38 protein-coding genes, 2 tRNA genes and 1 riboswitch are annotated in these 42,182 nt (G+C 64.4%); of the genes, 22 read left to right on the forward strand and 18 right to left on the reverse strand.

Annotated features, from left to right (window positions below):
* Positions 1–668: sulfite exporter TauE/SafE family protein (locus AC0L23_RS35040; RefSeq protein ID WP_473358066.1), on the forward strand; the 668-nt coding region annotated here is incomplete at its 5' end.
* A gap of 417 nt (positions 669–1,085) precedes the next feature.
* Positions 1,086–1,526, forward strand: a complete 441-nt coding sequence (locus tag AC0L23_RS35045) for a YybH family protein (RefSeq protein WP_473358067.1) — start codon at positions 1,086–1,088, stop codon at positions 1,524–1,526.
* Positions 1,527–2,855: 1,329 nt separating this feature from the next.
* On the opposite strand, the gene AC0L23_RS35050 is transcribed toward AC0L23_RS35045, so the two are convergent.
* From AC0L23_RS35050 to AC0L23_RS35065, 4 genes are all read right to left on the reverse strand, one after another.
* Positions 2,856–2,931: transfer RNA gene (locus AC0L23_RS35050), tRNA-Thr, on the reverse strand.
* Positions 2,932–3,031: 100 nt separating this feature from the next.
* Entirely contained in the window at positions 3,032–4,831 is a 1,800-nt protein-coding gene (locus AC0L23_RS35055) for a heme biosynthesis HemY N-terminal domain-containing protein (RefSeq protein ID WP_085359621.1), read from the reverse strand.
* Between the two features lie 36 nt (positions 4,832–4,867).
* Positions 4,868–6,130: a COG4223 family protein gene (locus tag AC0L23_RS35060; RefSeq protein ID WP_085359619.1), complete on the reverse strand. Its 1,263-nt coding sequence runs from the start codon at positions 6,128–6,130 to the stop codon at positions 4,868–4,870.
* Positions 6,131–6,199: 69 nt separating this feature from the next.
* Positions 6,200–6,946: a uroporphyrinogen-III synthase gene (locus AC0L23_RS35065; protein WP_085359617.1), complete on the reverse strand. Its 747-nt coding sequence runs from the start codon at positions 6,944–6,946 to the stop codon at positions 6,200–6,202.
* A gap of 162 nt (positions 6,947–7,108) precedes the next feature.
* On the opposite strand from AC0L23_RS35065, the gene tsaD reads away from it, so the two are divergent.
* The 3 genes from tsaD to AC0L23_RS35080 are packed head-to-tail and all read left to right on the forward strand — an operon-like array spanning position 7,109 to position 9,581.
* Positions 7,109–8,182, forward strand: a complete 1,074-nt coding sequence (gene tsaD / locus AC0L23_RS35070) for a tRNA (adenosine(37)-N6)-threonylcarbamoyltransferase complex transferase subunit TsaD (protein ID WP_085359615.1) — start codon at positions 7,109–7,111, stop codon at positions 8,180–8,182.
* A 2-nt stretch (positions 8,183–8,184) separates the two neighbouring features.
* Positions 8,185–9,165, forward strand: coding sequence for an NAD(P)H-dependent glycerol-3-phosphate dehydrogenase (locus AC0L23_RS35075; RefSeq protein WP_018459699.1), 981 nt, complete (start codon positions 8,185–8,187; stop codon positions 9,163–9,165).
* Between the two features lie 2 nt (positions 9,166–9,167).
* A complete protein-coding gene (locus tag AC0L23_RS35080) occupies positions 9,168–9,581 on the forward strand; it encodes an EVE domain-containing protein (protein ID WP_026233864.1) in 414 nt (137 codons plus the stop codon).
* 81 nt (positions 9,582–9,662) lie between these two features.
* Here the strand turns inward: AC0L23_RS35080 and AC0L23_RS35085 are convergent, their stop codons facing one another.
* Positions 9,663–10,757, reverse strand: a complete 1,095-nt coding sequence (locus AC0L23_RS35085) for an adenylate/guanylate cyclase domain-containing protein (protein ID WP_085384731.1) — start codon at positions 10,755–10,757, stop codon at positions 9,663–9,665.
* Positions 10,758–10,858: 101 nt separating this feature from the next.
* Between AC0L23_RS35085 and AC0L23_RS35090 the strand changes: the two genes are divergently transcribed.
* Positions 10,859–11,314, forward strand: coding sequence for an SRPBCC family protein (locus tag AC0L23_RS35090; RefSeq protein WP_018459696.1), 456 nt, complete (start codon positions 10,859–10,861; stop codon positions 11,312–11,314).
* Positions 11,315–11,325: 11 nt separating this feature from the next.
* Here the strand turns inward: AC0L23_RS35090 and AC0L23_RS35095 are convergent, their stop codons facing one another.
* Positions 11,326–12,495, reverse strand: coding sequence for a DNA topoisomerase IB (locus AC0L23_RS35095; protein WP_085359611.1), 1,170 nt, complete (start codon positions 12,493–12,495; stop codon positions 11,326–11,328).
* Between the two features lie 400 nt (positions 12,496–12,895).
* Between AC0L23_RS35095 and acs the strand changes: the two genes are divergently transcribed.
* Both acs and AC0L23_RS35105 read left to right on the forward strand, forming a co-directional pair.
* Positions 12,896–14,842: an acetate--CoA ligase gene (acs, locus tag AC0L23_RS35100; protein WP_085384754.1), complete on the forward strand. Its 1,947-nt coding sequence runs from the start codon at positions 12,896–12,898 to the stop codon at positions 14,840–14,842.
* Positions 14,843–15,285: 443 nt separating this feature from the next.
* Complete coding sequence (locus AC0L23_RS35105; RefSeq protein ID WP_018459693.1) at positions 15,286–15,801, forward strand: L,D-transpeptidase; 516 nt, start codon at positions 15,286–15,288, stop codon at positions 15,799–15,801.
* Positions 15,802–15,856: 55 nt separating this feature from the next.
* On the opposite strand, the gene AC0L23_RS35110 is transcribed toward AC0L23_RS35105, so the two are convergent.
* A complete protein-coding gene (locus AC0L23_RS35110) occupies positions 15,857–16,447 on the reverse strand; it encodes a thermonuclease family protein (protein WP_026233862.1) in 591 nt (196 codons plus the stop codon).
* Between the two features lie 57 nt (positions 16,448–16,504).
* Positions 16,505–16,714: a DUF1674 domain-containing protein gene (locus tag AC0L23_RS35115; RefSeq protein ID WP_085359609.1), complete on the reverse strand. Its 210-nt coding sequence runs from the start codon at positions 16,712–16,714 to the stop codon at positions 16,505–16,507.
* 186 nt (positions 16,715–16,900) lie between these two features.
* On the opposite strand from AC0L23_RS35115, the gene AC0L23_RS35120 reads away from it, so the two are divergent.
* The 3 genes from AC0L23_RS35120 (at position 16,901) to purH (ending at position 21,878) form a co-directional block, all read left to right on the forward strand.
* Entirely contained in the window at positions 16,901–18,247 is a 1,347-nt protein-coding gene (locus AC0L23_RS35120; protein WP_473358068.1) for an RsmB/NOP family class I SAM-dependent RNA methyltransferase, read from the forward strand.
* Positions 18,248–18,403: 156 nt separating this feature from the next.
* On the forward strand, positions 18,404–20,122 hold the full coding sequence (locus AC0L23_RS35125) for a heparinase II/III family protein (RefSeq protein ID WP_026233860.1): 1,719 nt from the start codon (positions 18,404–18,406) through the stop codon (positions 20,120–20,122).
* Between the two features lie 59 nt (positions 20,123–20,181).
* Positions 20,182–20,263: riboswitch (ZMP/ZTP riboswitch) on the forward strand.
* A 22-nt stretch (positions 20,264–20,285) separates the two neighbouring features.
* Positions 20,286–21,878: a bifunctional phosphoribosylaminoimidazolecarboxamide formyltransferase/IMP cyclohydrolase gene (gene purH, locus AC0L23_RS35130; protein ID WP_085359605.1), complete on the forward strand. Its 1,593-nt coding sequence runs from the start codon at positions 20,286–20,288 to the stop codon at positions 21,876–21,878.
* A 163-nt stretch (positions 21,879–22,041) separates the two neighbouring features.
* Here purH and AC0L23_RS35135 read toward each other — a convergent pair whose 3' ends face one another.
* Positions 22,042–23,430: an MFS transporter gene (locus AC0L23_RS35135; RefSeq protein ID WP_085359603.1), complete on the reverse strand. Its 1,389-nt coding sequence runs from the start codon at positions 23,428–23,430 to the stop codon at positions 22,042–22,044.
* A gap of 99 nt (positions 23,431–23,529) precedes the next feature.
* Here AC0L23_RS35135 and ggt point away from each other — a divergent pair, with 99 nt between their 5' ends.
* Together ggt and AC0L23_RS35145 are read left to right on the forward strand one after the other, a co-directional pair.
* Positions 23,530–25,281 (forward strand): gamma-glutamyltransferase, encoded by a 1,752-nt coding sequence (gene ggt / locus AC0L23_RS35140; RefSeq protein WP_085349214.1) that lies wholly within the window; start codon positions 23,530–23,532, stop codon positions 25,279–25,281.
* Between the two features lie 111 nt (positions 25,282–25,392).
* Positions 25,393–26,688 (forward strand): MFS transporter, encoded by a 1,296-nt coding sequence (locus tag AC0L23_RS35145; protein ID WP_085359601.1) that lies wholly within the window; start codon positions 25,393–25,395, stop codon positions 26,686–26,688.
* 10 nt (positions 26,689–26,698) lie between these two features.
* Here the strand turns inward: AC0L23_RS35145 and AC0L23_RS35150 are convergent, their stop codons facing one another.
* Entirely contained in the window at positions 26,699–27,364 is a 666-nt protein-coding gene (locus tag AC0L23_RS35150; protein ID WP_085349216.1) for a glutathione S-transferase family protein, read from the reverse strand.
* Between the two features lie 151 nt (positions 27,365–27,515).
* Between AC0L23_RS35150 and AC0L23_RS35155 the strand changes: the two genes are divergently transcribed.
* The 4 genes from AC0L23_RS35155 (at position 27,516) to panE (ending at position 31,365) form a co-directional block, all read left to right on the forward strand.
* Entirely contained in the window at positions 27,516–28,112 is a 597-nt protein-coding gene (locus AC0L23_RS35155; protein ID WP_085349217.1) for a DUF2239 family protein, read from the forward strand.
* An 86-nt stretch (positions 28,113–28,198) separates the two neighbouring features.
* Entirely contained in the window at positions 28,199–29,548 is a 1,350-nt protein-coding gene (locus AC0L23_RS35160) for an MATE family efflux transporter (protein WP_026233859.1), read from the forward strand.
* Between the two features lie 92 nt (positions 29,549–29,640).
* The gene (locus AC0L23_RS35165) at positions 29,641–30,255 is read left to right on the forward strand and encodes a 2-hydroxychromene-2-carboxylate isomerase (RefSeq protein ID WP_085349218.1); all 615 of its coding nucleotides are present in this window, start codon (positions 29,641–29,643) and stop codon (positions 30,253–30,255) included.
* Positions 30,256–30,441: 186 nt separating this feature from the next.
* Positions 30,442–31,365 carry a 2-dehydropantoate 2-reductase gene (panE, locus tag AC0L23_RS35170; RefSeq protein ID WP_085359599.1) on the forward strand — a complete coding sequence of 308 codons (924 nt, stop codon included), beginning with the start codon at positions 30,442–30,444 and terminating at the stop codon, positions 31,363–31,365.
* Positions 31,366–31,377: 12 nt separating this feature from the next.
* Here panE and AC0L23_RS35175 read toward each other — a convergent pair whose 3' ends face one another.
* The 4 genes from AC0L23_RS35175 to AC0L23_RS35190 all read right to left on the reverse strand — a co-directional run bounded on the left by AC0L23_RS35175 (position 31,378) and on the right by AC0L23_RS35190 (position 34,978).
* Positions 31,378–31,971 (reverse strand): c-type cytochrome, encoded by a 594-nt coding sequence (locus AC0L23_RS35175; protein ID WP_018459679.1) that lies wholly within the window; start codon positions 31,969–31,971, stop codon positions 31,378–31,380.
* 216 nt (positions 31,972–32,187) lie between these two features.
* Positions 32,188–33,468: a PQQ-dependent sugar dehydrogenase gene (locus AC0L23_RS35180; protein WP_085349220.1), complete on the reverse strand. Its 1,281-nt coding sequence runs from the start codon at positions 33,466–33,468 to the stop codon at positions 32,188–32,190.
* A 358-nt stretch (positions 33,469–33,826) separates the two neighbouring features.
* Entirely contained in the window at positions 33,827–34,828 is a 1,002-nt protein-coding gene (locus AC0L23_RS35185; RefSeq protein WP_085359597.1) for an NAD-dependent epimerase/dehydratase family protein, read from the reverse strand.
* Positions 34,829–34,903: 75 nt separating this feature from the next.
* Positions 34,904–34,978 (reverse strand) — tRNA-Gly (locus AC0L23_RS35190).
* 275 nt (positions 34,979–35,253) lie between these two features.
* On the opposite strand from AC0L23_RS35190, the gene trxA reads away from it, so the two are divergent.
* On the forward strand, positions 35,254–36,177 hold the full coding sequence (trxA, locus tag AC0L23_RS35195) for a thioredoxin (RefSeq protein ID WP_007598659.1): 924 nt from the start codon (positions 35,254–35,256) through the stop codon (positions 36,175–36,177).
* Between the two features lie 31 nt (positions 36,178–36,208).
* Positions 36,209–36,886 carry an LON peptidase substrate-binding domain-containing protein gene (locus AC0L23_RS35200; protein ID WP_018459676.1) on the forward strand — a complete coding sequence of 226 codons (678 nt, stop codon included), beginning with the start codon at positions 36,209–36,211 and terminating at the stop codon, positions 36,884–36,886.
* 12 nt (positions 36,887–36,898) lie between these two features.
* Here AC0L23_RS35200 and AC0L23_RS35205 read toward each other — a convergent pair whose 3' ends face one another.
* Positions 36,899–39,328 (reverse strand): EAL domain-containing protein, encoded by a 2,430-nt coding sequence (locus AC0L23_RS35205; protein ID WP_473358069.1) that lies wholly within the window; start codon positions 39,326–39,328, stop codon positions 36,899–36,901.
* Between AC0L23_RS35205 and AC0L23_RS35210 the strand changes: the two genes are divergently transcribed.
* The gene (locus AC0L23_RS35210) at positions 39,293–39,460 is read left to right on the forward strand and encodes a hypothetical protein (protein ID WP_240543269.1); all 168 of its coding nucleotides are present in this window, start codon (positions 39,293–39,295) and stop codon (positions 39,458–39,460) included. The two genes, AC0L23_RS35205 and AC0L23_RS35210, sit on opposite strands and share 36 nt — an antisense overlap.
* A gap of 231 nt (positions 39,461–39,691) precedes the next feature.
* Here the strand turns inward: AC0L23_RS35210 and AC0L23_RS35215 are convergent, their stop codons facing one another.
* The 3 genes from AC0L23_RS35215 to AC0L23_RS35225 all read right to left on the reverse strand — a co-directional run bounded on the left by AC0L23_RS35215 (position 39,692) and on the right by AC0L23_RS35225 (position 41,183).
* Positions 39,692–40,285: a cytochrome b/b6 domain-containing protein gene (locus AC0L23_RS35215; protein WP_085384733.1), complete on the reverse strand. Its 594-nt coding sequence runs from the start codon at positions 40,283–40,285 to the stop codon at positions 39,692–39,694.
* Positions 40,286–40,332: 47 nt separating this feature from the next.
* The gene (locus tag AC0L23_RS35220; protein WP_007598654.1) at positions 40,333–40,611 is read right to left on the reverse strand and encodes a PepSY domain-containing protein; all 279 of its coding nucleotides are present in this window, start codon (positions 40,609–40,611) and stop codon (positions 40,333–40,335) included.
* A 221-nt stretch (positions 40,612–40,832) separates the two neighbouring features.
* Positions 40,833–41,183, reverse strand: coding sequence for a hypothetical protein (locus AC0L23_RS35225; RefSeq protein WP_018459672.1), 351 nt, complete (start codon positions 41,181–41,183; stop codon positions 40,833–40,835).
* 106 nt (positions 41,184–41,289) lie between these two features.
* Here AC0L23_RS35225 and AC0L23_RS35230 point away from each other — a divergent pair, with 106 nt between their 5' ends.
* Positions 41,290–41,820, forward strand: a complete 531-nt coding sequence (locus AC0L23_RS35230; protein ID WP_085359593.1) for a TetR/AcrR family transcriptional regulator — start codon at positions 41,290–41,292, stop codon at positions 41,818–41,820.
* Positions 41,821–41,880: 60 nt separating this feature from the next.
* The gene (locus tag AC0L23_RS35235) at positions 41,881–42,078 is read left to right on the forward strand and encodes a Trm112 family protein (protein WP_007598651.1); all 198 of its coding nucleotides are present in this window, start codon (positions 41,881–41,883) and stop codon (positions 42,076–42,078) included.
* Positions 42,079–42,182: the final 104 nt, after the last annotated feature.

Here is a 42,182-nt window from a genome sequence, read left to right on the forward strand (position 1 = left end):
GTGCCTGTTCCTGGTCCGACTATGCCGCGTGCTGGCCGGTCCAGCCCCGCTCAATTCGCCTTCTTAACGGACGACTAGCTCTCAACATTCTAGTATCGGCGTTCACTTCATTCCGTTTTGTGGGCGCTGGTCTGTTCCGTTGGCGCACGCTCTGGCCATTCTTGGTTGGCGCGATACCATTTGCAGCACTAGGCGGCTCGGTACATCTGCCGGGCGCATACTACCGTCCGTTGGTCGGCCTTGTACTGCTACTAGGCGGCGCGCGGTTGCTGTGGCCGCGTGAGCTTAAGTCGAGCTTCGATCCGCGCGATCCGCCGATTTGGGCGGGGGTGCTTTGCGGGATTGGGATTGGCTTTCTCTCCGGCCTAACCGGAACCGGTGGTGGCATCTTCCTTTCTCCGCTTCTGCTTTTTCTCGGATGGTCCGATACACGTACGGCTTCGGGCGTCGCCGCGGTCTTCATTTTTTGCAATTCGATTGCCGGTCTGCTCGGAAACGTGGCCATAGTGCGTTCGTTGCCGTCTGATTTGTGGATTTACGCAATCGCCGCTGGTCTAGGTGCGATTGTCGGAACGACGTTCGGCATCAAGTGGCATCCTGGGACGATACTGAAGGCACTTGGCTGCGTGCTGATCGTCGCAGGGCTGAAGCTGATTGACGTATATTGATCCGGAGAGGGCGGCGGCCTTTCGAAACCAAGTGCTATGTCGCCTCTTGGCCCAGAGCTGACCTGCCGCGCGCACCCGGGCGAGGGCCGCTTCTGGCCCAGAGCTGACCTGCCGCGCGCACCCGGGCGAGGGCCGCTTCTGACCCTTTGCGGACCTATCGGAATCAAAAAAGACCAAAAGGGAGGCCGAGACGAGAGGCACCGCGGCTCAACTACGGAAGTCCTTTTGTCACCGTAAAGGGATTGAACCCACGTTCCGCGAGGGCAGCGCGGCGGGCCTGTTCGGGGACGGAAAGCATTGAGCTAGATCAAGCTTTCGGCCGGTCAGAGTATGAGTCTTGCGGGCGGGATTGCAACGCAGCGCCCATCTCGGTGGGCGTCGCGATGCAATTACGCATCATCGATGGAGGGAATGGAAATGAAACGTCCCGTTTTATTGACGTTGTGCATCCCCTTTGTGTTCACGGCTTCGGCGTTTGCCGATGATTTCAAGCAGGAAGCCAGCAAGATCGCCCAGACCTACGAGGGTTGCTACATCAAGCAGGACGCAGCGTGCGTTGCGGCGCTCTACACCAAGGACGGCGTCTTTATTAACCCCATGGGAAAGCACGACGTCGCGACCGCGTATGCCGGTGCTTTCAAGGCAGGTTTCAACAAGCTTGAAGCCACGGTCGATGAGGTGTGGCAGGTTGACAATGATACCCCGGCTGCAATGGGCAAATTCCACATCAGCGGCAAGAACGACAAAGGTGAGGCGCTGGATGCATCGGGTATTTGGACCGGCGTCTACGTCAACGTCGACGATAAATGGAAGCTCCGAATGCTTGCAGCATCGCCCGCTCCAGCCAAGAAAGACTGATCGTTAAGCGGAGCGCCCATCTCGTAAAAAAGGTGGGCGTTACGCCGCGTCATCTATATAGCATGCAATGCATTGCTAGTCCTGCCTCGTATGACGTGAAGCTGGCGCGCCTTTCGGCGGCGACGCTCAGCGGACGACCATCAAGAGCCGCCGGGAGTGCATTCTGATTTCCGCTAGTGGCCCCTTAGCCGACATACCTAAGCTGCGTTATTACGTCCGCTTGCTGCGCAAGACCAGACATCGGCCGGCTGGCGGATCTAAGCAGCAAGCCAGAAACAAGGACTTCAAGGATCTCTCAGCGAAGGATCCTTGCTTGCTGTGCTACCCTTTCCGGCGACCCATTTTCGGCTACCCCCAGCCCCCTTCCCAATGGGAGGGAAGAGCTTCATCGCATCGAGACCATACATGGCAACTCGCCGGCTTTCGCCACCCGTTATGAAACGTGAGAATGATGCTGAATCATAATCGGTCGGTGAAGAGGTCACCTACTACCTAACATAAAAACCCCCAAGGGTCAGGGGCTTGAGGGGACTGATGATAGAAGGGTTATTCTCTCACCAGTTTGTCGGGAGACACTCGACTGAATTATAAAGACCACATCGCGCAGGCCGCCTCGGCTCTCAACTCAGTCGACCAGCGTTGTCACCGTATTTCCTGAGGAGTCGTACGACAAGAGGAGGCGGATGAGTCAAAAGGTGCTCAGGGGCGCGTGGTGATAACGCGCGCCAAGCATCGCCTCTCGTAAGAACTCGAATGAAATCTCGATCTTGGGCTGTGGCCTTTCCGTGCACCAAAGGAAGCGCCAAACTGGTTCGAAAATCCGGCCAGGGTAGGGAGGAGATCAAGCCGCCTTGACGAAGGTCTGATCTTAGATTTGAGACCCTCGATTTGAATTCTGTCCGGAGCGTCTGGGGCTTCGTCGATAAGCAAACGCTTCGTCTACGCCGCGCATCAACACGGGCGGGCTGCGGCCGGGCCCGGGGGCAGCACTGCGTATGCAACCGCTTGCCGTGTGAATGCGTGCTGATCTTCTGCCCGCGCCCGGAGCGGCTCTGCAGCATCGAATCGAGCGGCCCTGGCTCATTCCGACCCAGTGAGCTGTTTACCTCTTATGTTGACCCTTGCGCTGGAAGGCGGCGGGGAAGCAATGCCGAGCGTCGAAAACCATCGGATTGCTTTCTCTGCTGCCCAACGCTGCTCCTTCATGCAGGATCGAACGACACCTCTTCAGCCGATAGCCAAATTCTCGTGAGCTTCTCGCTTAAAAAAGACCCAGACGACGCCGTTGGGGATGCGCACGGATTCTACAGCATTTTTAGGGACTTAGGGTGGTGCCGCAAGAGGGATTCGAACCCCCGACCCCGTCATTACGAATGACGTGCTCTACCAACTGAGCTATTGCGGCGAACCGTGCCGGGGCCCGCGCGAGGCCGGTCCCGTTACGCGCGCTCCTGATATCGGGCATGGCCCGAATTGGCAAGGTGGAGCCGGCTCCCATATGCCGCTCACCCGCCCCAGCGAGACCAGAATCCGCGCCAGCCGCCGGCCTGGGCCTTTGCGTGGTCCTTGGGCGTGCCGATTTGTTCCGTAAATTCATCGCTCGGGCCCTCGTCGTCGATACCGGGATCATCCGGGGCGCGGACGATCGGGATGACGGCGGGAATAGGTGCTTGTGCAGGTTTGCCGAGGTCGGCGCGGGTCCGGAACACCGGCGTTGCCGCCGCGGACGATGATTCGGCGATCTCAGGGGCCGGTTTGAGCGGCTCGGCGGGCGTGACGACCGGCTCTTCCTTGACGGTTTCTTTGGCGGTCTCCTCGACGGCTTCCTTTAAGATTTCCTGGGCTTCAAGGGGCGGCGAATTGTCCTGCGGAGCGGGCACCGGATCCGGCGCCATGACAGCCGGTTCCACCGGGCTCTCGCTCGGGGCCGCCGTCACCCGCTTCGGCGGCGGAGCCGCCAGCATCGCTTCCTCGAAGGCCGAGGATTCGATCATGGCGCCTTTGTCGGAAGGAAGACTCGCGACTGGCGTTTGCCACTGGAAGGCGTCAAGACGGCCGGTGACCGGGGAAACCGGACGCCAGCGGTCGCTGACATAACCGTCCGCAGTCCAGGCCGGATCATGGCGGGCGCGCACCGCGCGCAAGGTCCAGGCGCGGGCCCGGCCGCCGTCACCATGCTCGGTCCGCTCGATCTCGGCCATCAGCAACGCCACGCGCTGGGTGGGATCGTTGACGTAAGGCGCCAGCACCGCGCGCGCACGGGCAAACTCGGACGCATCGATCGCGGCGCGCGCGATCGCCAGCTGGCCCTCGATATAGCCAGCCTTGTCGGCAGAAATCTTGGCCGCAAGCGTCTCGACCCGCTGCAGGCGCTGCCGCGCGGAATCGCCGAGCTTCACATGCGCATAGGCATCCGCAAGATCAGGATGCGGATTGGCGAGCCAGGCGGTTTCCACCAGCTTCATGGCGCGGCGCACCTGATGCGCCTCGCTCTCGAATTTTGCAGCGAGCACTGCGGCCGGAACCAGGGTCGGCGCGAGCTTGACCGCCTGCATCACGCTCTCGCGCGCGACGTCGCGGTCCATTGTTTCCAATTCCAGCGCGCGGGCGGCGAGCAGCACGCCGCGCTGGCGGCGATAGGCCTGCTTGTCGATCAGGCCCGCGGACAGATTCGAATCGAGGATCGCGAGCGCGCCGCTCCAGTCGCCGCGCGCGCAGCGGAAGCCGAGCACCGCATGCGAGGCCCAGGTCGAGGACGGCGACAGCTTGATCGCTTCCTCGGCGATCATCACGGCGCCGACCGCATCGTCGGCGCGCTGCGCCTCGATGAACAGGCCGCGCAGGCCGAGCAGGCGCGTGTCCTCGCGCTCGGCCATGGCACGGAAGACGCGCTGGGCCTCGTCGCGATTGCCCTCGAGCTGCGCCGATTGCGCATGCAAGAGAAGCGCGAGCGGATCGTTTGCAGCCAGCCGCCGCGCGGTATCGGCGTGGCGACGGGCAAGCGCGGTGTCGCCATGGCCGATCGCAAGCAGGCCGTGGGTGATGGCGTGGCGGCCGCGAGCATGGCGCTTTTCGTGACGACGGCGGCGCAGACGCCCCGGAGCGCGCCAGGCCATCGTCAGCAGGCTCCAGACCAGCACGACTGCCGCGGCAAAGAGACCAAGCAAGAACACGAAGCGGGGAAGCGTCGTTGTGGCGCGGAAAGCGCCCGCAGTCAGGACGAGGTCGCCGGGCTGATCGGCAACCCAGGCCGCGCCGGCCGCCGCCAGTGCGATCAGAACGAGGAAGAGGACGATGCGAAGCATGACGATCCCTATACGCGCTGATTGTTGCGCGAACCTTTATTGACCAGGCTTGACGAGATCCGCCATGGCGGCGTCGGCGAATTTGCGTGACGCGGCGAGCGCGGCGTCACGGGCATCGGTCTTGTCGAGCCAAGCTTGCGCCGGTGCACGATCGGCCTCGGGCAGCGTTTTCAACTCGCGCCGCGCCTCGACGAAATCGTTGCGCAACGCAGCCGCCGTCACCCGCGCGACGATCGCGCCGCGATCGTTGCCGACCCCGTCGGTACGCTCGATGCGGACGAGTTTCGACGCCCCCGCCTGAAGGCGCTCGACGATTCCGGTGCCGCTGGCCGGAGCTTCCGCCGGCGGCGACAATTTTGGCACGATGTTGAGGAGCTCGCGACTCAAGGCGACCGGCGTCGGAATGCCTGACGACGCAAAGGTGTCGAGCGGCTTCAGCATCTCCGGCTTTGCTGCCAGCGACCGCGCGGCGGCGAGCTGCGACTCGTAGGCATCGCCATGGCGAACGGCGACGTCGAGCAGGGCCGCCGCCACCACATGGCGCAGCGGCTTGTCGTCCATCGTTTTCGCGTCGGCGATCTTCTCGCTTTGCTGTGCGAGTTCCGCACGTTCGGTCTTGCTGGCACGTTCGAGCTGAGCGAGGCGGTCGTTGAGAGCGGCAAGATCGGGCGCGGCAGCGCGCGGCGCCGATGTCGCGTCGTTTAGGGCGCTGGCAGTCTTGTCGGATTGTGCGCGCAGATTGGCGATCTCGCTGCGCAGGCTCGTTGCGGATTTCTCCAGCGCATCGATCCGCGCCACCATGGCCGGATCGGCGGCCGGCTTGCCCGTCTTGGCTTCGACCGCGGCCACGCGCCCGCTCAGCGCCTCGACGGTTGCGCCCGTCACTTGCGGAGCAGCCGGCGGCGCCTGCACGGCAGGCCAGCCCAGCATCCAGCCGACCGCGATCACGATTGCGGCTGCGACGGCGCCGGAGAACGGAGCGATAACCCAGGGTGAAATCGACGGCGATACCGACGCGGACGCAACGGAAGACTCTTCTTCGGCAGGTTCGGGCTGCGGCGCGGCAATAGCTTCTTCGGACCTTACCTCTTGAGACTTTTCCTCTTGAGACTTGCCCTCTTCAGATTTGGCTTGCTCATGCGCGGCCTGTTCGGTCGCTGCCCCAGCCTCAGGCTCGCCCGTCACCTGCTGCGGCTGAGTCGAGACTTCCGTCGCCTCGAGGTCGATGGTGGGCGGGATGCGCTTGGCGCGGCCGGACTCGGGAGCCAATCCTGCGTCTTCAGGCTTGTCGTCGGCCATCGTGACGGTTCCTCACACTTACCTGCCCTGAACGAACGGACCCGATTGCGTCGGATTCGGCCCGACCTCTTACGCCAAACGGGTACGCAAAGCACGCTCCAAGGTGTCAAATAAGGCATTTTCGTCCGGCGTCGCCGCCACCAGAACCTGCGAGGCACCGGCCTCGCGCAGTACGCCTGCGACCGTCTCGGAAAGGCAGCATTGCGGGATCGCCAGAGCCGAGATTTCGACACCTTCCGCCCGCGCGGCCTCCAGGAAAGCCCGCGCGCTGCGCCGGGAGTAGTGCAGCACCGCCTCGATCCCATGGGCGGCAAAGCCCTCACAGACATCGCGCGGCAACAGCTTGACCGGCGCCATTCGATAGGTCGTCTGCGTGATGACGTTGAAGCCTTCGGCGCCCAGCTCCCCGCCGAGGTCGCGCGACAGATCCGCGCCCGCGAGATAGAGCAACGTGCTCTTTTTCTTCAGCCGCTTGTCGCGCGCGCTCTGCATCACCTTGTCGCGCAGGGCAGCGGCATCGCCACCGGCGACGATCACCTCGGCAAAACCGGCATCGCGCCCGGCGGCGGCGGTGTGCTCGCCGACGGCAAACAGCGGCAGCTCCAGGAGACCAAGGTCCGGTAATTGCGATGCGACGCCACGAATCGCATTGGCCGATGTGACAATGACGGCGCTGTAGCTCGTTTCACTCTCGCCATGGAAGGCGACCGGCTCGAACTTGAGCACCGGCGCGAGCAGCACCACATGACCCCGTGCCCGCAGATTTTCCGACGTCGCCTCATTGTCGGGATGCGGCCGTGTGACAAGAATGGACATCGCTTGTGTTCCCGAACCACGTGGCGGTGGCGCTTTCACGAGGAACGGCAGCGCGTGACGATTGCGTTGGCCGACCCCGGAATGCTACCGGACGTACCAGAACTCTGCTTTGCGGATGAGCGCAAGGGGCGGGAAGGGCGCAAATTGGATAACAATTCGCCAATGCTGGTACTGGGCATCGAAACCACCTGCGACGAAACCGCCGCGGCGGTGATCGCGCGTGCGCCTGACGGCAGCGGCAAGATCCTGTCCAATATCGTGTGGTCGCAGGTCGAGGAGCATGCCCGTTTCGGCGGCGTGGTCCCGGAGATCGCGGCCCGCGCCCATGTCGACCTGCTCGACGGCATCATCGACCGCGCCATGACTGAGGCCGGCATCGACTTCGCCCAACTCGACGGTGTCGCGGCCGCCGCGGGCCCGGGACTGATCGGCGGCGTCATCGTCGGGCTCACCACCGCGAAGGCGATCGCGATGGTGCACGACACGCCGCTGGTCGCGGTGAACCATCTGGAAGCGCATGCGCTGACACCGCGCCTGACCGACGCACTCGAATTTCCCTATTGCCTGTTTCTCGCCTCGGGCGGCCATACCCAGATCGTTGCCGTCACCGGCGTCGGACAGTATGTGCGGCTCGGCACCACCGTCGACGATGCGATCGGCGAAGCCTTCGACAAGGTGGCGAAGATGCTGGGGCTGCCCTATCCGGGCGGCCCGCAGGTCGAGCGCGCGGCAGCCAACGGCGATGCCGCGCGATTTGCGTTTCCGCGGCCGCTGCAGGGACGCCCCGACGCCAACTTCTCACTCTCGGGATTGAAGACAGCGGTGCGCAACGAAGCAAGCCGGTTGGCCGAGATCACACCGCAGGACGTCAACGATCTCTGCGCGAGCTTCCAGGCCGCCGTGCTCGACTCCACCGCCGACCGGCTGAGCGTCGGCCTGAAACTCTTCCGCGAGCAGTTCGGTGCACCGCGTGCGCTGGTGGCGGCCGGCGGTGTCGCCGCCAATCAGGCGATCCGCGGCGCGCTGCATGACGTTGGGAGGAAAGCCGGAACACAATTGATCATGCCGCCGCCGGCGCTCTGCACCGACAATGGTGCAATGATCGCCTGGGCCGGCGCGGAACGTCTCGCGCTCGGCATGACCGACACGATGGAAGCACAGCCTCGCGCGCGCTGGCTGCTCGATGCGAACGCGACGGCACCGGCCGGATACGGCAAGACACGCGCGGGATTCTAGCAATGACAGCGTTCCGATCTGTCGCGGTGATCGGCGCGGGCGCCTGGGGCACGGCGCTGGCGATGGTGGCGGCGCGGGCCGGACGGAACGTGACGCTGTGTGCGCGCAATTCCGAGCACGCGACGCGAATCGCATCGAGCCGCGACAATCCGCGGCTGCCGGGCGTGCGGCTTGCGCCGGAGATCATCGTCACGAGCGACCTGGCCCTCGCCGCACGCGCGGACATGCTGCTGATCGCAGTGCCCGCGCAGCATCTGCGCGGTGCTGTCAACATGCTCGCCTCGCACCTGGAAAAGCCGGTGCCGATCATTGCCTGCGCCAAGGGCATCGAGCACGGCACCCATAAATTCATGACCGACGTGATCGCCGAGGCCGCGCCTCACGCGCAGCCGGCGATCCTGTCGGGCCCGAGCTTTGCCGACGATGTCGCGCGTGGCCTGCCGACGGCGGTGACGCTGGCCGCAAAGGACGACGCCTTGGCGAGCCACCTGGTGCAGGCGCTGGGCTCGCCGACGTTCCGGCCCTATCACTCCACCGATGTCCGCGGCGTCGAGATCGGCGGCGCCGCCAAGAACGTGCTGGCGATCGCGGTCGGCATCGCGGTCGGGCGCAAGCTCGGCGCTTCCGCCCAGGCCGCACTTACCACCCGCGCCTTTGCCGAGCTGACACGCCTCGGCCGCGCGCTCGGCGCACGCAGCGAAACACTCACGGGCTTGTCTGGCCTCGGCGATCTGATCCTGACCTGCTCGAGCCCACAATCGCGCAATTTTGCGCTCGGCCTGTCGCTTGGCCGCAGCGAGCAGCCGCCCGCCGGCAAGCTTGCCGAAGGCGAATTCACCGCGCCGGTACTGATCGAGCTCGCGGCTTCGCAAAACATCGAAATGCCAGTATCGGAAGCCGTCGCATCGATCCTGACCGGCAGAAGCACGATCGACGCCGCGATCTCGGGGCTCATGACGCGACCTTTCAAGGCGGAGGAATGAACATGGCGTACTGGCTGGTGAAATCCGAACCATCGGTGTGGTCCTGGGACCAGCAGGTGGCGAAAGGCGCCAAGGGCGAAGCCTGGACCGGCGTGCGCAATTACACCGCGCGCCAGAACCTCGTCGCCATGAAGAAGGGCGACAAGGCGTTCTTCTATCATTCCAACGAGGGCAAGGAGATCGTCGGCATCGCGGAGATTATCAAGGAAGCCTACCCCGATCCGACCGACAAGACCGAGAAATTCGTCTGCGTCGACATCAAGGCCGACAAGCCGTTGAAGATTCCGGTGACGATGGCCGCGATCAAGGCCGAGAAGAAACTCGCCGACATGGCGCTGGTGAAATATTCGCGCCTTTCGGTGCAGCCGGTGACGGCCGAGGAATGGAAGCTCGTCTGCAAGATGGGCGGGATGTAGGCTTAGGTGCTGTAGCCCGGATGAGCGAAGCAATATCCCGGACTACTGCTGCGATCCCGCATGTCGCTACGCTCATCCGGGCTACGATGTCGGAGCTTGCGTCTCCGGCAGCGCAAACACCTCGCATGGCGAGGCGATGCCCCGCAGCGAATGCGATCCGAGCGCGATCAGAGGCATGTCGGTCTCGGCGGCGAGCGCGCCCGACACCAGCACGGTTCTGCCGAACGGCTTGCACAATCCTTCGAGCCGGCTGGCGAGATTGACGGCGGGACCGATCGCGGTGAAATCCAGCCGATTGGCGGCACCGATATTACCCCATAGCATCTCGCCGAGATGCAGCGCCGCGCCGAACGCGAGCGGCGGCAGACCTTGAGCACGGCGCTCCGCGTTGAGATACACCATCCCGGCTTCGGCTGCGCGCGCGGCACGCAGAGTTGCATCGGACGCTTGGCGCGGTGACGGCCCGACCACCGGAAAGATCGCGAGCACACCGTCGCCGATGAATTTCAGCACCTCGCCGCCGAAGGCGTGGACCGCGCCGGCGATGCGATCGAACCAGGCATCGAGCGCCGCGATGACCTCGGCAGGCGGATTGGTTTCCGATAGGAGCGTGAAGTTGCGCAAATCGGCATAGAGCAGCGCGGCCTGTATGGTCTCGCCGAGGTCGCGCCGCAGGGGTGCCGCCAGCACCCGCTCCGCACTGCGCTTGCCGAGATAGGCATCCAGCGTCGCGCGCAACGTTGCACGCGCGGCAAGTACGGCAAGGGGTGTAGCGGCAAAGCGCGCGGCCTGGCGCAATTGCTCGGTCTCGTCCGCGGTGAACGGACGCGGCCCGATCCAGCCGAGCAACGGCCCGTCGGGCCGTCCGACCAAATCTTCGTGCACTTCACCCTCCGCGATGTCGCGCAGCCAGCGGCGGCCGGCATCGTTGGGCGGGTCGGGCGCGAGGCCGCCTGGTGCGAAGCCGAGCGCTTCGATCACCCGGCCGTTCTCCGCGCGCCACAACCAGGTCCGTTTCGCGATCAGCGGATGTGGCACCTCCAGCGTCAGGCTGCCCGCCGCAAGCGGCACGCCATCGGCGACCAGATGTGCGCCAAGGTCCGCGAGCAGGCGGTCGGCGCCGGCGCTATCGGCGGCGGCATCGACAAGCCAGGCGAGTGTCGGCGAGAGGTGCATGGCCCGATCATGACGAAGGCAGGCGGTCTTTGTCACGGGCAATCCTTGACGGGCCGCTCGAGCGCCGCCATGTCCCAGTGTCAGCCCAGGGGTGATCGTCGATGACCGAACCGTTCATAGTGCGACGCGAGACCCAGATCGCGGCCCCACGCGCCACCGTTTTCGCCTACCTGACCGACCCCGAGAAGATTTTGAGCTGGATGGGTTCCGACGCGACCACGGAGCCACATCCCGGCGGGCTGTATCTGCTCAAAGGCATCGGCCCCCGCGGCGGCGTTGCCCGCGGCGCATTCCGCGAAGTCGTGCCGGTGCATCGGCTCGCCTACACGTTTGGATGGGAGGGCGGCCAGGAAGTGCCGCCCGGCTCAAGCCTGATCGAGATCGACCTGATCGAACGCGACGGCGGCACATTGCTGCGCATGACCCATAGCGGGCTGCCGACCGAGGAACAGGCGGCCGCCCACGCGACGGGATGGGCGCACTATCTGGGACGGCTCACGGCGGCAGCCGCGGGCGGCGATCCCGGTCCCGACAACGGCGTTTCCAACAAGGCGTAACGACGCCGAGGTCAGACCGCCGCGGTCGCCACCACCTGCTGCAAAAGCTGCTCGCGCCTGGCCTGCGAGCGCTGGCCCTTCATGGTCGCGGCGAAGCGTTCCAGGATGCCGTCCTCGAACGCGGTGACGATGGTATCGTGAACATAGCTCTTGCGGCAGATCGCCGGCGTGTTGGAGAGCTGGTCGGCAGCGCCGCGGATCGCCTCCAGCACCTGCTTCTTGCGGCCGCGCTGGCTGGTCGCCGGCGTGATCCGCGACAGCGATTCCACGACGACGGCAGAGGCCATCAGCGTGCGGAAATCCTTCAGCGAGATCTTGATGCCGGCGATCTCGCGCAGAAACGCGTTCACCTGCGTGGTGCTGACCGCGCGCACGATGCCATAGGGATCGCGATACTGGAACATGCGCTTGCCGGGAACGCCCTGCAAGATCCCGATGGCGCGCACGAGCTTGGCCGCGTCGCATTCCTTGCGCACCGCCTTGCCGCCCTTCGCCTTGAAGGTCAGCACGAAGCTGTCGTCTTCCAGCGAGACGTTGGACTTCAGCAGCGTGGTGGCGCCGCGGGTGCCGTTGAGACGGGCATAGGATTCGTTGCCGGGGCGGATCGCGGTGCGCGCGATCAATTCGATGACGGCGGAGAGCGCGAACTCGCGGGTCGGCTCGTCGCCCGACAGGAACGCCGAGACCTTGCGCCGGATCTTGGGCAGCGCGCCGACGAGCTTTTCCAGGCGATGCGCCTTGCGTTGCTCGCGGACCTTCTCCCAATCGGCGTGATAGCGATATTGCAGCCGGCCCGCGGCATCGCGTCCCACTGCCTGGAGATGCGTGCTCGGATCGGCCGAGTAGCGCACCTCGCGATAGGCCGGCGGCACCGCCATCGAATGCAGCCGCCGAATGGTGCGGGCATCGCGGATGTGGACGCCGTTAGGCCGCACGAACGAATAGCCCTTGCCGCGCCTGACGCGGCGGATGGTCAGCTCGTTCTGGTCGCCGAGCCGCAGGCCCAGTTCCTTGGCGAGGGCCTCGACCGTCGCTGCTGGCGCCGCGTCGAACACTTTCTTCGGGCTGGGACGGCCGGAACCGAGCGGTTTCGGCCATTGTCCGAGGGCTTTGGCCAGCGCAATGGCTGCAGGATCGGCTGAAGCGGGCCGTATCGTCCCGAGATTCTGCTGATCCATCATAGTCTTATGCCTTAGCCCTGTCTGTTGTCGGTCAATGCCGCTGTTCTGATTTTTGTTCCAAGGGGTCTGGTTGGACCCGGGTTGGCCATTTAGGGTGTTCCGAACCGCATTGCGAGTCCCGAATCAGTGAGAGGCGGTTTCTAAATACCTCTGCTGAATGCATGGCGCTCTGCGCGGGCCCATTCCGAGGATCTGGGTGAAGACCCGAAAGCCGCCCGTCGCCCTGTTTCAAAACTGCGACAGTCGCACGAAACGGCTTGATCCTCCGCATGGCAGGCTGCTCGCCGAAGGTCCAGCTTGTGCACCTTGTCGGGTCCGGTTAGCCCGACGCATAATCGGTTCAACGATCAAGTCGGCTCGCCAGTGGTCCGTGCTCGGCTCGCCGTATGTGGAGGGAAACATGTCCGAGAAGATCTACGACGTCCCCGCAGAATGGGCGAAGCGCGCCTGGGTCGACCAGGCCAAGTACAAGGACATGTACGCCCGCTCGATCTCGGACCCGAACGGTTTCTGGGCGGAGCAGGCCAAGCGCATCGACTGGATGCACGCGCCGACCAAGATCGAGAACGTCTCCTTCGCGCCCGGCAACATCTCTATCAAATGGTTCGAGGACGGCGTCCTCAACGTCGCCCATAATTGCATCGACCGGCATCTCCACAATCGTGCCAACCAGACCGCGATCATCTGGGAAGGCGACGATCCCGCACAATCCCGGCACATCACCTACAAGGAGCTGCACGACGAGGTCTGCCGGATGGCCAACATCCTGCGTACCCGGAACGTCAAGAAGGGCGACCGCGTCACCATCTACCTGCCGATGATTCCGGAGGCGGCCTACGCGATGCTGGCCTGCGCGCGGATCGGCGCGATTCACTCCGTGGTGTTCGCCGGCTTCTCGCCCGACAGCCTCGCCCAGCGCATCAACGACTGCCAGTCCAAGGTGATCATCACCGCCGATGAGGGCCTGCGCGGCGGCAAGAAGGTGCCGCTGAAGGCCAATGTCGACGCGGCGCTCGCCAAGGCAGACGGCGTCGACTGGGTCGTCGTGGTCAAGCGCACCGGCGGCGCGGTCGAAATGAATCCCTCGCGCGACCTCTGGTACCACGACGCCGCCAAGATGGTGACGACCGAGTGCCCGGTCGAGCACATGCACGCCGAGGATCCGCTGTTCATCCTCTACACCTCGGGCTCGACCGGCCAACCCAAGGGCGTGCTGCACACCTCCGCCGGCTATCTCGTGTTCGCCGCGATGACGCATCAATACGTCTTCGACTATCACGACGGCGACATCTACTGGTGCACCGCCGACGTCGGCTGGGTCACCGGCCACAGCTACATTCTGTACGGACCGCTCGCCAACGGCGCGACCACGCTGATGTTCGAAGGCGTGCCGAATTACCCGGATAATTCGCGATTCTGGAACGTCATCGACAAGCACAAGGTCAACATCTTCTACACCGCGCCGACCGCGATCCGCGCGCTGATGCAGAGCGGCGACGCGCCCGTGAAAAAGACCTCGCGCGCCAGCCTGCGCCTGCTCGGCTCGGTAGGCGAGCCGATCAATCCGGAAGCCTGGGAGTGGTATCACCGCGTCGTCGGCGACGACCGCTGCCCGATCGTCGATACGTGGTGGCAGACCGAGACCGGCGGCATTTTGATCACGCCGCTGCCCGGCGCCACGAAGCTCAAGCCGGGCTCGGCGACGCAGCCGTTCTTCGGCGTGGTGCCTGAGATCGTCGACGCCGACGGCAACGTGCTGGACGGCGAGACATCAGGCAATCTGTGCCTGACGCGGTCATGGCCGGGCCAGATGCGCACGGTCTATGGCGACCACGTCCGCTTCGAGCAGACTTATTTCTCGACCTACAAGGGCAAGTACTTCACCGGCGACGGCTGCCGGCGCGATGCGGACGGTTATTACTGGATCACCGGCCGCGTCGACGACGTCATCAACGTCTCCGGCCACCGCATGGGTACCGCCGAAGTCGAAAGCGCGCTGGTGGCGCATGAGAAGGTCTCGGAAGCCGCCGTGGTCGGTTACCCGCACGACATCAAGGGTCAGGGCATTTACGCATATGTGACCCTGATGGCCGGCATCGAGCCAACCGAGGATCTACGCAAGGAGCTCGTCACCTGGGTGCGCAAGGAGATCGGCCCGATCGCTGCGCCCGACCAGATCCAGTTCTCGCCCGGCCTGCCCAAGACCCGATCCGGCAAGATCATGCGCCGCATCCTACGCAAGATCGCCGAGGACGAACCGGGCAGCCTGGGCGACACCTCGACCCTGGCCGATCCCGGCGTGGTCGACGACCTCGTCAAGAACCGTCAGAACAAAAAGGCGGTCTGAGCCACATCGTCCTGTGCCCCGGACGCAGCGTAGCGCGCACTTCGCGGTGCGCTGCAGAGTCGGGGCCGATGCAACGGCAGACTCTGTGGCCTTCTAGATCCCGGCTCTGCGTCGCACCGCTTCGCGCTGCGCCGCGTCCGGGACACGAGATCGCATCCCCGCGTTAGCGCTCCCCCGAACAACGGCCGTTCGCATCCTCACGCACTTGTCAGGCCGCGCCCCGGCGCCCGGGCATCTTTCCCGCCAAGTGTTGTTTTCAGGTCATTTACTTTGTTTCGAACATTTCCTTTGTTCCCCCTGCTGGCTGGCCCTTGGCGGCCGTGCGTGGAAACCATCCGGTTAACAGGCGCGGTTAAGAATGTCCCCTAACAAGGACTTGGCGAGCCGGCGATTGCCGGTTTTGCGTAATCTTGGACGGTCCGTTCGGGGCAAGGGGAAAATCGATGTCGATGAGGATTGCTGTGGCGCTGGCCGCCACCGTCGTGACTGGGGTCTTGACGTTGACGGCGGCGCAGGCGCGGCCGGAAATGGTGGGGACGAACCTGGCTGACTATTCGCCGGGCACCATCGTGGTCAAAACCAACGAGCGTCGGCTCTATCTCGTCCTCGATAGCGGCCACGCCGTGCGCTACCCGGTCGGCGTCGGCAAGTCCGGCAAGCAGTGGGCCGGCACCACCCGCATCGACGGCAAGTACCGCAATCCGGCCTGGGCGCCGCCCGCCGAGGTGAAGCGCGACAAGCCCAGCATCCCGGACGTCATCCCGGGCGGCTCGCCCCGCAATCCGATGGGCGTCGCGGCGATGACGCTGTCCGGCGGTGAATACGCGATCCACGGCACCAACGTGCCGGGCTCGATCGGCGGCTTCGTCTCCTATGGCTGCATCCGCATGCTCAACGACGACATCACCGATCTCTACAGCCGCGTCTCGGTCGGCACGACGGTGGTCGTGACGCGCTGATCGCCGGCATCAGGACGAGACGGCAATAGCCGCGTCGTTCGACGCGGCTTTTTTGTCACCAGAAGCGCCAGCTCCGCGCGCACCAGCCGTCGCGATGGCCGCCATTGTAGCTCCGCGCGTAACCGCCCGCGAGCAACGCCGCCGAGACATTGGTCGTGCGTTTGGTCGCGACGTCGGCGAGAACGCGACCATATTTGTCGGCACCGAGGTTGGTGATCGTCACGCCACCCTGTGCGAGCAGATCGCGCAATGCGCGGGCCGCGGCTTCGGCCTTGTCCAGTTCCTCCTGGCAGGATGCTTTCATCTCGGGTGCGTCGATGCCGCGCAGGCGAACGCGCACGATGAGATCGCGGCCGTCGCGCTGACGAACGCGTGCGAGAAAGGTGTCGCCGTCAATGGTGCGAACGACATCGACCGGCTCGCGACGATCGGGATGGCCGCCTTGCTGGAGCACAATCTCGGCGTCTCGTGATTGACCGTCGGTCACGTGAGGGAACTGCCAGTTCATCCCATGCCGGGACGTGAACACCACGGCCACCACGATTCCAACCACGAACATCCACGGCAACAGCCCTGAGAACCGGCGACCAAATGGCGAGCCGCTGTATGAAGGCCGATATGGATGGCTTGGATCGAAACGCGACATCCGCGCACGCTAGGGCTGAGTCGGGCAGTCCGGCAAGCGAGCCTCAAAAGACAAGCTTCAGAAGTCGGAAGCGATGCCCTTGCGCTCCCAATCGCCATAGCGGGTCGGTTCGGGTCCTTTTGGGCCCTGCAACTCCTTTGGCGCCGCCTGGCCGTCGTTTTTAGTTCCGACTGCCGCAGCCTGACGGCGCGCTTCGGCCTCGGCCAGCGCGCGCTGGGCGGCCGGCGTAAGCTGCTTGCGGTCGGGAACGGGAGGCTGGTCGCTCATCGCCGGCTTTCTAGCGCGGGATGGCCCGCGACGCGACGCCCAATAACGCATTCCTGAAATGGCTCCGAAAGGGCTGAAAAACCCGGAAGCGATTCTTACATTTGGCATATTCGCGTGCCAGAGATCGCCTTCTCAAGGCATGCGCCCATTACGGCGAACTGCCGCTGCTCAGAACCTTGTTTCCGCATGCCTTCTCAACGTTTCGCTCCTCCATCCGAAGTGCCCGGTCTCGCGGCGCGGCGGATTGCCGCCGACATCGTCGACGGCGTGCTGCAAAAGCACCGCACACTTGACGAGCAGCTCGACGGCAGCGGCGCCCATCCCGGACTGAAGACGCTCCCCGACCGCGACCGCGCGCTGATGCGCCGCCTGGTCGCCACCGTGCTGCGCCGGCTCGGCACGCTCGGCCATGTGCTGTCCCGCCTGCTCGACAAGGGCATTCCCTCCGACGCGCCGCGCGCGCAGAGCGCGCTGTTGATCGGCGCCGCCCAGATCCTCTGGATGGACGTGCCCGATCACGCGGCCGTCGATCTCTCCGTTCGCCTCGTGCAATCCGACCGGCGCGCCGCGCGCTATGCCGGCCTCGTCAACGCCGTGCTGCGCCGCTGCGCCCGCGAGGGCAAGGCGCTGGTGGACGAGGTTGCCGCGCAGTCGCTGGACCTGCCGCCCTGGATGGTCGTGCGCTGGAGCGCGCATTATGGCGAGACGGTCGCAAGGGACATGGCGCTCGCGCTCAGCCATGATCCGTCGCTGGATCTGACCGTGAAGTCGGACGCCGCGCAATGGGCGAGCCGGCTCCATGGCGAAGTGCTACCGACCGGATCGGTGCGCACGGTGCTGCACGGCGCGGTGACCATGCTTCCCGGCTTCGCCGAAGGACAATGGTGGGTGCAGGACGCCGCCGCTGCGTTGCCAGCCCGGCTGTTCGGCGACATCAAGGGCAAATCCATCGCCGATCTCTGCGCCGCTCCCGGCGGCAAGACCGCGCAACTGGCGCAGGCCGGCGCGCACGTCACCGCCATCGACCGCTCGCCTGCCCGGGTGGCACGGCTGCGCGAGAATCTGACGCGGTTGTCGCTGCAGGCCGAGACCGTCGTCGCCGACGCCGCGGAATGGGCCGGCCCTGCCGATGGCTTCGACGGCATCCTCATTGATGCGCCTTGCACATCGACCGGGACGATCCGCCGCCACCCCGATGTATCCTGGCTCCGGCAGGAATCCGACATCGCCGCAATGACCGCGCTCCAGCGGCGGCTGCTGCAAAAATCGGTCTCGCTACTCAAGCCCGGTGGGACGCTAGTTTATTGCACCTGTTCGCTGGAACCTGAAGAGGGCGAGCATGCGGTCGCCGCGCTGCTGACCGCGGAGCCCGGTCTTCGCCGGGTTCCGATCGATGCGTCCGAGGTGTCTGGGCTCAGCGAGATCATTACCGCCGAGGGCGATCTGCGCACCCTGCCCAGCCATCTGCCGAACGCCGATCCCAAGCTCGGCGGGCTCGACGGATTTTTCGCGGCCCGGCTCGTTAAATCCTGATTTTGCACTGGATTTTGCAAACACGGCACTGATTCGCGTCGTTCAAGGTGGTGTCGGCCGTCCGATTTTGGGATTAATAAGGATTCGTCGGAATCCTCTCCCCCATCAAGGCAAGGCGTGTCGGTCGCTCAACGCAGACGTATCTCGACGCTGGTGATGAACCGCTTCGCGCGGAACATGCTCGCGCGCGCGAGCGGCGGTTCCGTCGCCCTGTCGCGGGTTTGGCCCGGCCGCGCCGACCGGCTGATCATCGCGCCGCATGATCTACGCACCGCGGATGCGACCCGCGCCGCCGAGATCTATGCCGGCCGCTTCGTCTTCGCCGGCAAGATCGTCAATTGCCACGGCCGCTCGATCTTCGATCTCGAGCCGCCGTCGGAAGATTGGGAAGTTGCGCTGCTCGGCTTCGGCTGGCTGCGCCATTTGCGCGCCGCCGACACCGCGCTGACGCGCGCGAATGCGCGCTCGCTGATCGAGGACTGGATCGGCAACCCCGCCAGCAAGCGCCGTCCCGTCGCGCGACGCGCCGACGTGCTGGCGCGCCGCGTGATCTCCCTGCTGTCGCAGGCGCCGCTGGTGCTGAACGATACCGACAACAAATTCTATCGTCGGTATCTGCGCGCGCTGGCGCGCGAAATCCGCTTGCTGCGCTACACCATGGTCAACATCCCCGACGGAGTGCCGAAGCTCCAGGTGCTGATCGCGCTGTGCTATGCGGCGTTGTGCCTTGCCAACCAGGCAAGTCACATCCGCAGCACCTCGAAAAAGCTCTCGGATGAATTGCAGCGGCAGATCCTGCCCGACGGCGGCCATGTCTCGCGCAACCCGGGCGCGCTGATCGAGCTCTTGATCGACCTGTTGCCGCTGCGGCAGACCTTTGCCGCGCGCAACATCGCGCCGCCGCCCGCGCTGCTCAACGCGATCGACCGCATGATGCCGATGCTGCGCTTCTTCCGCCACGGCGACGGCAATTTCGCGCTGTTCAACGGCATGAGCGCGACCCCCTCGGACCTGCTTGCGACGCTGCTTGCCTATGACGACACCCACGGCGCGCCGATGTCGAACATGCCGCATACCGGTTTCCAGCGCCTCGATGCCGGCCAGACCACTTTGATCATCGACACGGGCCCGCCGCCGGCGGCCAGCGTCAGCCACGACGCCCATGCCGGCTGCCTGTCGTTCGAACTCTCCTCCGGCATCAGCCGCATCGTCACCAATTGCGGCATGCCGGCCACGGGCCGCGACAATTGGCGGCCGTTCGCACGCGGCACGGCGGCGCATTCGACGCTGACCTATCACGACACCTCGTCATGCCAGTTCGTGGAGATGTCGGCTATGAAGCGGCTCTTGCACGGCGCTCCGGTCACCAGCGGCCCCGTCGAGGTTGAGAGCTATCGCGAAATCGTGCAGAACGGCACCCTGCTCACGACGTCGCATGACGGTTACCTGACAAAATTCGGCGCGATCCACCGCCGCGTACTGATGATCGCCAATGACGGCGCGCGCATCGACGGCGAGGACACGTTGTCGCCGCCGCAAGGCGGGCGCTTCAAGGGTCCGGATGCCGATTTCGCGCTGCGATTCCATCTGCACCCGGCGGTGAAGGCGAGCCGGCTGTCCGACGCCCGCGGCGTCATGCTGGTGCTCCCGAATCGCGACGTCTGGACCTTCGAGGCGCTCGACGACAAGGTGGAGCTGGAGGACAGCGTATCCCTGGCCGGCAATGACGGCCCGCGCCGCACCGCGCAGATCGTGATCCGCCAGGACGCGCGGCAGGCGCCCTCGATCCGCTGGAGTTTTGTGCGCTCCACCGCCTCGCCGGCGGTCACGAATGCCCGCAGAAATGCACGGCGGGAGCCGGAACTTCCGCTGTAGACGCATGCGATTCGGCACCATCTGGTCGTTGTGATAGCGACCGAAAACTGCTATCGAGCCCTCGCTCGCGCGACTGGCGACCTTGGATGGAGCACCATCGGGAAGCGCGGGACACAGCTGCCGCGCGCCTGGGCATTACTCCTTCAGACAGAGGATCTTGCTCATGACTGACCATCCCCGCCGCGTCACCCGCGCACTTCTCTCCGTTTCCGACAAGACCGGCCTGATCGACTTCGCAGAGGCGCTTGCCGCGCACGATGTCGAGCTGATCTCGACCGGCGGCACCGCGAAGGCGATCGCCGCGGCCGGCCTCGAGGTGAAGGACGTGTCCGAGCTGACCGGCTTCCCCGAGATGATGGATGGCCGCGTGAAGACGCTGCATCCGAAGGTGCACGGCGGTCTGCTCGCGATCCGCGACAACAAGGACCATGCGGATGCGATGACGGCGCATGGGATCGCGCCGATCGATCTCCTCGTCGTCAATCTCTATCCGTTCGAGGCGACCGTCGACAAAGGCGCGGGCTTCGAGGATTGCATCGAGAACATCGACATCGGCGGCCCCGCGATGATCCGCGCCGCCGCGAAGAATCATGACGACGTCGCCGTCGTGGTCGAGGCGCAGGACTATCAGGCCGTGCTCGATGAGCTCGCCGCCAACAGCGGTGCAACCACGCTGAAGTTGCGCCGGCGCCTTGCCGCCAAGGCTTACGCGCGCACTGCCGCCTATGACGCCGCGATCTCGAACTGGTTCAATCGCCAGCTCGAGATCGACGCGCCCGATTTCCGTGCCTTCGGCGGCCGGCTGATCCAGTCACTGCGCTATGGCGAGAATCCGCACCAGACCGCGGCGTTCTATGCGACGCCCGACAAGCGGCCGGGCGTCTCGACCGCGCGGCAGCTCCAGGGCAAGGAGCTCTCCTACAACAACATCAACGACACGGATGCGGCCTATGAATGCATCGGCGAGTTCGACGCCAAGCGCACCGCAGCCTGCGTCATCGTCAAGCATGCCAATCCCTGCGGCGTCGCGGAGGGCTCCGACCTCGTCGGCGCCTACCGCAAGGCGCTGGCCTGCGATTCCACCTCGGCGTTCGGCGGCATCATCGCGATGAACCGCGCACTCGATGCTGACACCGCGCGCGAGATCACGAAAATCTTCACCGAGGTGATCATCGCGCCTGACGCTAGCGAGGAAGCGATCGCCATCATCGGCGCGCGCAAGAACCTTCGGCTTCTGCTCGCCGGCAGCCTGCCCGACCCGCGCGCGCCGGGCCTCACCGCCAAGACGGTGGCGGGCGGTCTCCTCGTGCAGAGCCGCGACAACGCCGTCGTCGACGACATGACCTTCAAGGTTGTCACGAAGCGCGCGCCCACTGATGCCGAGATGCGCGACCTGAAGTTTGCTTTCCGTGTCGCAAAACACGTCAAGTCCAACACCATCATCTACGCCAAGGATCTCGCGACCGTCGGCATCGGCGCCGGCCAGATGAGCCGGGTCGATTCAGCACGGATCGCGGCACGCAAGGCTCAGGATGCGGCCGCCGAGCTGAAGCTCGCCGAACCGCTCACCAAGGGCTCGGTGGTGGCGTCGGATGCGTTCTTCCCGTTCGCCGACGGCATGCTCGCCTGCATCGAGGCCGGCGCCACCGCCGTGGTGCAGCCCGGCGGCTCCATGCGCGACGACGAAGTGATCAAGGCCGCCGACGAGCATGGCATCGCCATGGTGTTCACGGGCACGCGGCACTTCAGGCACTAGATCTGTCGTGTACTAAACTCTCGACGGGTCGTCCCGGCGAAGGTCGGGACCCATAGCCCAGGAAGTAGTTTGGTGTGCGGTACTGGCCGTGTCGCGGCAACGAGCAATCACGCGGTATGGGTCCCGGTCCCCGTGCGCAATTGCGCACTAGGCCGGGACGACGCTAATTTTCCCGCACCCGCATCAACAGCGCCAGACCCGCGACGAAGAACACCACCAGCACGGCCATGCCGGCCTTCTGGCTCGCCGTCACCGCGGTGATCACGCCGATCAGCAGCGGGCCGATGAAGGACGTCACTTTCCCCGTCAGTGCGAACAGACCGAAATACTGCGCGATGCGGTCCTTCGGTGCGAGACGGATCAGAAGCGTACGTGAGGCCGCTTGCAGCGGACCACCGGCCGCACCGATCAGGCAGCCCAGCACCAGATACGCGCGCTCTGACGCAGCCGCGAACAATGCACCGCCGGGCGTGGGCGGCGCGACCTTGATGAAGAGGATCGAATCCTTGTCGACCAGCAGGATCGCCGCCAGCGCCAGCAGCAGGATCAGCATGCTGCCGGCGATCACGCGCTTCGGCCCGAAGCGATCGTCCAGCTTGCCGCCGGACCACGCGCCAAACGCGCCGGCGATCGCGAGCATGATGCCGAAGGTGCCGATCTGGATCGTGTGCCAGCCGAACGTGCCCGCGGCATAGATGCCGCCGAAGGCAAACAGCGACACCAGACCGTCGGTGTAGATCATGTTGGCGAGTAGAAACGCCGCAAGCGATTTCTGCTGCGGCAGCCCCTTGATCGATTGCTTCAGCTCCGACAGGCCTTCGTGCAGCGCCTCACGCACCGGACGCTTCGCCGGATAGTCCGGCGTGAACAGGAACATCGGCGTCACGAAAATGATGAACCAAAGTCCGGTCAACGGTCCGGCGGCACGATCGCCCTGACGGCTGATCGGATCGAGCCCGAACAGAGGCGTGAAGCCGAGCAACGTGCGGCCGGTCTCGGGATTCGCGGCGAGCAGGCCGAGCACGATGACCAGGCTGACGATGCCGCCGACATAACCCGTCGCCCAGCCGGTGCCGGAGAGCCGCCCGATGCGCTCCGGCGGCACCAGCGTCGGCATCATCGCATTGTTGAAGAGAGTGGCGAATTCCGCGCCAACGCTGGCGAGCGCGACCGCGGTGAGCAGCGGCGGAATGATCGAGGGATCGCCGGGCTTGCCGATCCACAGCGTGCAGGATGCCAGCACCAGCACTGCGCCGAATCCGGCGATCCACGGCTTCCTGCGGCCCGACGCATCGGCGATAGCCCCCAGCACCGGCGACATCAAGGCAATCGCGAGGCCCGCGGCAGCCATCGCAAAGCCCCACAACGATTGCCCGGTGGCGGGATTCGGCGCAATGCCGGTGGCGAAATAGGGCGCGAACACGAAGGTCGTGATCAGCGTAAAATAAGGCTGCGCAGCCCAGTCGAAGAAGATCCAGCTGACGACGGCGCTGCGCGGCGGATAGGTCCGCTGCGCGCCGGCGATCCGCGCATCCCGGGCGATCGTCGTCACTCCATAATCCTCATCACGAACAGTTTTGCCTCTGTCGGGGCAAACCGTATAGCATTGCAGCGCTGCATGTGAACTGCCCATGGCCATTGCGGAAGTTTGATGATGTCGTCTTTTTCGACACGGCGGACATTTTTCGCCTTCCTTGCCACTCTGGCGTTCGGACTTCCGACCGCGACCGCGCAGGATGCGCGGCGGGCCTATGTGCCGCCCGCGCTCGACACCGTGCACGCCGTTCCCGCCGAACACGGCATGGTAGTAGCGCAGGAGAAAATCTCCGCGCAGGTCGGCGCCGATATCTTGCGGCGCGGCGGCAATGCCGTCGATGCCGCGGTCGCGACCGGCTTTGCGATGGCCGTGACCTATCCGCGCGCCGGCAATATCGGCGGCGGCGGCTTCATGGTGATTCATTCCACCGAGCGCAACGAAGACATCACGATCGATTATCGCGAGACCGCGCCGGCTGCGACGACGCCGCAGATTTTCCTCGGCGCCGACGGCAAGCCCGATGCGGCGAAGTCGCGGGATTCCGCGCTCGGCGTCGGCGTGCCTGGCACCGTCGCGGGTCTTGCGCTGGCCCTGGAAAAATATGGCTCGGGCCGGTTCACGCTGGCGCAACTGCTCGAGCCCGCGATCGTGCTCGCCCGCGACGGCTTCCTCGTCGGCGACGACATTGCCGACACGCTGCCGGGCTGGCACAAGCGGCTGGTGCGCTGGCCCACCTCGGCCCAGATCTTCTCGCGGCCTGATGGCACGCCGCTTGGCGAAGGCGACAAGCTGGTGCAGAGCGATCTCGCCGAAACGCTGTCGGCTGTCGCCGCACTGGGCCCGCGCGGTTTCTATGAGGGGCCGGTCGCGGAAAAACTTGCCAAGGCCGTGACTGACGCGGGCGGCATCATGACGTCGGCCGATTTGAAATCGTATCAGGCTGTGATCCGCGCGCCGGTGCGCGGCACCTATCGCGGCTATGACATCGTGTCGATGCCGCTGCCGTCGTCGGGCGGCGTGGTGCTGGTGGAGACGCTCAATATCCTCGAAGGTTTTCAGCTCGCCGATCTGAAGCAGGGATCGCCGGCCTCGCTGCATCTGTTGATCGAGGCCATGAAGCGCGCCTATGCGGACCGGGCGCGCTATCTCGGCGATCCCGCCTTCGTCAACGCGCCGATCGGGACGCTCACCGGCAAAGATTACGCCGCCAAGCTGCGGGCAACCATCTCCGCGGATCGCGCCACGCCGTCGAAACAGCTCGTTTCCACCGCGGCCTCACCGCATGAGGGCAGCAACACCACGCATTTTTCCGTCGTCGACGGCGGCGGCAACGCCGTCAGCAACACCTATACGCTGAACTTCAGCTACGGCGTCGGCCTCGTCGCCGACGGCACCGGCGTGCTGCTCAACAACGAGCTCGACGATTTCACCGCAGCGGTCGGCGCTTCCAATGCCTATGGCCTCGTCGGGTTCGAGCCCAATTTGCCCGGGCCGGGCAAGCGGCCGCTGTCCTCGATGTCGCCGACCATCGTCCTGAAGGACGGCAAGCCGGTGCTGGTGACGGGCTCGCCGGGCGGCAGCCGCATCATCTCGACAGTGCTCCAGGTGATCGTCAACGTCCTCGATTACAACATGGAGGTCGCCGCCGCCGTGGCCGCACCGCGACTGCATCACCAATGGCTGCCCGACGAGGTCCGGGTCGAGAGCGGCTTTCCCGACAATGTGCTGCTCGAGCTGAAGGCGATGGATCATCACATCGTCGCGCCGATGGGGCAGACATCGGCGAATTCGATCGCGGTGACCGCCAACGGGCCGCTCGGCGCGCCCGATCCACGCACCCGGGGCGCGGAAGCAGCGGGGCAGTAACTCTGTCCTTGCATGGCGCGAAGGCCGGCGGCCGGCTTACGCGCGCCGCCGCGCGTGCTACCATCGCGAGGCCAGAGAAACAGCCAAAGAAAACACCGTCGGGAAACGCGCATGACCACCGTTGATCCGAACCAGCGCATCGAACGCGCCGAGATCGAGGACACCAGCCTTCTTGCCTTCTATCGCGACATGAACGCGCCGGAGCGGCGGACATTCTGGGCGTGCGCCGCGGGCTGGGCGCTCGACGGCATGGACTTCATGATCTACCCGCTGGTGATCGGCACCATCATCGCGCTGTGGAAGGTCGATGCGGGATCGGCTGGCCTCGCCGGCACCGTGACGCTGCTGGCCTCCGCCATCGGCGGCTGGCTCGGCGGCTATCTCTCCGACCATATCGGCCGGGTCAGAACGCTCCAGATCACCATCATCTGGTTCTCGTTCTTCTCGCTGATCTGCGCGGTCGTGCAGAATTTCGAACAGCTCCTGATCGCACGCGCGGTGCTGGGCCTCGGCTTCGGCGGGGAGTGGGCGGCGGGCGCCGTGCTGATGGGTGAAGCGATCCGGCCGCAATATCGCGGGCGAGCGGTCGGCTCGGTGCAGTCAGGCTGGGCGGTCGGCTGGGGCCTCGCGGTGCTGTCGCAGGCGATCCTGTTCTCGGCCTTGCCGGCGGAGACGGCGTGGCGCTGGATGTTCGTGATCGGCGCGCTACCGGCGCTGCTGGTGTTCTACATCCGCCGCTCCGTGACCGAACCGGAGATCGCGGCCGAGGCCCGCGCCAAGCAGGCCGCGAGCGGCAATCGTCCGGCGCTCTGGGAAATTTTCTCGGGCCCGATCCTGAAGACCACGATCCTGGCGTCGCTGATGGCGACGGGCTGCCAGGGCGGCTATTACGCCGTCACCTTCTGGGTGCCGCAGTTCTTGACCAAGGAGCGGCACCTGTCGATCGTCGGCTCGACCGGCTATCTCTCGACCCTGATCATCGGCTCCTTCATCGGCTATCTCACCGGCGCCTGGCTCGCCGACCGGATCGGACGGCGCAATCTGTTCCTGACCTTCTCGATCGGCGCGATGGCGGTTGTGCTGCTTTACACGCAGCTGCCGCTCACCAACGAAATCCTGTGGGTGCTCGGCTTCCCGCTCGGCTTTTTCGCCTCGGGCTATTTCTCCGGCGTCGGCGCATTCCTGACCGAGCTTTATCCAACGCGGCTGCGCGGCTCGGGCCAGGGATTTTGCTACAATTTCGGCCGCGGCATTGGCGCGTTGTTTCCGTTCCTGGTCGGAGCGCTGTCGGCGAAGACGTCGCTTGCGAATGCGATCGCGATCTTCGCAGTGGTGGCTTACGCGCTGTTCTTCATCGCCGCCTTCGCGCTGCCGGAGACGCGCGGGCGCGTGCTGCACGCGGACTGATGCAGGCTAACTATCGCCCCACCTGATACGGCCCGCCCTTTTCGAGGGCGCGGCTGTAAGCCGGCCGTGCATGAATGCGCTCCAGGAACGCCATCGCCTTGGGGTGGCCGAGCTCGAGCCCGCCGCGCGCCTGGGCAGCTTCGAGCGGAAAGCTCATCTGGATGTCGGCGGCGGTGAACTCGTTGCCGGCGAACCACTCGGTCTTGCCGAGCTCGCCTTCCCAGTAATCCATGTGCTGCTTGAGCTGCGGATTGACCAGCGCAGTCAGCGCCTGGTTCGAGACCTTGCGCACCAGCGGGCGGAGCAACGCCGGCGCGCGCTTCGGCATCAGCGTGAACAGCAGCTTGAGCAGCAGCGGCTGCATCGCCGAGCCTTCCGCATAGTGCAGCCAGTAGGTGAAGCGCAGCCGCTCCGGCGTGTTCGGCGGCGGGACCAGCCGGCCGTTGCCATAGGTGGCGATGAGATATTCGATGATCGCGCCGGATTCGGCGATGGTGTTGCCGTTGTCCGTGATAACGGGCGACTTGCCGAGTGGATGGATGGCGCGGAGCTCCTTCGGCGCGCGCATGTCCGGCTGGCGCTGATAGCGCACGATCTCGTAAGGCACGCCCAACTCTTCGAGCAGCCACAGCACGCGCTGCGAGCGGGAATTGTTGAGGTGATGAACGGTCAGCATCGCGTGGTCCCCGGGGCTAGGCATAGTTCGATCGGCCGCGCGTTCGTGCCAGCCCGGGAACGCAATGTCGAGCCATCCGGTCGGGTATTTTAACCCGGGTATATTGACCTTAGCAATTTACCCGGGTATTAAAGCTGCCATCGCGACCAATATGGCAATGATTCCAATGCAGAAGACTTTCACCGCTTTCCAAGGGCATCGCCGTCTGGTCTCCGGGCCGGCAGGAGAGGTCGCGCTGGTCATCAAGAGGATGACGGAGCGGCCGGACGAGCCCATCATCATCTTCGAGGACGCCACGGGCAGATCGATCGACTTCGATCTGCGCGGCGGAGACCGCGAGGTGCTGGCGCGACTGGCGAAGCTGGTCCCGCCCCCGGTTGAGGAGACCCCATCGCCGAGCGAGCCGCGCGGTCGCGGCCGGCCGAAGCTCGGCGTGGTCGCGCGCGAGGTGACGCTGCTGCCGCGGCACTGGGAGTGGCTCAGCGCGCAAGCAGGCGGCGCCTCGGTCGCACTACGGAAACTTGTCGAAGAGGCGCGGCGTGCCAGCGGCGACAAAGACCGCGAGCGGCAGGCGCGCGATGCGGCCTATCACTTCATGTCGACCATGGCCGGCAATCTGCCGCAGTTCGAGGAAGCATCGCGCGCGCTGTTTGCGGATGATCGGCGGCGTTTCACCGGACTGATCGCGGATTGGCCCGCCGACATCCGCGACCACATTGTCAAGCTCGCCTACAGCGACCGCGCTTAGGTGCGCGCCTTCTCACAACCCCATCGACGGCCAGGCCACGCGCATTGCGCGTGGCGACGGTTTCGCAGGCCCTGAAAGGCCAATCCATGTCCGCAGCCAAGCCGCTCTGGAAAAGTTTTCTGCGCTTCCTCGCGCCGTTGATGCTGAGCAACGCGCTGCAATCACTGTTCGGCACCGTCAGCAACGTCTATCTCGGCCAGATGATCGGGATCGACGCGCTTGCATCGGTCTCGGTGTTCTTTCCGGTGATGTTCTTCCTTTTCGCCTTCGTCATGGGGCTGAGCACCGGCGCCACGGTGCTGATCGGCCAGGCCTATGGTGCGGGCGAGCAGGGCCGGATCAAGCTCATCGTCGGCACGACGCTCGCAATCGGCCTGCTGCTCTCGATTGCAATTGCACTGATCGGCGGCATCTTCAGCCGGCAATTGATGATGATGCTCGCAACGCCCGCAGACATTCTCGACCAGGCTAGCGCCTATGCCCGCATCATGCTGCTCACCATGCCGCTCGGCTTCGTCTTCCTGCTGATGACGGCGATGATCCGCGGCGTCGGTGACGCGCTGACGCCTTTGCTGGCGCTGGCCTTGTCGACCGCGATCGGCTTGATCCTGACGCCGATGCTGATCCGCGGGTCGTTCGGATTGCCGGCGGCCGGCATCACCAGCCCGGCCTGGGCGGCAGCGATCGCCAACGCGCTGACGCTGGTCGCGCTGGCGGCCTATCTGCTGCGGAGAAAACATGCCTTGGCACCGGACGCTGCACTGCTGCGCCATCTGCGGCTCAATCGTGTGGTGCTGGGACAGATCCTCGGCATTGGACTGCCGAGCGCGATCGGCATGGTGGTGATGGCGATCGCCGAGCTGGTGCTGCTCGGCCTCGTCAACGGCTTCGGCTCGAACGCCACCGCAGCCTATGGCGCGGTCAACCAGGTGATGGGCTACACGCAGTTCACGGCGATGTCGATTTCGATAGCAGTTTCCATCCTCGGCGCCCAAGCGGTCGGCCGCGGCGACAGAGCGGGGCTCGACGGCATCGTGCGCACCGGACTTGCGTTCAACATCGTCCTGACGGGCGGACTGGTGGCGCTGATCTATCTCGCGCCGCGCGCCGTGCTCGGCATCTTCATCACTGATGACACCGTGCTCGAGCTGGCGAAGAGCTTGCTCAACATCGCACTGTGGAGCTCGGTGCCGTTCGGCCTGGCGACGGTGTTTTCCGGCGCGATGCGCGCTGCCGGCGTGGCACTGACGCCAATGCTGCTCGCGGTCTTCGCCATTATGGCGATCGAGCTGCCATCCGCAGTGATCCTGAGCCGCACGATTGGCCTTCAGGGTGTGTGGGCCGCCTATCCGATCGTGTTCTGCGCCATGTTCCTTTTGCAGATGGGCTATTACCTTCTGGTGTGGCGCAAGCGGACGATCCGGCGCCTGACCTGACCAAATCATCAAGAGATTATGACCGTCATTAAACGGTAGACCCGCGGCGCGCGCTGCGCCACAATGCGAAAAAAAAAGCGACGTCAGGGAGCATGATTTTGACCCGCACAGCCCCGCAATTCCTGTTCGATTTCGGCAGTCCGAACGCCTATCTCAGCCATCTCGCGATCCCCGCCATCGAGCAGCGCATCGGCGTCAAATTCGAATATGTGCCGATCCTGCTCGGCGGCATCTTCAAATCGACCAACAACAAGTCCCCCGCCGAGACGCTTGCCGGCATCAAGAACAAGCGCGAATTCCACGCGGTCGAGACCGAGCGCTTCGTCAAGCGCTTCCAGGTGCAGCCCTATGTCATGAATCCGTTCTTCCCCGTCAACACGCTGAACCTGATGCGCGCAGCGATCGCGGCGCAGCTCGAGGGCGTGTTCGAAACATACGTCGAAGCCGCCTTCCACCACATGTGGCGCGAGCCGAAGAAGATGGACGATCCGGAAATCGCCGCGAAGGCGCTGGCGTCCTCCGGCCTCGACGCGCAAAAGCTGTTCGCTCGCGCCGGGGAACCGGAGGTGAAGGGCAGACTGATCAAGAACACCGAGGAGGCTGTCGCGCGGGGCGCGTTCGGCTCGCCGACCTTCTTCGTCGGCAACGAGATGTTCTTCGGCAAGGAGCAGTTGCGCGAGGTCGAGGAGATGGTGTCGGGGAAGTGATTTTCTCGAAGCAGGGAAACCGAACAATGTCCTCGACGTCATCCTGGCGAAAGCCAGGACCCATAACCACCGGATCGCGTTTGGCGATAGGCGGGGGCTCCGACTTGTCCGACAAGAGGCAGTCGGGGTAATGGGTCCTGGCTTTCGCCAAGACGACGAAAAAGAACCAACAACAAGGACAATCCCATGCGTATCCTCGTGGTCGGCGCTGGCGCCATCGGCGGCTATTTTGGTGGCAGGCTGTTGCAGGCCGGCCGCGACGTCACCTTCCTGGTCCGGCCGCGGCGCGCCAGCGAGCTCGCGAGCGCCGGCCTCGTCATCAAAAGCCCGAACGGCGACGTGACCTTGAAAAATCCGCCGACCATTCAGGCCGACGCGCTCAAGGACAAGTTCGACGTCGTGCTGCTGAGCTGCAAGGCCTTCGACCTCGACGACGCCATCAAATCGTTCGCGGCAGCAGTCGGGCCCAATACGGCGATCATCCCGATGCTCAACGGCATGAAGCATCTCGATATCCTCGACGACAAGTTCGGCAAGGAGCGCGTGCTCGGTGGCCTCTGCGCCATCGCCGCGACGCTCAACGAGAAGCGCGAGGTGGTGCAGCTCCAGCCGATGCAGTCGATCAATTACGGCGAGCGCGACGGCGAGCTGTCGGATCGCGTCAAGGCGATCGACGAGGCCTTCAAGAGCGGCATCGCTGGGGCCACCGCCAGCCAGAACATCGTGCAAGACATGTGGGAAAAGTGGGTGTTCCTTTCCTCGCTGGCCGCGTCCACCAGCCTGATGCGCACCTCCGTCGGCAATATTCTCGCCGCTCCCGGCGGCAGGGATTTCCTGCTCGGCATGCTGGACGAGACCAGCGCGATCGCCACCGCGTCGGGCTACACGCCGGGCGGGCCGTTCTTCGAGCGCGTGAAGGGCAACCTCACCACCGAGGGTTCACCGATGACGGCCTCGATGTTCCGCGACGTCAAGGCGGGCCTGCCGGTCGAGGCCGATCACGTCATCGGCGACCTCATCGCTCGCGCCGATGCCGCCAAGGTGCCGGTGCCGAAGCTGCGCATCGCCTACACGCATTTGAAAGCGTATGAGAAGCAGCGGGTGGGGTAGCCGCAGCTTCCGCTATTTGAAATACGCGAGATAGTGCGAGACGGCGGTGATTTCCTCATCGCTCATGTGATAGGCGACATCGGCCATCGCAGCGCCACCGCCGCCGACGCGCTGGCTGCTCTTGTAGTCGTGCAGCGCCTTGACCAGGTATTCCTCGCGCTGGCCCGCCAGCCGCGCGACGGCCTTGGTGCCGGCAAAGCTATCCGTATGACATGAGGCGCAGCGGCGGCCGGCGGCAACTTGGGCGCCCTTTTTCGACAGGTCCGGATCCTTGTCCTCCGCCGCTGTGGGCGGCGTCAGCGCGGCGAAATAGGCGCCGAGATTGCGGACGTCCTCGTTGGTGATTTCCTCGGCGATGGGTTGCATCTGGTCGTTCTTGCGCGAGCCGGCGCGGAAAAACACGAGCTGCCATTGCAGAAATTGATCGGGCTGGCCCGCGAGCGAAGGAATGTTCTCGGTCTGCGAGATGCCGTTCTCGCCGTGACAGCCGGCGCAGACGGCAGCCTTCTCCTTGATCGCGGCATTGTCGGCGGCGCTTGTGGGGAGAGAACCGAGCGCGAGGAGCGCGACCGCGCTGATTGCGTGCGAGATGAACTGCCGGCGCATGATTGGAATTCCGATCTATCGAACGCGTCATTCCGGGGCGAAGAAGCGCGAGCTATGATGCGCAATGACGCATCTGAGAATTCGATAACCCGCGTTCGTGGCCAAGGGTTCCGGACTTGCGCGCAAGCGGTGCGCGATCGGAAACGACAGCGTGCGAAATTGAAATGAGAAAGGCTGCGGCGCCCTCTCGGCACCGCAGCCTCGCGTCGTCTTACGCTACTTCTTGCTGTAGCTGATGCGGTAGATCGCGCCGGCCCAGTCGTCGGCGACCAGGATCGAGCCGTCCTTGGCGAGAATGATGTCGTCGGGACGGCCGAGATAGCCTTGGTCGCCCTCGATCCAGCCGGAGGCGAACACCTCCTGCTTGGCGTTCTTGCCATCGGGGCCGACGATCACGCGCATGATGCGGCCGCCCTGGTACTTGTGACGATTCCAGGAGCCGTGCTCGGCGATCAGGATGTTGTTCTTGTACTCGGCCGGGAATTGGTCGCCGGTATAGAACTTCATGCCCAGCGGAGCGACGTGAGCGCCGAGGTTCAGCACGGGCGGCGTGAACTCGGAGCATTTGTGGCCCATCGCGAACTTGGTATCCGGCAGATCACCCTGGTGACAGTAGGGATAACCGAAGTGCTCGCCGATCTTGCTGATCATGTTCAGCTTGTCTGAGGGCAGATCGTCGCTGATCCAGTCGCGGGCATTCTCGGTGAACCAGAACTTGCCGGTGCGCGGATCGACGTCGCCCCCGACCGAGTTGCGAACGCCGAGCGCATAGATTTCCGCATTGCCGGTCTTGGGATCGACGCGGCGGATCTGCGACACGCTGGTCGGGGGAATGCCGATGTTGAAGGGCGGTCCGAACGGAATGTAGAACCAGCCTTCCTTGTCGACCGCGATGTATTTCCAGCCATGCGCGGCATAGGACGGCATGTCGTCATAGACGACCTTGCCCTCGCCGGGATTGTCGAGCTTGTTTTCGATGTCGTCGTAGCGGATCAGCTTGTCGACCGCGATGACGTAGAGGGCACCGTCCTTGACGGCCAGACCCGTGGGCATGTTCAGGCCCTTGAGGATCGTCTTGACCTCTTTCTTTCCGTTGTTGTCCTTGATCGCATAGACGTTGCCGAGGCCGAACGAGCCGACGAACAGCGTGCCCTTGTCACCCCAGGCCATCTGCCGCGCGGCCAGCACGCCGGAGGCGTAGACCTCCATCTTGAAGCCCGGCGGCAGCTTGACCTTCTTGACGATATTGGCGAGCTCGGCGTCGGACGCGCCGGTGGGCGGACCCGACGGCGGCGCCAGGCCCTTCTGCGCCTCGGTCTCGTCGCCGAGGAACCAGTCGTCCGGCGGATGGGTCCAGAACTCCTTGGTGCCGGATTCGTATTTCTTCAGCGGCTTGTTCTTGTCCTGCTGCTGCGCGTGACCGACGCTTGTCCCCGCGAGAAGGGCAACCGCTGCAAGCGCCAGGACGGATTGAAAGACGGATCGATGGAATTTCATCGCGTCACTCCCCTAAGGCAGCCATCAGGGCTGCACATTTATTTTATTTTGCTATCGAGAGGCGAAGTTCGGACTCTGTCGAGAGGACAGACGCAGAAGGTTAGCACATCTGCGAGCGGTGAGAAGCGCGCCGCGTGCGCTGCGATAGCGCTCAGTAAAAATTGAGACGGAAAGGCAATAATCGCGAATGCCGCTACGACAACGCTCTCGCTGCAGCGCGGAATCGAGATCATGCGCGGCTAATTTGCAGGCAGCAGGAGGTCTGGAACAAACGCGAAAACAACCCCATGCAAAGTAGAACGGCTCCGGCCATCTTGCTGCCGGTGACTCCGGGTAGACATCTGACGGATCGAGCGAATTAGCAAAGGTGGCGGCTACGGGCGACGGGGTAAGGACCATCGTCGAAAATCGTCTCATGATAGCCTTTCGACCCGACATCGCGCGCCAGCGTGCTGCGAAAATCGCGGTCATCGCGAAGGCATTCCAGGACATGCGCAAAGTCGAATTCGGGCCGCCAGCCGAGTTCGTGCCGCACGCGCTCGTTGACATAGACGCGGTCAATCGCGGGGAACAGCCGCCAGCCTCGCGCCGCATAGAGCTCCGCACAATCCGGATAGAGCTCGCGCACCACACCGGCCGCATCGCGCGCCAGCGCGGCGAGGTGGCGCTGCTCGAACGGGCTCGTGGCCGACAGGATGTAGCGGGCAAACCGGATGTCCGGCGCGCGCTCGGCGGCGAGCAGATGGGCGCTCACCGCGTCCGCGATATCCAGCCGGCGATAGAGCAGCTCGTTGGCCTGCGCATTCTCCGGCGCGTAAGCCGACCGCATCGCCGGATCGTCATCGTCTTCCGGGAAGAAGCGCGAGGTCCTCAAGACCACGACAGGCAGGCCGCGCTCGCGACAGAACAGCTCGCAGAGAGTCTCAGCCATCAGCTTGGTCGTGCCGTAGATGTTCTTCGGAATCGGCGGCAGGTCCTCGGTGACCCACACCGCGGCTTGGCCCGCCTCGGGGCGAAGCTGCGAGCCAAACGCGCTGGTGGTACTGGTAAAGACAAAACTGCGCACGCCGGCGGCCACGGCCGCTTCAAGCAGGTTGAGCGTGCCGGTGACGTTGGTGTCGACAAAGACTTGCTTGCTGTGGGTCGCCACATGCGGCTTGTGCAGGGTCGCAGTGTGGATCACCGCGGTGACGCCGTCCATCTGGGCCCGGACGAAGTCGGAATCGACGATCGAGCCCACGGCATCGGTGAAGGGCGATGGCTTCAGGTCAATCCCACGCACAGACGAATCGCGCCCGCGGAGCGTGCGGAGAAGACCCTCGCCGAGATGGCCCGCGCTGCCTGTGACCAGAATTGTCATTCGAGACTCAAACGGCCGCCAGAGGCGTGGAAAACCACGTGCCCGTCCGGCTCACTGGATGCTTTGGGAGAAAATTGGAGCGGGCGAAGGGGCTCGAACCCTCGACCCCGACCTTGGCAAGGTCGTGCTCTACCACTGAGCTACACCCGCATCCTGTGTCGGTCGCATGACTGCGCCGGCAACGGCTGTCGTATGCCAAAAGCGGGAGGGGAATGCAACAGCTACCGGCGGCATAGATGCGCAATCGGAGGCCGATATGGACCCGAACGCGGCCAAATGCCCCAAAAAAGGCTCCGGAACCGGCGAATCGGCCCACACGGATTGAAATTCGGCCGTCCCGGCCCAATTTAGGGCCAACAGCGAAGCATATGAATTGGCGACGTGCTAAAGACCCGCCAATTCCAGACATCAGACGAGGGGATCCCGTGACGATCATCGACCAGGGTAACGGAGCAGCGGGCCCGGCTGCCGCCGATCTGATCAAGGACACGACTACCCAGACCTTCGTGAAGGACGTCATCGAGGAATCGAAGCGCCAGCCGGTGCTGATCGACTTCTGGGCGGAGTGGTGTGGCCCCTGCAAGCAGCTCACGCCCTTGCTGGAAAAAGCGGTCAAGGCCGCCAAGGGCAAGGTCAAGCTGGTCAAGATGAACATCGACCAGCACCCGGCGATCCCGGGCCAGATGGGCATCCAGTCGATTCCGGCGGTGATCGCCTTCGTCAACGGCCAGCCGGCCGACGGCTTCATGGGTGCGGTCCCGGAGAGCCAGCTCAACGCCTTCATCGAGAAGCTGACCAAGGGCGTGACCGCGCCGGGTGAGCCGAATATCGCGGAGATCCTCCAGGAAGCCGAGGCCGTGCTCGCAGAGGGCGATGCCGCCGCGGCCGCCCAGATCTACGCGGAGGTGTTGCAGCTCGAATCGACCAACATTGCGGCCCTCGCCGGGCTCGCGAAATGCTACGCCGTCTCCGGCGCGATGGAGCAGGCCAAGCAGACGCTCGCCATGGTCCCGGAATCCAAGCGCAACGACCCGGCTGTGAAAGCCGTGCAGACCGCGATCGATCTGGCCGAGCAGGCGGAACAGCTCGGGCCCGTCGCCGAGCTGGAACAGAAAGTCGCCGCAAACCCGCTCGATCATCAGGCCCGATTCGACCTCGCGATCGCGCTCAACGCGCAAGGCAACCGGGCAGCGGCCACCGAGCAGCTGCTCGCGATCGTCAAGCGCGACCGCAAATGGAACGACGACGGCGCCCGCAAGCAGCTGGTACAGTTCTTCGAGGCCTGGGGCGGCACGGACGATGCAACCGTCGAGGGACGCAAGCGCTTGTCGATCATCCTGTTTTCCTGACGCGCGCTGGCAAGGCCAGGGGACCCGGCAGATGCCGATCAACATCGAATATCGCGGGCCCGCCGACCTTCCGGAGATCCTTCCGGTGTTTCCGCTGCCGGGCGCGCTGCTGCTGCCGCGCGGGCAGATGCCGCTCAACATCTTCGAGCCGCGCTACCTCGCGATGATCGACGATGCCTTTCGCGACGGCCATCGCTTGATCGGCATGATCCAGCCCGACATCGCGCATTCGCCCAAGAATTCCGACAAGCCGGCGCTGTTCCGTGTCGGCTGTGTCGGCCGCATCACCCAGCTCGCGGAATCCGGCGACGGCCGCTACATCCTCGAGCTCACCGGTGTCTCGCGCTTCAAGGTCGTCGAGGAGCTTGAGGTTCTCACCGCCTACCGGCAGTGCAAGGTGGATTTCTTTGCCTTCGTCGACGACTTCACGCCGCGCATGGGCGAGGAGGAGGTCGATCGCGAAGCACTGCTGACGGTGCTGGCGGACTTTCTGAAGGCCAACAACCTCAAGGTTGACTGGGAGGGCGTCGAGACCGCTCCCAACGAAGCACTCGTCAACGCGCTGGCGATGATGTCGCCCTATGGCGTGGCCGAGAAGCAGGCGATGCTGGAAGCGCCCGACCTGAAGACCCGCGCCGAAATTTTGATCGCGGTGACCGAGATGGACCTCGCGAAGAAGCGCACCAGCGGCGATCCGCCGCTGCAGTGAGGGTAGGAATGCTCATGCAGCGTGGTAGGCCGCTTCGGCACCTCGCCGCAGCATGCTGGTGATGCTGGATGCAGGCATCGGCCGGCTGAAATAGTAGCCTTGTGTTTCGACGCAGCCTTCCTCACGGAGGATGTCCAGCTGCTCTTTCGTTTCGACGCCTTCGGCGGTCGTTATCTTGCCGAGGCTGACAGCAAAACGAACCACTGCCCGCGCAAGATGGTGCGCCTCTGCGCTCGGGCTGGATAGTTCGCTGACGAAACTGCGGTCGATCTTGATTTTGTCGAACGGGAATCTCTGCAGAAAGCTCAGAGACGAATAGCCGGTGCCGAAATCGTCCAGGGCAACTCGCACGCCAAGCTCGCGCAATTGTCCGAGCACCGCGAAAGCAGCCTCGCTATCGTGCATGATCACCGTCTCGGTGACCTCGAGCTCGAGCCTGTGTGGCGCCACTCCCGAACTCGCCAGCGCGCCGACAATGACAGCAACGAGTTCCTTGCTCCTGAATTGAGCGGGAGATAGGTTGATAGCGATCCTGACATGCGCAGGCCAATTGGCGGCTTCCGCACAGGCGGTCCGCAAGACCCATTCTCCCAGCGGCACGATAAGGCCTGTCTCCTCCGCAAGCGGGATGAATTCGCTCGGCGTGACCAGTCCTCGCTGTGGGTGATGCCAGCGGAGCAGGGCCTCGAAGCCGCGGGTCTCGCCGGTAGCGGCGCTGACGAACGGCTGATAGTGGAGCTCGAACTGACGATCGGCAAGGGCATCCCGCATATCGTGCTCCAGGTTGCGTCGCGCGTGCATGAGCTCGTCGAGTTCCGGCTCGAAGAAGCGGTATGCGCCACGTCCGCCACTTTTGGCGGAGTAGAGGGCGAGATCCGCGCTCTTCATGATCACGGCGGAATCGCTGCCATCGCGCGGCGCGATGGCGATTCCGATGCTGGTGCCGACCGTGACCCGGTGATCGCCGAGATCGAAGGGCTCGCAAAGCGCCCTTCCGATGCTCTCGGCCAGGCCGGCAGCCTCCACGGCTGGATTGGTGACGTAATCGATCACTGCGAACTCGTCGCCGCCCAGTCGAGCGATCAACGCGGTTTCGGTGGTGCATTCGCGCAGGCGCGCGGCGACGGCGCGGAGCAGGGAATCCCCCGCCGGATGTCCAAGCGTGTCGTTGACTTCCTTGAAGCGGTCGAGGTCGAGCATGAGCACGGCCAAGTCGACGCCACCGTTGCGAGTAACTGCGATGGCATGCTCCATCCGCTCCCTGAGCAGCACGCGGTTGGGCAGATCGGTCAACGCGTCATGTTGCGCCATATGAGTGATTTTGGCCTCAGACCGGCGCTGCTCGGTCACATCGAGATGTGTGGCAACCCATCCGCCACCGGCCATTGGCTGCCGCGTCACGCAGATCAACCGGCCGTCGGCAAACTCGTCGATCCTGCTTGAGACCGCATCGAACGGCAGCGCGGCCAGCTTCGAGATGAATTGCTCGGCAGCCCCCTCGCTGAGATCGCCCTTGAGGATTCCGTTCACGATGCGATGCCTGATGATGTCGGTGTGCGACGTCCCCGTCCGCAGCAGTTCCGGCGGCAGTCGATAGAGTCGGGCGTAGCGCTCGTTGCAGACGACAAGCCGCTTCTCGGCATCAAACATGCAAAGGCCCTCAACCATGTGGTTGATCGCGGTGTCCAGCCTGAGCGTCTGATCCTGCAACTCTCTCTGCGAGCCTTCGAGCTGCTGCCGGGCGATCGAAAGCTGGCTGATGATCTCCTCGAATTTGCTGGTTCTACTTGCCAGGCGGCGGTCGGCGAGTACGCCGATCAGGCTCATCCCAAGTACAGATAGTGCCACGCCGGCGATGGCGAGAGCGAGGAAAGTCGGCGAAAGCGACAGACTGTCGGTTGAACGCGTCGGATCTGGAACGATCTGCACGGCACCCATCGCCGTGAAGTGATGCGAGACGATAGCAAGGGTCAGCAGGACTGCCGCCAACAGTGCGCCCCAGGAGTTCTTGTACCTGACTGCAACAACGAGGGCGGCACAGCCGAGGCACATGCCCAGAATGACCGAGGCAAACACCAGATCCAGCGACCAGGTGACGCGGCCCGGCACTTCAAGTGCCCACATTCCGAGATAGTGCATGCTCGCGATGCCGCCGCCAATGACGACACCGCCTGCCGCGGCGCGCCACCGGCCGGAATAGCCGGCCGCAATGCCGAAGCCGCCCGACGTCAACAGCATTGCCGTAGCAAGCGAAAGCGCCGTCAGTACGATGCCGTAGCCGGTCGTAACGCCGGGTTCGTAGGCGAGCATCGCGACGAAATGCGTTGCCCAGATCCCATATCCGATGGCAGCGCCGGCAATCCCGATCCAGATCAACCGCGTTCTTGCGGGCGCCACGATCGCACGATGAAAGATACTGACCGCGACGCTACTCGCGAGCAAGCAGACCAGACCGGCGAGCAGGACAAGCCGCCAATCGTGCTCGACAGCAAGGCAACCGAAAACCCGAAACATCCCAGCCGCTCCATCGTGGATATTGCCGATAGTGTCCGTGCTAATCCGCCTTCGCGTTAATTTTGTGCAACGCCTGATTGCATGCTTATTGGTTGCTTAACGTGGTCAGTGCAATTTGAAATCTGGCGGCGCGCCCGCGCAGGACAATGCGCGCCACCGCTCGTAGAGCCAACCGAGAGCACTCTGGAACCGGCAGCGAGGCCTGGAGCGGAGGAAGGCGACACCGATTGGCGGGGAGGAGACGCGCCGAACCGAAGCTTCGGTTCTGACACAATCAGAACCAATAGTGCTCTAGAGGTGATGACGGATGCGCTTACGTCCAGTGATCATCGCGCTGATCAGATTCTCGCGCTGGAGGCGTCCCATCATCAGCACGCCCAAGACGTGCAGCACGACCAGGACGATGACCGCATCCGATGAATAGTGGTGGGTGTCCTCGACCCACCAGACCCCGAAAAAGGTCACCGTCACCGACATCGCGCCCGTGATCGTCGAGACCGCCAGCGAGACCAGCAGCGCCACCAGCATCAACGTGCCGGCTGGATTGAGACCGATATAGCGGCCGGTGATGCCGCGGCGCAGATTCCAGAGATAACCCGGCGCGGCCCGAAGTCTGACGCCGACCATGCGAAAGCGCGAATAGCGGCTTCCCCAAAAACCCCAGACCAGACGGAACGCAAGAAGGCCGAGTACGGCATAACCGACGATGCGGTGAAGTCCGTCATAGACGGTCGGCGTGAACCACGCGGCCAGAACGCAAGCCGCGAGCGCCCAGTGCCAGAGCCGCAGCGGGAGGTCCCAGACCGCGACTGTCCGCGCGGCGGTTCGATCCGCGGGGGTCCGGTCGGACCCCCCGCGTGCGTGCGGCACCGTTTCTTCGATCAAGCGAGGACCACCCTCAGGCGTAGCATTGCGCAGACACTTCGCGCGGTCTACTTCGCAATCGTGTGCTTCAGGCTGAGATCTTCTGGGCTGTAGAACAGCTCGTAAAGCTTGCCTTCCTTGACGCCGTAGACCTCGTAGCACGAGCCTTCGATCTTGGAGCGCCGCACCTCGTAGCCGAGCGCCTTGGCCTTGGCTTCGGCGTCGCTCGCCGGCTTCCACGACGCCTTGTCGAGTTTGGTGCAGTCCTTGAAACCATCGGCCAAGGCTGCCGATCCCATGCCAATCCCGATCGTCAATGCAACGGCAACAACACGAATAACCTTCACGAACGTCTCCTCTTCTGTCGTGGGCGCTGCGCCGGCAGGCGAAGCGGGACCGAAGGAAGCAAAGCACATGATGAAGTCAATGCGGTTCGCGGCCAGTTCGCTTTAGAGTTATTCTAACGATCCGAAAAAGTTCAGCGCTCTCCGTATGCAGCGCGCATTTGAGACGACACTGCGGCCTTACGTCTCACGGTTTGACAGCAGGCTGATCCCGACGCGCAAGCTCAGTAGCCAGCAACCGCCATGACGACGACGGCGGTGAGCGCCATCCATCCAAAATGCCGGCCGCTTGTGGCCCATGCGTTGGCGAGAGCGGAGAAGCCGAACACACCGGCCATGGTGACGACGATCCAGTGACGCGCTGGCTCCGATTGCATCCAGGGCGCCGCGATCAGGAGCACACCGCCGCCGATCCAGGCGACGGTCGAGGCCTGCCAGACCAGGCGGATCAGGGTGCGGAGCCGCTCCGGCTCGATGCGGGCGCGGGCAAAGACCTTGGTCTCGCCGAGAATGCCATGAATGAGGGCCACGGCAATGGTCAAGACCCCGGCGCACTGGAGCAAGAGATCACGCATCGTCAAAGCTCCCTGCAAATATGGTCCATACAGTTATGTATGGTGGGATAGGCGCTGGCCTGCCGGCTGTCAATACACTAGTGTATGTTTGCATCCGGAACCCGACATGGCCGAACAGCTGACCGCCGACGACTGGATCAAACAGGGACTGAAGGCGCTCGCGCGAGACGGCTTCACCGCGCTGAAGGCCGATCCGCTGGCAAAAGCCATGGGGGTCTCGCGCGGCAGCTTCTATTGGCATTTCGCCGATCTCGGCGCATTCCATGCTGCTCTCTTGAAGCGCTGGCGCGAGATCGCGGCCGAGCAGATCATCGCCGATGTCGAGGCGGACAGCGACGAGCCGCTGAAAGCGCTGCTGCGCAGGACTTTTGGCGCGCGGCTCGACCTCGAGCGCGCGGTGCGGAACTGGGCGGCCTTCGATGCGGCGGCACAAACGGCGGTGCGTGCCATCGACCGGCGCAGGCTCGACTATATCGAGGAGCTGCTGAGGAAGCGCGGGTTCGAGGCGGCGACAGCGCGAGCCCGCGCGCAAATCCTGTACTGGACGTTTCTCGGCTTCGCCCTGTCGGGCCCGCCAGCGCCGGCCGCGCGGCTTGAGGGCCTGCTCGACGAGATTCTGCGGATGGTTTCAGCTTGAGCGACGCGATGGGCTGCCACGATTTTTTATGCTAGAGGCAACCGACCGTCGGAGACCCCCATGAACGCGCCCACCGAACGCCCCGAAGCCAGCGTCGATCCCAAATTGCTGGAGATTTTGGTCTGCCCGCTGACCAAGGGCCCGCTGGAGTTCGATTCTGCAAAGCAGGAGCTGATCTCGCGCAGCGCCAAGCTCGCCTATCCGATCCGCGACGGCATCCCGATCATGCTGCCGGAAGAGGCCCGCAAGATCGATTGAGGGGACTTGTGGCCCGATGAGAGACTTGTAGCCCGGATGGAGCGCAGCGAAATCCGGGGTTCCTCGTATGACGCAGCGGCCCCGGAATACGCTGCGCTCCATCC

The sequence above is a fragment of the Bradyrhizobium sp. MI1.4 genome, assembly GCF_055811315.1.

Bases quoted from the DNA above. Each gene is read 5' to 3' on its own strand.
- AC0L23_RS35045 (WP_473358067.1), top strand. From the start codon at position 1,086: ATGAAACGTCCCGTTTTATTGACGTTGTGCATCCCCTTTGTGTTCACG.
- AC0L23_RS35055 (WP_085359621.1), bottom strand. From the start codon at position 4,831: ATGCTTCGCATCGTCCTCTTCCTCGTTCTGATCGCACTGGCGGCGGCC.
- AC0L23_RS35060 (WP_085359619.1), bottom strand. From the start codon at position 6,130: ATGGCCGACGACAAGCCTGAAGACGCAGGATTGGCTCCCGAGTCCGGC.
- AC0L23_RS35065 (WP_085359617.1), bottom strand. From the start codon at position 6,946: ATGTCCATTCTTGTCACACGGCCGCATCCCGACAATGAGGCGACGTCG.
- tsaD (WP_085359615.1), top strand. From the start codon at position 7,109: ATGCTGGTACTGGGCATCGAAACCACCTGCGACGAAACCGCCGCGGCG.
- AC0L23_RS35075 (WP_018459699.1), top strand. From the start codon at position 8,185: ATGACAGCGTTCCGATCTGTCGCGGTGATCGGCGCGGGCGCCTGGGGC.
- AC0L23_RS35080 (WP_026233864.1), top strand. From the start codon at position 9,168: ATGGCGTACTGGCTGGTGAAATCCGAACCATCGGTGTGGTCCTGGGAC.
- AC0L23_RS35085 (WP_085384731.1), bottom strand. From the start codon at position 10,757: ATGCACCTCTCGCCGACACTCGCCTGGCTTGTCGATGCCGCCGCCGAT.
- AC0L23_RS35090 (WP_018459696.1), top strand. From the start codon at position 10,859: ATGACCGAACCGTTCATAGTGCGACGCGAGACCCAGATCGCGGCCCCA.
- AC0L23_RS35095 (WP_085359611.1), bottom strand. From the start codon at position 12,495: ATGATGGATCAGCAGAATCTCGGGACGATACGGCCCGCTTCAGCCGAT.
- acs (WP_085384754.1), top strand. From the start codon at position 12,896: ATGTCCGAGAAGATCTACGACGTCCCCGCAGAATGGGCGAAGCGCGCC.
- AC0L23_RS35105 (WP_018459693.1), top strand. From the start codon at position 15,286: ATGTCGATGAGGATTGCTGTGGCGCTGGCCGCCACCGTCGTGACTGGG.
- AC0L23_RS35110 (WP_026233862.1), bottom strand. From the start codon at position 16,447: ATGTCGCGTTTCGATCCAAGCCATCCATATCGGCCTTCATACAGCGGC.
- AC0L23_RS35115 (WP_085359609.1), bottom strand. From the start codon at position 16,714: ATGAGCGACCAGCCTCCCGTTCCCGACCGCAAGCAGCTTACGCCGGCC.
- AC0L23_RS35120 (WP_473358068.1), top strand. From the start codon at position 16,901: ATGCCTTCTCAACGTTTCGCTCCTCCATCCGAAGTGCCCGGTCTCGCG.
- AC0L23_RS35125 (WP_026233860.1), top strand. From the start codon at position 18,404: ATGAACCGCTTCGCGCGGAACATGCTCGCGCGCGCGAGCGGCGGTTCC.
- purH (WP_085359605.1), top strand. From the start codon at position 20,286: ATGACTGACCATCCCCGCCGCGTCACCCGCGCACTTCTCTCCGTTTCC.
- ggt (WP_085349214.1), top strand. From the start codon at position 23,530: ATGATGTCGTCTTTTTCGACACGGCGGACATTTTTCGCCTTCCTTGCC.
- AC0L23_RS35145 (WP_085359601.1), top strand. From the start codon at position 25,393: ATGACCACCGTTGATCCGAACCAGCGCATCGAACGCGCCGAGATCGAG.
- AC0L23_RS35150 (WP_085349216.1), bottom strand. From the start codon at position 27,364: ATGCTGACCGTTCATCACCTCAACAATTCCCGCTCGCAGCGCGTGCTG.
- AC0L23_RS35155 (WP_085349217.1), top strand. From the start codon at position 27,516: ATGGCAATGATTCCAATGCAGAAGACTTTCACCGCTTTCCAAGGGCAT.
- AC0L23_RS35160 (WP_026233859.1), top strand. From the start codon at position 28,199: ATGTCCGCAGCCAAGCCGCTCTGGAAAAGTTTTCTGCGCTTCCTCGCG.
- AC0L23_RS35165 (WP_085349218.1), top strand. From the start codon at position 29,641: ATGATTTTGACCCGCACAGCCCCGCAATTCCTGTTCGATTTCGGCAGT.
- panE (WP_085359599.1), top strand. From the start codon at position 30,442: ATGCGTATCCTCGTGGTCGGCGCTGGCGCCATCGGCGGCTATTTTGGT.
- AC0L23_RS35175 (WP_018459679.1), bottom strand. From the start codon at position 31,971: ATGCGCCGGCAGTTCATCTCGCACGCAATCAGCGCGGTCGCGCTCCTC.
- AC0L23_RS35180 (WP_085349220.1), bottom strand. From the start codon at position 33,468: ATGAAATTCCATCGATCCGTCTTTCAATCCGTCCTGGCGCTTGCAGCG.
- AC0L23_RS35185 (WP_085359597.1), bottom strand. From the start codon at position 34,828: ATGACAATTCTGGTCACAGGCAGCGCGGGCCATCTCGGCGAGGGTCTT.
- AC0L23_RS35200 (WP_018459676.1), top strand. From the start codon at position 36,209: ATGCCGATCAACATCGAATATCGCGGGCCCGCCGACCTTCCGGAGATC.
- AC0L23_RS35210 (WP_240543269.1), top strand. From the start codon at position 39,293: ATGAAAGATACTGACCGCGACGCTACTCGCGAGCAAGCAGACCAGACC.
- AC0L23_RS35225 (WP_018459672.1), bottom strand. From the start codon at position 41,183: ATGCGTGATCTCTTGCTCCAGTGCGCCGGGGTCTTGACCATTGCCGTG.
- AC0L23_RS35230 (WP_085359593.1), top strand. From the start codon at position 41,290: ATGGCCGAACAGCTGACCGCCGACGACTGGATCAAACAGGGACTGAAG.
- AC0L23_RS35235 (WP_007598651.1), top strand. From the start codon at position 41,881: ATGAACGCGCCCACCGAACGCCCCGAAGCCAGCGTCGATCCCAAATTG.